Annotated in this window: 13 protein-coding genes and 2 pseudogenes (1 of these 15 only partly in view); 11 read left to right on the top strand and 4 right to left on the bottom strand. The window is 61.9% G+C overall.

Features of this window, described 5'->3' with window-relative positions; genetic code table 11:
- The first annotated feature begins 206 nt into the window (after nt 1-206).
- Together BN2475_RS09095 and BN2475_RS09090 are read left to right on the top strand one after the other, a co-directional pair.
- Nucleotides 207-524: a transposase gene (locus BN2475_RS09095; RefSeq protein WP_281254196.1), complete on the top strand. Its 318-nt coding sequence runs from the start codon at nt 207-209 to the stop codon at nt 522-524.
- A gap of 346 nt (nt 525-870) precedes the next feature.
- Nucleotides 871-1,494, top strand: a pseudogene (locus BN2475_RS09090) (transposase); the annotation flags it as partial.
- Nucleotides 1,495-1,661: 167 nt separating this feature from the next.
- Here the strand turns inward: BN2475_RS09090 and BN2475_RS09085 are convergent.
- Nucleotides 1,662-2,468 (bottom strand): annotated as a pseudogene (locus BN2475_RS09085) (IS5 family transposase).
- Between the two features lie 311 nt (nt 2,469-2,779).
- Here BN2475_RS09085 and BN2475_RS09080 point away from each other — a divergent pair.
- The 9 genes from BN2475_RS09080 to BN2475_RS09040 all read left to right on the top strand — a co-directional run bounded on the left by BN2475_RS09080 (nt 2,780) and on the right by BN2475_RS09040 (nt 39,183).
- Entirely contained in the window at nt 2,780-3,115 is a 336-nt protein-coding gene (locus BN2475_RS09080; RefSeq protein ID WP_094779205.1) for a hypothetical protein, read from the top strand.
- 189 nt (nt 3,116-3,304) lie between these two features.
- Nucleotides 3,305-12,826: a non-ribosomal peptide synthetase/type I polyketide synthase gene (locus tag BN2475_RS09075; RefSeq protein WP_143325758.1), complete on the top strand. Its 9,522-nt coding sequence runs from the start codon at nt 3,305-3,307 to the stop codon at nt 12,824-12,826.
- 15 nt (nt 12,827-12,841) lie between these two features.
- Nucleotides 12,842-20,050, top strand: coding sequence for a non-ribosomal peptide synthetase (locus tag BN2475_RS09070; RefSeq protein WP_094779203.1), 7,209 nt, complete (start codon nt 12,842-12,844; stop codon nt 20,048-20,050).
- The gene (locus BN2475_RS09065) at nt 20,047-26,163 is read left to right on the top strand and encodes a non-ribosomal peptide synthetase (protein ID WP_094779202.1); all 6,117 of its coding nucleotides are present in this window, start codon (nt 20,047-20,049) and stop codon (nt 26,161-26,163) included. The genes BN2475_RS09070 and BN2475_RS09065 overlap by 4 nt, the downstream gene beginning before the upstream one ends.
- Nucleotides 26,160-29,369 (top strand): non-ribosomal peptide synthetase, encoded by a 3,210-nt coding sequence (locus tag BN2475_RS09060; RefSeq protein ID WP_094779201.1) that lies wholly within the window; start codon nt 26,160-26,162, stop codon nt 29,367-29,369. Before BN2475_RS09065 ends, BN2475_RS09060 begins: the two co-directional genes overlap by 4 nt.
- Complete coding sequence (locus BN2475_RS09055; protein ID WP_094779200.1) at nt 29,366-32,422, top strand: type I polyketide synthase; 3,057 nt, start codon at nt 29,366-29,368, stop codon at nt 32,420-32,422. The genes BN2475_RS09060 and BN2475_RS09055 overlap by 4 nt, the downstream gene beginning before the upstream one ends.
- Before the next feature lie 59 nt (nt 32,423-32,481).
- Nucleotides 32,482-38,091 carry a non-ribosomal peptide synthetase gene (locus tag BN2475_RS09050; RefSeq protein WP_094779199.1) on the top strand — a complete coding sequence of 1,870 codons (5,610 nt, stop codon included), beginning with the start codon at nt 32,482-32,484 and terminating at the stop codon, nt 38,089-38,091.
- 86 nt (nt 38,092-38,177) lie between these two features.
- Nucleotides 38,178-38,393 carry an MbtH family protein gene (locus BN2475_RS09045; protein ID WP_094779198.1) on the top strand — a complete coding sequence of 72 codons (216 nt, stop codon included), beginning with the start codon at nt 38,178-38,180 and terminating at the stop codon, nt 38,391-38,393.
- Between the two features lie 31 nt (nt 38,394-38,424).
- Nucleotides 38,425-39,183, top strand: a complete 759-nt coding sequence (locus BN2475_RS09040; RefSeq protein WP_159444539.1) for a thioesterase II family protein — start codon at nt 38,425-38,427, stop codon at nt 39,181-39,183.
- Here the strand turns inward: BN2475_RS09040 and BN2475_RS09035 are convergent.
- The 3 genes from BN2475_RS09035 to BN2475_RS09015 all read right to left on the bottom strand — a co-directional run.
- Nucleotides 39,157-41,031, bottom strand: a complete 1,875-nt coding sequence (locus BN2475_RS09035) for a recombinase family protein (protein ID WP_094779196.1) — start codon at nt 41,029-41,031, stop codon at nt 39,157-39,159. The two genes, BN2475_RS09040 and BN2475_RS09035, sit on opposite strands and share 27 nt — an antisense overlap.
- A gap of 408 nt (nt 41,032-41,439) precedes the next feature.
- On the bottom strand, nt 41,440-41,823 hold the full coding sequence (gene tnpB, locus BN2475_RS36500) for an IS66 family insertion sequence element accessory protein TnpB (protein WP_143325757.1): 384 nt from the start codon (nt 41,821-41,823) through the stop codon (nt 41,440-41,442).
- Nucleotides 41,824-42,017: 194 nt separating this feature from the next.
- Nucleotides 42,018-44,435 carry the 3' portion of a Tn3 family transposase gene (locus BN2475_RS09015; protein ID WP_094779193.1) on the bottom strand. The gene runs 606 nt beyond the window's last position, so the window shows 2,418 of its 3,024 coding nt (coding positions 607-3,024); its start codon lies off the right edge, out of view — the gene reads right to left on this strand; the stop codon is at nt 42,018-42,020.

The following is a 44,435-nucleotide window of genomic DNA, read 5'->3' as shown; positions in this document are numbered from 1 at the left end:
GCGACTCAGCCACCTGCACTACGCATTGAAAACCCTTGCCTACACGATGATCAATCTTCGGCACTACTGCCGAAGCTGATCACTCGCTTCGAAACCTTTGTTTCATCGCTGGCCATCACGCCGTGGTGTCGCCCGCGTCATGCCGAACCATTCGCACAACGACACACATCGTCGCATCGCACGCCTGGCAGCCGCGATTCCTTCCCATCCCATTGGCTTGTCCAACCGCGCTGCGCCGAGCCTGCTCGAAACGCGCAACCAGTTGTGACAAAGGCTACGACTCGGATGCCTTCGTGAACACCATCCGCGCTACGCGTGCGAAGGCCGTTATCCCGCCGCGCTCGAATCGAAAGACCAAGCGTCGGTACAGCCGCGCGCTGTATCGAACTCGGAACATCGTCGAACGCTTCTTCAATCGCATCAAACATTTTCGTCGCGTCTCCACTCGTTACGACAAGCTCGCCGGCAACTATTTCGCCTTCGCGGTGCTTGCCTGCGCCTTTGGGCCGCTGGTGAGAATGTGAACAGGACCTAGCGACACAGAGTGTCGCATTCGCGACACTCTGTGTCTTCATTGTCGACTTGTTTGTCGTGTAAAAAGAGGAGTTGCGAATCAAGCGCTTATCTGGGCTGTTGGCACGACCATCGCTCTGGCGTCACATGAACTGCCGAGAACCGAAATGTCCGACACTGCAAAGATTCTTTTTCTGACTTCAGTGGCGTATTTTGTTGTTAACGGAGGAGCTGGTGCCGCTCAAACATCTTTCCGCGATCTCCACCATAATTGCCCCGACCGACGGAAAGCTGCAGAACCCTAGCAGGCCGTTGAATTTGGATCCCGTGTAAACGGGGTTTGATAAACGGGGTTTGAGGGGCGGCCCGGACGATGGTCCGCCGATAAGTGGTGGCCGCAACGCTGACACTGACTGGAAAGGCGAGCGACGTAGCAATGCCACGCACGAGTCGACTACTGATCCGGAGGCGCGATTGTTCAAGAAGAGCCACAAGAGCCCGGCCATCCTGTGTTACCACGGGCACATCCTCATGGAGAATCGTTCGGGGCTGGTGGTCGGCGCCGTGGTCAGTCACGCAGATGGTTTCGCCGAGCGGGCCAGTGCATTGCAATTGCTCGACTGCGTTCCAGGCGCTCATGCGAAGACAGTCGGTGCCGACAAGGCGTATGACACACGCGACTTCGTGAACGATTGCCGCACTCGCAACGTGACACCGCATGTCGCGCGTAACGATGAGCGTTGGGGCGGCAGCGCAATCGACGGCCGCACTTCGCGGCACGCGGGCTACCGGATCAGCCAGATCATCCGCAAGCGAATCGAAGAGCATTTCGGCTGGGGTAAAACAGTCGGTCGGATCCGGCAGACGGTCTATCGCGGCATTCGGCGCGTCGACCAGCACTTCAAGCTGACGATGGTTGCGAGCAATCTGACCCGCATGGCCCGAATGCCAGGGGTGGTGCCGCAAGGAGCGACGCGATGAGCCGCCACGGCGTGCAGACTGCGCGCCACAAGGGCTGCATGCGTATGCACGCCCCGCGCAGATTGCGAGACAAACCGGTAATTCAGCGGGAAATCGCACGCGCAAGCCTCTTGAACGTAGCTTCGGTCGTCATGACGGGGCGCTTTTCAACAGCCTGCTAGAGCGTGTTAGGCACTTTTGGTGAGGTTTCCGAAATGGACGAGCATCAGAACTGCAAAGATGACGAAATGAAGCCCGGCAAGTGTCTCTGGCAAGCGCTCGTAATCGCGCGCGAGTCGACGAAAGCGATTCAGCCAGCCGAAGCTGCGCTCTACAACCCAGCGACGCGGCAACAGGACAAAGCCCTTTTTCGCTTGCGCCAATATGATCACCTGAAGCTCAATTCCCTCGTCCAGCGCGGCTTGCGCAGGTTCCTGGCCGGTATATCCCTGATCGACAAACGCGACTTTCACCGTCTGGCCGGTGACCTGCTGGACCTGACGCGCAAGCTCGCCGACCTGTGCGCGCTCCTGTTCATTGGCTGGCGTCACGTGCACAGCAAGCAACTGCCCCAGAGTATCGACGGCCATATGGACCTTGCTGCCCTGTTTGCGCTTGTAACCGTCATAACCGGCTCGCGGCCCGCTCTCGCACGTCGACTGCAGTGTGCGCCCATCGAGAATCACCGCGCTGGGCTGCCCCTGGCGCCCCTGTGCGACTCGTATGATCGAACGCAGATCACTGACCATGGCCTCGAAACAACCCGCCTGAATCCAGCGTTACGTTTGCTGATAGACCATCCCCCACGGCGGGAAGTCATTGGGCAACAGACGCCAGGGTGCACCCGCGCGCACGATCCAGCGCAGCGCGTTGAACATCTCGCGCAGTTCGTATCGACGCTGCGGTGCGCCTTTGTTCATCAAGGTCAAATACGGCGCGGCGAAGTGCCATTCTTCATCCGATACATCCGTTGGGTAGGGCCGGCGTTTGCTCATTCCGCCAGGTTACCAGGTTTGGCAGCAAGTGCCTAACACGCTCTAAGTTCGATATTCAGTGTGCGAATAGCGGAGATGCTGTTGAAAATTATAGATTTACTGAATATATAGTTTTTGTTTATATATTTGCCGGGCAATGCGTCACATCATCGCAACTGACTTGTTAAGTTCAAGGCATGCGAATCGTTGAGGGCAAGCCATTTGTCGTGCATTTAATAGTTTGTGCAATGAAGTGGTTGTATTGACGTCATTCCGGCGGACATTTGTGGTCGGAATGATTTTAATTTAACTTTAAAGTGGAGAAGTGAAAAATGTCTTCTAAGTATATTTATCAGCTTGAGTTTGACGTGAAAACCGAGTTGGGCGCACAGTGGTCTGAGGGGCTCAAAGTTGTGCTCGATTCATTCCAGAAAGGTGGCCGACCCGCTCCGGAAATCTACACGACTTATGTCGGCAACGGCGAGAAGGCATTTATCCGTATCCCGCTTGATAGTCTCGGTGAAATGGATAACTGGGTTCACACGCCAGACCTTGTCTTTCAGAACCTCGGCGATCAGAAGGCTGGAGCAACCGCTCTCGCGAAATGGGCGCAGTCTTTCAAGCACTGGGAAAGCCGGATTCTTCTTCTCTCGCAAGACGGGCACTAATACCGGGTTTCTGAACGTAGGCGGATCTCATCTATCCGCCTACGCGCGTGGTTTCCCTACCAGCAAGTGTCTGTAGGGGCTCGGATGCAGGCTTGATGTTGAGCTTGTCCGCAGAAAATCCTGTATTTGATCGGCTCCATAACGGACATTAAAGGGGGTTCTTTGCATAGCACAGGTAACCCTACGCATGTGAGGCTGGATACAACAATTGTCGATGTTTTGTGCGCGCGTTCGGCTACCGATGGCGAGCGGCTCGCGTTTAATTTCATGGCCACAGACGACGCGGCAGGCCACGAACTAAGCATCGGCATGCTTAACCAGCAGGCCCGTGCCATTGCAACCTGCCTGAAACAAGCTGGCGTGGCCGGTCGCGTTGTACTGCTCTTTCCGGCGGGACTGACCTTCCATGCCGCATATTACGGTTGCCTCTACGCCGGATTGACCGCAGTCCCGATACCGATCCCGCAGTTGCGGCCAGGCCGGCCGGAACGTACAGCACTGCGGCTTTCGCGCAGCCGCGAGATTCTGCGGATTGCGGCCCCGAGCGCGGTACTCACGACATCATCCTTACGTGATAAGGAATCCAGATTGAATGCCGCCCTGCCCGAACTGGCGGCTCTACCCTGGTTTGCCGTCGATGAAGTCAGTATCGAACTGGCGGCCGCGTGGCGGCGCCCCGCAATTGCGGCGGAAACCTTAGCCTACTTGCAGTTCACCTCTGGCTCGACCGGTACGCCCAAAGCGGCGATGGTTACCCACGGCAACATCATGGCGCAAGCATCCGGTCATGCGGAAGTTTTTCCGATGCCGGCCGATAGTGCATCCGTGGTGTGGTTGCCTCACTCCCACGATTGGGGGTTAACCGACGGCGTTGTCATGCCGGTAATCAACGGCCATTGCTGCCACTTGATGGCGCCGCCGTCCTTTCTGCAACGCCCACTACGATGGTTGTCGGCAATTTCGCGCCATCGCGCCTATCTCTCGGGTGGTCCGAACTTTGCGTACGATCTATGTGTACGCAGGATCCCACCCGAATCGCTGCAATCGCTCGATTTGTCCGGCTGGCGTATCGCCCAGACGGGCGCGGAGACGATCCGGCCATCTACGATCGACGCTTTCGCTCGCCACTTTGCCGTGGCGGGTTTCCAACGCAAAGCATTTGCGCCGGCCTACGGGCTGGCCGAGGCCGTTCTGGTGGCAACCGGGCGGCACGACACCGATTCGAGGCCGATCACCCTCAGTGTCGATCGCGCCGCCCTCACCAAGGGCAGAGTCGAGCCGGCGATAGCGCCTGGTACCAGCATCGATCTAGCAAGCTGTGGTCGCCCGACATCTTCGCTGCACCTCACCATTGCCGATCCGCATTCCCGGCAATCGGTGCCGGCCGGCCGGGTCGGTGAGATCTGGCTGGCCGGGCCATCGCTCGCGATCGGCTATTACGCGTCACCTCAGAAAACGAAAGACACCTTTCAGGCGCATCTATCCACGGGCGAGGGTCCATTCCTGCGAACCGGCGACTTAGGTTTTCTGCATGACGGCCATCTCTACATGACGGGGCGACTCAAGGAACTGATTATCGTCGCCGGGCAAAACCACTACCCGCAGGAGATCGAGCTTACGGTGGGCTCTGTCCACACGAACCTGCGCCCCAATGCAGCCGCAGCCTTCTCCATCGAGCGCGATGGCGAGGAGAGACTGGTCGTCCTGCACGAAGTGGCGGCGGGGCCCATTGTGCCGAAGGCATCCGCGATCGCCCGAGACGCTGTCGCAGCGGTCGCCGATTTGCACGGTCTCACTCTGGACACCCTCGTACTCCTGCCCCCGCACACAATGCCTGTCACCACCAGCGGCAAGGTCGAACGCAATTTGTGCCGGCAGCGTTTCCTCGATGGCACGCTGGTGGAACTGACGCGATGGCAAGCGCCGGTACCGAGCCGGCTCGACGCAACGGGCCCTTCTGGCCGGAGCAAAGATGCCGTGGAGATCCGTCGACGGCTCGTTGACACCATCGCACGCCGCACGGGCATTCACGCTGACCTCGTTACCGACGAAGCGTGTTTTGCCGACTTTGGTATCGACTCGCGCGGCGCCGTGGCGCTGTCCGGTGAACTTGAACACCTGCTCGGCCGCGATCTTCCAGCAACGCTGCTTTACGATCATCCGACACTGGGTGCGCTGGTGGAGGCGATTACCCGTACCGACACATTCCGGCCTCCGGTCGCCAAACGCGGACGCCCGCCGCTGACGGACATCGCCGTTGTCGGCATGGCATGCCGCGTGCTTGGCGCCAGTACTGCCGAGGAATTCTGGAATCTGTGTCTCGCCTCCGCCGGATGTTTTTCCGAGGTTCCGCGCGAGCGCTTCGACAGCAGCGCTTACCTGCAAAAGCTCGACGACATCTCCACGTTGCAGCCCGGGCGGATCTACACGGACAAAGGTGCCTTCTTGCCCGAAGTCGACCGCTTCGATGCGGGCCTTTTCGGCATCGCGGGACGCGAGGCAGTCGCGATGGATCCGCAGCAGCGGTTGCTGCTGGAAATGGCATGGGAAGCACTTGAAAATGCCGGCATCGCTCCGACAAGCCTCGCGGGTACGCCTGCGGGGGTCTACCTTGGAATGAGTTCGGCCGATTATCAGAAATTGCTGATGCAAACAGGGACGCCGGCTCCCTGGACAGCCACCGGCGGCGCCCCCAGTGTCGCCGCCGGACGCATCGCCTACGCATTTGGCACGCGCGGTCCCGCCATGGTCGTCGATACCGCCTGTTCTTCGGGGTTGGTTGCCGTGCACCTGGCGTGCAAGGCGTTGCGAGACGGCGAAGCCGAGTTGGCGCTTGCTGGGGCGGTCAATCTGATCCTTACCCCGGACGCTTATCAGAACTTCTGCCAGGCGCGCATGCTCAGTCCCACCGGGCGGTGCCGCCCCTTCGCCGAGGCGGCGGATGGCTACGTGCGCGGCGAGGGAGGCGGTATCCTGGTGCTCAAGCCGCTAGATCGCGCGCGATCCGATGGCGATCGGATACTGGCCGTCATACGCGGTACTGCGATCAATCACGACGGCCGCTCTAACGGACTGACCGCGCCCTCACGCGAAGCCCAGGTCGAGGTGGTTCAACGAGCGCTTGCAGACGCCAATGCTCGTGCCGACGAGATCGGCTACATCGAGGCTCACGGGACCGGTACTGCGCTCGGCGATCCGATCGAGCTTGGCGCACTAGGCGAGGTATTCGGCCAGTCGGCTCGACCGGTTGCGCTAGGCTCGGCCAAAGCATTGATCGGTCACCTGGAAGCTGCGGCGGGCCTGACAGGATTGCTGAAAGCGATTCAGGCGCTGCATCACGGCGTCATTCCGCCGCAGCTACATGCCGAAGCGCCGACCAGTTTGTTCGACTGGACCAGGACCACCCTGTATTTGCCAACGGTTGCGACGTCCTGGCCGGGCCGGCGTCTGGCAGGCGTCAGCGCTTTCGGCATCAGCGGCACCAATGCCCATGTGATCGTAGAGGCGGTAGATCCATCCGTCGAGCCGGTCATTGCACGACCACCCGAAGCCGCGACGCGCTCCAGTTCCGTGGTGCTGCCGCTCTCGGCGGCCGATCCTGCCGCGCTGGCTGAACTCGCTGATGGCTATCGCCGGATGCTGGCCGAAGCACCGGCCGGATCGGCGCCCGACATCTGCTTCAGCGCAGCCACGACGCGAGCCGCGCTGCCATTCCGTTTGGCCGTGAGGGGCCGCGATACCACCGAACTTGTCAACGCTTTGGCGAGTGCCCGCTCGAATGGGTCAACTGAAAGGCCAATCAAAGGATCAGCGCCCCGCGTCATCATGCTGTTTCCGGGCCAGGGCGCTCAATTTACGGGGATGGCGCGGGGGCTTTACGAGCATTGCCCGGTGATTCGGGACGTGCTGGATCAGGGCGAAGCGCTGGCCGCCCCGCATGGCATACCGTCGCTGCTGTCTGTGATGTTCGGCACCGATAGGCAGCGCTCGATCGATGACACCCGCTGGACGCAACCGGCTATGTTCGTGCTGGAGGTCGCCGTTGCCACCCAATGGCGAGCTTGGGGTGTGGAGCCGGTCCTTTGTCTCGGTCACAGTGTCGGCGAGTTGGCCGCGGCCTGCGTGGCCGGCGGCTTCTCGCTGGCTGACGGCCTCGCTCTGGTGGTCGCCCGCAGCCGCCTCATGCACGCGGCACCAGGATCGGGCGGGATGGCCGCCCTCGCTGCAGACAGCACCACTGTCGAAACATTGCTCGGAACCTCGCGGGGCCTGGAGATTGCCGCCAGCAACGCCCCCGACAGCACGGTGATTGCCGGGCCGATCAGTGCCGTCGCCGAGGCGCTGCGCCGCGCGGCCGCACTCGGCATCGCGGGGCACGAACTGGCCGTGTCACACGCCTTCCATACTGCGCTTATGGACGAGGCGGTCAACGCCTTTGCGTCCCATGTCGCTGAGGCCACCTTCCAGCCGCTCCGCGTACCGGTACTAACCGCGAGATCGGCTGAGCTGATCGCCGTCGACAGCTTGATCGCCCCCGGCTACTGGCAGCAGCAATTGCGGCACCGCGTGAATTTCCAGGCTGCACTCGATCGAGCGGCGGTAATCGAACCGGACGCGTGGTTTCTCGAAGCCGGCCCCGGTGTCACCCTTCTCTCTTTTGCCGCCGCAACCGTCACGGGAAGTGCCGAACGCTGTCTGACATCGTTCAGGCGCGGTGCCGACGAGACGGCTGACATGCTGCATAGTGTTGGCCGCCTGTGGCAGGCGGGCGCGCCGATCGTCTGGGGCGCCGTGCAGCGGGGCCGCCGGGTGATGCTGCCGAGCTATCCGTTCCAGCGCCATCGCTATTGGCTCGGTACAGACGCCACTCCCCCGATCCCGGCAACGCCTGCCAGGGACGCCGTACAGATCAAGCCCTCACCGAAATCGGAACCGCTCGCGCTGGTGGATCCTGGCCGCCTCAGTAATGTGGAGCCCGCCGTTCGCCAACGCCTGTTGCGTGACTGGCTGCGTGCGCGGATCGCCGACAGCTCGCTGGTAGAACAGGTCCGAATCGACGATGACCGTCCTCTGGTTGCCTTCGGAATCGACTCGCTAATGGCAATCCGGCTGGTCAACCAGATTCAGACGGAACTTCAGTGTAGTGTTCCGTTGGCTCAGATACTGGGTGGCGGCAGCATCGCAACACTGGCTGACCTGCTGGTCACGGCCATCGCCAGCCACGCAGGCGAGCCGGTCTCCGGAAGAACGCTTCATGCAGGGTCCGAGACGCCATTGCCTGAGTCTCTGGACCCCATTCCGCTCTCATTTTCCCAACTGCGGCTATGGCTGCTCGATCAGTTGGCGCCCGGCAATCCCGCCTACAATCTGCCGACGTCGTTGCACCTGACCGGCCCGCTGGACGTGGATGCACTGGAACGCTGCCTGGTCGAGATCATGCACCGGCATCCAGTCCTGCACACAAGTTTCGCGGCGAGGAACGGGGCGCCGATCCTGCGAGTCGCGCCGCACCCAACGATGTCGCTGCACCGCATCGATCTGGCCCAGGAAGACAATGACGCAGCGCTGAACGACATCGCCGTTCGCGAGGCCGCGACTCCGCTCGATTTGAGGGAGGCACCGCTTTTCCGCGCGACACTGGTGCAAATGGCGCCGAACGATCATGTCCTGTTGCTCACGTTCCATCACATAGTCACGGACGGCTGGTCGCTCGGCGGGATCCTGATGCCCGAACTGGCGCGCCTTTACCGCTGCCTAGTAACGCGTCAGCCTCTGCCAGCGGCGGTTGGTGCGACCTACGCAGACCATGCGGCCAGGATGCGCAGGACCCTGACGGATGCAGCGCTGGCCACAGCACTGGCCTACTGGAAGCAGCAGATGGCCGACGCGCCTCCCGTAGCCACGCTGCCCACCGATCGTCCACGGCCGGGCCAGCGCGGCTACCGCGGCGCGCGACGGCCGTGGATCATACCGGCGTCGATTGCCGACGGAGTCGCCGCGGTGGGTCAACGCCACGGCACAACCCTGTTCATGAGCATGCTGGCCGGGCTGAAGGCGGTTTTGTATCAATGGACAGGCCAGGCCGATATCACGATCGGCACGACTCTATCGATACGTACGCCCGAGACCGAAGCGGTTTTCGGAGATTTCACCAATTTCCTGCCGCTGCGCACCGTTTTGTCGCCGGGACAGTCGGTAGCGGACCTGCTCGCAGCCGTGCGCTCGACGACTCTCGATGCCTTCACGCATGGCCATTGTCCATTCGACCGCCTCGTCGCCGAGGTCAATCCCATACGATGCGAAGGTCAGAATCCTCTCTTTGCCATTTCCTTCGTCCTGCATGCCTTTGACAGCAGGACGCAGCCGGTGGAACTGTCCGACACGCTGAGTGCGCGCTTCATCCCGCCATTGATCCAGATCGAAAATGGCACCTCGGAAGCCGATCTGATCATCGAGGCAGCGCGCGGCCCCGAAGGACTGGTGCTGGAGTGTGAATACGACACCGATCTCTACGCCGCGGCCACCATCGACCGGTTCCTTGATCACTACCAGACTTGGCTAGGAAGTCTGGCTGAAGCCGATGAGCACACGCCGGTTTCGGCCCTGTCGACAACGACGGCGACTGCGCAAGCCGAGTTGGTTGCCCTAGGGCGGTCACGCCAACGGTTGTCGGCCTCGCGCGAAACGATCGCAGCCCGATTCGAGGCGGTGGCATGCCTGATACCCACAGCGGTGGCAATTCGCGATCGGGCGAGCGGCCGGACGTGGACCTATGGTGAACTTGCTCAGCATGCCGAGGCCCTGGCATACCGGTTGAAGGCGCGCGGCATCAGGCTGGAGCATCGCGTCGGGCTCTATCTTCCACGGTCGGGCGCCCTCGTGGCCGCCATGCTGGCGGTACTCAAAGCCGGTGCGGCCTATTTACCCTTCGACACTGACTGGCCGCTGGCGCGCGTAGCTGCTGTCGCGTCCGATGCTCGCGTGGAACTCATTCTTCACGAGACCGGCCATGCGCCCGACCTGCCACAGCGCCTCCTCGCCGTGTCCTTCGACGCAGCAGCCGATACCGGAAACTTCACGGCCGAACCGTTGCCGGAATTCAGCCCCGAAAGCGCAGCCTATGTGATCTATACGTCGGGGTCCACCGGCCAGCCCAAGGGCGTAGTGGTATCTCACAGCAACGTTCTGCGTCTTTTTGATACAACAGCGCCCAACTTTGCGTTCGGCCGCGAGGATGTCTGGCTGCAGTTTCATTCGCCGGCTTTTGACTTCTCCGTTTGGGAGATCTGGGGCGCATTGCTGCACGGAGGCCAGTTGGTGGTAATACCGGCCCTGACCGCACGCGACCCGGACGAGATCGAGGCATTGATGCATACCGAGGGCATCACCGTGTTCAGCCAGACCCCCTCGGCATTTCGCGCTTTCCTGCGTAGCCATCTGCCTCGCCGCCACAGTCTTGAGCGGCTGCGCCTCGTGATCTTCGGGGGCGAAGCGCTCGATCCGTCGATGCTGAAGGATTGGTTCGCGTTTTACGGTGATCGCCGCCCGTCGCTGGTCAACATGTACGGCATCACCGAAACGACCGTGCACAACACGATCTGCCAGCTGAAGCAGGCGGATCGGGCGGCGCGGAGCATCATCGGACAGCCGCTCGCCGATCGCGATCTCTACCTGCTCGATCGACATATGCAGTTGGTGCCCATCGGGGCCATCGGCGAGATATATGTCGGCGGCGGCGGTATTGCGCGCGGCTATCTGGGCCGGGCCGCCCTGACCGCACAGCGCTTCCTGCCCGATCCGTTCAGCGGGTTGGCCGGTGCACGGCTCTATCGCAGCGGCGACCTCGCCCGGCGGTTGCCGGGCGGCGAGCTGGAATATTTGGGTCGAGGTGACCAGCAGGTCAAGGTGCGCGGCCATCGCATCGAGCCCGATGAGATCAGCAAAGTGCTGGGAGACCATCAAGCAGTAGCCGAATGCTTGGTGAAGGCGTTAGACGAAGGGAACGAAAAGGCGCTGGTTGCCTACGTTGTTCCGACAAAGCACGCCACATCTCCAACTGTCGAACGCCACGCGGATGTGGTCGAACGATGGCGCGACGTCTTCGACGAGACTTATGCTCTCGGCACCGGAGCCGCGGACACCTTCAATCTTTCCGGCTGGAACAGCAGTTACGACGGTCTGCCGATTCCGGAACACGAAATGCGCGAGTGGCTTGAATATTCCGTAGCCACGCTGCGAGAACTGCGGCCCCGCCGGGTGCTGGAGATGGGATGTGGCACCGGCATGCTGCTGCTGCGGCTGGCTCCGGATTGCGAGCACTACATCGGTATGGATATCTCGGCTGCGGCCCTCAGGCATGTAGACGAAGCGCTTGCCCGCCGGCCGGCAATGCATGCACGCGTGAGCCTGCTCCAAGGTGCGGCGGACAACTTCGACGCGGTGGCTCCGGGAAGCGTCGATACCATCGTTCTCAACTCGGTGGTCCAGCTATTCCCAGGCATCGACTATCTGGAGCGCGTCATAGCCCGCGCCCTGGCCGTCGTCGCGCCGGGCGGGACAGTGTTCATCGGCGATGTACGCAGCCATGCGTTGCTGGCAGCGTTCCATCTCTCCGTGTTGCTGCACCGTGGCGGCCAGAAAATGGACGACCTAGCCGAACAGGTCGACGCACGCTGCCGCGCCGACAAGGAGCTAACGGTAGACCCCAGTTATTTTCATGGCCTTCGCACTCGCCATCCCGGTCTCGGCCCTGTGGAGATTCGCCTTAAACGAACGCGCGCCGACAACGAGATGAGCCTTTTCCGTTTCGACGTAGTGCTGCATCGCACCGAGGCCGGGACCAACGCGCTCGCCTGCGACTGGTTTGCGGCACCGTCCGGCCTGGAGGACCTACGCGACTTGCTGGTCAGCCGAACGGCACCTTTCGGGTTGAGGGACATTCCCAACAAGCGAATAGCCGCACTTGCCGCAACGCTCGACCTGCGGCGGCACGCCCATCCCTCAACGCACGCACCCGGCACCACCATCGAAATGCATCCGGCCGAGCTAACGCACCTCGCGGAGCAACTAGGCTGGCGTGTTCGCCTGCAGTGGAACGCTGCCGACCACAGGGACGGCCGCTTCGATGCACTGTTCGTGACCGGCCGGCCCGGCGATGGTCGGGGAGTGGCTGAAGCAGCAGCATTCGGCATGTCAACCGTTCTGCCCAAAGACTGGCACGCCCTCGCCAATATTCCCGATCACGGGTTGCGCTATCCGCAATTGGCGTCTGAACTGCGTCAGCACATCGCAGCCCGACTGCCCTCCTACATGGTACCCAAGGCGGTGGTGATACTGGACGAACTGCCTCTGACAGCCAACGGCAAACTGGATGCCGGCAGACTACCGCTACCGGGTCGAAGACGGGCCAATGAGGAAACTTTCGTCGCTCCGCGCGACGCGCTGGACCAGGCAATCGCGACCGCCTGGACCGAGGTACTCGGCATTGACCGCATCAGCATTAACGACAATTTCTTCGACCTTGGGGGACATTCGCTCGCCGCTACCCAACTGGTTTCGAGACTGCGCTCTACCCTGGCAGTCGATGTATCGCTACGGCTGATTTTCCTCAAGCCGACCATTGCCGACCAACACGCTTCAATCCTTGAAAAGCTGACGGAAGATGCGCGTGATAGCGCGGGCATCGACCCCGTGGCCCTCAAACTGGCCTGATCCAAGGAACCCGGTATGTCCTCTCCGCCGCCTCTCCCAGCCGTCCCTGTCTCACCCCAGCGTCTCGCCCAATTGGTGCGCCGTGCTGCAGCCGCACGGACGGCCGGGCCGGCGCCGGAAAGCTCCAGCACCATCGGCGTGTCACAGGCGGTATCTTTCGCTCAGCAACGCCTATGGTTTCTCGAACGCCTGCACGGGCAGGCAAGCGCCTATACGGTGCCGCTGGCCTTGCATATCGAAGGACCGCTCGATACCCGGCGTCTCGAGCAGGAGTTACGCGCGATCGTGCAACGCCATTCCGCGCTCCGGACCACCTTTCCCGAACTGGACGGCCAGCCGGTACAAGTGATCCATGACGAGGTACGCCTGCCATTTGACGTCAGCACACTGCCGGCCGATTCGGGCAGCGACGCGATCGATCACTGGCTTCGCGAGCAGGCGGCGCTGCCGTTCGATCTGATCGAAGGACCGTTGATTCGCGCGAAGCTGTTGCGGTTGGATGTTGACAGTCATGTGCTTGCAGTAACCATGCACCATATCGTCGCCGATGGCTGGTCGCTCGGCATATTCGTTCGTGACCTTGCCGCGCTGTACGAAGGACGGGCGCTTTCGGAGCCGGACTTGCACTATGCCGACTTCGCTCGCTGGCAACGCCAATGGCTGCGCGACGAGACGTTGCACCGCCTCGTGCGGCACTGGCGCAACGCGCTGTCGGGCGAACTGGAGGCACTAGCTTTGCCGACGGACCGGCCGCGGCCGCTGGTGCCGAGCTTCCGTGGACGCCAACATCGCGAGATCGTATCGCCCGTGCTTGCTGAACGGCTACACCGCTTCTGCCATAGAGGCGCAGCCGGCGAACAGGTGACGCCGTTCATGGTGCTGCTGACCGTGTATCACACAGTGCTCGCCCGTTATAGCGGTCAGCGTCGAATCGTGATCGGTTGCCCGGTCGCCAACCGGCAGCGACGTGAAGTCGAATCGCTGATCGGTTTCTTTGTCAACACGCTGCCGATTCTGATCGAGGCCGATGCCGATCGAAGTCTGCGCCAAACCCTTCGCGATGTGTATGATCGAGTTCTGGCCGCCTTTGACCACCAGGATCTTCCGTTCGAACAACTGGTCGAACATCTTCACCCTGAGCGCAGCCTGGACCGCAACCCAGTGTTTCAGGCCGCGTTCGTCATGCAAAATATGGCACTGCCGGCACTTGACTTCGGCGGCCTGAAACTGACGCCGGTACTCGTCGACACCGGCACAGCCAAGTTCGATCTGATGCTGGAGGTCGTGGAACTCGGAGGTGAGCTGATACTCACCTTTGAATATGCCACCGATCTATTCGACTCCTCGACTATCGAGCGCTTTGCCGCTCAAGTCTTGGGTCTGCTCGAAGCCGGACTAGAGCAGCCCGAAGCGCCGCTTTGCAGCCTCGCTCTCTTGACCGAGGTCGAACGCGCCGACCTGGAGCGCTGGAACCGCACTGAAGTGGTCTGGCCGGAATCGGATAGCAATCTCGTTACGCTGATCGAACGGCGTGCAGCGGAGGCACCAGACGCGGTGGCAGTGTTCGACGAAACCGACAGTCTGACCCGCGGTGCCCTCAATCGCCGCGCCAATGCACTGGCGTATCGCCTGATCGCCGAAGGCATCGGACCGGAAAGCATCGTCGGCGTATGCGTCACCCGGAACCTGGATCTTGTGGTTGCCCTAATCGCGACGATGAAAGCGGGGGGCGCCTTCCTGCCACTCGACCCTAACCTGCCCCCCGATCGCCTCGCCTTCATGATCGGGCAGAGCAACGCCCGACTGGTTCTAACCCAGCAGCGCTGGGCTCGCGTCGTGCCGGAAGGGGTAAATACATTGTTTGTCGACGCCGCCGACGCTGACGCTCCGGCTGAGGCCCCCGAAAATCCCGGCGTGACAATCCGATCCGGGATGGCCGCCTACGTTTTCTTTACCAGCGGCTCGACGGGGCACCCGAAGGGCGTGATCAATACTCATGGTGCTCTGCTGAACCGCATTCTCTGGATGCAGCAGGCTTACAGTCTGGGGCCCGACGATAGCGTCCTGCAGAAGACTCCGGTCACATTCGATGTTTCGGTGTGGGAATTGATCTGGCCGCTAATTGCCAATGCCAGCCTCGTCCTGGCGCGGCCCGATGCCCATACCGATAGCGCTCTTCTCGCGGCGACGATCCGCGACCATTCGATTTCGGTCGTGCATTTCGTTCCTTCGCTGCTCGGTTTGTTTCTGCGCGAAACGACAGGGTTGGCGCTGCCGAGCTTGCGGCTGATCGTGGCGAGCGGTGAGCCGATGACGGCCGAACTGCGCGATGCCTGCTGTAAACGCTTTCCCCACGCCCGGCTGGAAAATCTTTACGGCCCAACCGAGGCCGCCATCGATGTGACTCAAAAGGCGTGCAGATACGCCGATGAACCCGTAGTTTCCATTGGACGGCCGATCGCCAACGTCCGTGTGTTTATCCTCGACGCACATCTGCGTCCGGTCCCGGTCGGTGCAATCGGAGAGCTGTTCATCGGGGGCATCAGCCTCGCGCGCGGCTATATCGGTCGTCCCGGACTGACGGCAGCGCGTTTTGTACCCGACCCGTTCTTCTCGCGCGGAGGCGAGCGCCTCTATGGCACCGGTGACCTTGCCCGCTTCACCGACGACGGCGAACTCCAGTTTCTGGGCCGCTGCGACGATCAGGTGAAACTGCGCGGCGTACGTATCGAGCCGGCGGAGATCGAGGCTCAGCTCTGCAATTTTCCGGGCGTGCTTGAAGCGGTAGTGGGAGTGTGCGATGGCCACATGGCCGCGACGATTTCCATGAAAGACGGCGCGTCGCTCGATAAGGCTGCCCTCCTCGCCTTCCTCGCGCGCTTTCTGCCCCAGACAATGATTCCAGCCACGATCCGGGTGCTGGACGCGCTTCCGCGCTCGGCCAGCGGCAAGCTCGACCGCTCAAGCGCGCTGCTTCGCGGTACCGCGCCGGCAGCGGGACAGCACGTGCCGGTGTGGTCGGTCACTGAAGCGCGACTGCTGAGGCTGTGGCAGGAGTTACTGGAGAAAACCGGACTCGGTGCCGAAGATGACTTCTTCGACCTCGGGGGGCACTCGCTACTGTTGATCAGGCTGGCTAGCCGAATTCGCGAGGCATTCGGCATCGCCGTCGCGCTGCGCGACCTGTTTCAGGCGCGCACTATTGCGATGCAGGCAGCACTCGTCGATAAGCTTGTCCGTGCCGAAACGTCCAGTGCAGCCAGTTCGGTCGAGCGGCAGGAAAATGCGTCGCGGGCCGAAGTAGGCGCCCCGGCGGTGATCGTGCCTGATCTGGCCAAGCGTGATCGCCCTTTCCCGCTCAACTCGGTGCAGCAGGCCTATTGGGTTGGCAGACGCAGCGATTTCGAACTAGGCAGCGTCGCAGCGCATCTCTATGCGGAAATCGATTGCACGGACCTGAGCCACGCCGCCATTCAACAGGCGTTCAACCAGCTGGTCGAACGCCATGACATGCTGCGCTGTATCGTGTCGGCCGATGGGGAGCAAAGCATACTGGCCGAGGTTCCGGCCTACACGATCCCCTGCATCGATCTGCGGCAGGCCCCGGCCGAGACAATCGACGCGGCGCGCACGGCATGGCGCAATCTGCTGTCACACCAGATTCTGCCGGCAGACCGTTGGCCGCTATTCGATTTGCGGGCAGTCCTGCTGCCCGCTAACACGATCCGTCTGCATGTCAGCTTCGACCTGCTGGTAGGCGATGCGCTGAGCTGGATCAGCTTCTGCAGCGAGTTGGGACGCCTTGCACGTCGTCCTGAGACCGTATTGCCGCCACTGACCCTGTCGTTTCGCGACTACCTGCTGGCCGAAGAAAAATTGCATCAGAGTGCGAATTACATCGTGGCCCAGCAATACTGGGCCCAACGCATCGACACGCTACCGCCGGCGCCTGACTTGCCGCAACGCCGCGAGATGGAGCGTGCCGGTCATCCCCATGCCTTTGTTCGTCGCAGCGGCCGTCTGGGGCAGGCTCGATGGGAGACGCTCAAACGACAGGCAACCGCAACTGGACTTACACCCTCGGTACTGCTGATGGCGGCATTTTCCGAGGTGCTTGGCTGCTGGACGGGGAAGCCGCATTTCACCCTGAATGTCACTCTGTTCAACCGGCAACCCCTTCATCCCGAGGTCAACGCCATCATTGGCGACTTTACGTCGCTCACACTGCTGGAAATCGATTTACGTTCCGGGACTCGCTTCGTGGATCGGGCGCTTGCCGTCCAGAATCGCCTGCTCGACGACCTAGACCATCGTCAGTACGGCGGCGTAGCGGTACTGCGCGACCTGGCACGCCGGCACGGCGGCGCGGCCCGCGCCATCATGCCCGTGGTCTTCAGCAGCATCCTGCCGCAATCTGGACGTGGACAGGACACCTCGATCCTGCGCGAACTTGGGGCCCTAGCCTACGGTATTACCCAGACACCGCAGATTTATTGCGACCATCAGGTCTACGAGGAAGATGGTGCGTTGTGCTTCAATTGGGATATCGTCGAGCAGCTGTTTCCGCAGGGCCTGTGGGACGACATGTTCTCCGCCTATTGTACGCTGCTCGAGCGTCTCGCAGAGGATCCGGCAGCATGGACTGCCGAGGCGCCCGTCGATCTGCCGCAGTGGCAGCGCCGCCTTCAGGACGAGGCTGATGCCACCACTCGCCATTTTTCCGATGCCGGGTGCTCGCTCGTCGATCTGGTAGCGCGTCAAACACAGATGCGCGCCAACGCTTACGCCGTGCTGGCACCCGAACAATGCCTCACTTACGGCGAGCTCAACAACGCAGCGGACGACGTCGCCAGGTGGCTTCTGAAGGCGGGCGCGGCGCCCGGCATGCTGGTGGCCATCGTTATGCAAAAAGGCTGGGAGCAGGTGGTGGCTGCCCTGGGTATTCTCAAGGCGGGTGCGGCATATCTGCCTGTCGATGCCGACTCGCCCCCTCACCGCGTGAAAGAACTGCTTGCCTGCGGCGAGGCCACGCTCGTGCTGACGCAGTCGTGGATCGACGCGCGCATCGACTGGCCAGGCGAGATAAAACGCCTGCGCGTCGATGACGAGCTGGCCGGGCAGGAAGACTTGCCGCCACTGTCGACCCGGCCAGACCCCGACAGTCTTGCCTACGTCATATTCACTTCAGGATCGACCGGTATCCCGAAAGGCGTGGCCGTGACGCATCGTGCGGTAGTCAACACCCTGCTTGACCTCAACACGCGTAATGGTGTGTGGGCGGGCGACCGCATATTCGGTCTGTCGTCGCTCAGCTTCGACCTCTCTGTGTACGATATGTTTGGGGCCTTCGCCGCAGGTGCGACCCTGGTCCTGCCTGAGGCCTGTGGCGGAAGAGATCCCAGCCACTGGCTGGCCCGCATGCAGGCCACCGAGGTCAGCATGTGGAATTCGGCGCCAGCCATGCTGGATCTCCTAGTCGACTATCTGGAGAGCACGCAGCAGGGACTGCCGCCATCGCTGCGACTGGCGATGTTGAGCGGGGACTGGATCCCTGTCGGTCTCCCTGATCGCGTACGCGCGCGCTGCACCACGCCTGGCCTGCGCATCGACAGTCTGGGTGGCGCCACGGAGGCATCGATCTGGTCGATCGCCTACCCGATTTCGACGGTGAACCCGGCCTGGCCCAGCATTCCCTATGGCAAGGCGCTGGCCAACCAGCGCCTGCTGGTGCTTGATGAACGCCTTCGGCCGCGGCCGGTCTGGGCAGTCGGCGCCCTATATATCGCGGGTAAAGGGTTGGCAAGCGGCTACTGGCGCAACGAAATCGAAACAGCGAAACAGTTCATCCGCCATCCCGAGACGGGTGAGCGACTTTACGCGACTGGCGATATCGGGCGATGGTTGCCCGACGGCAACATCGAGTTCCTGGGGCGCACTGACGATCAGATCAAGATCCACGGATTTCGCGTCGAACTGGGCGAGATCGAGGCAGTGCTCCGGCAGTATCCAGGTCTGTGTGACGCGATTGTGGTTGCGACCAGGGCGGCCGGTCGCCGTGAGCTTGTGGCTGCTGTCGTCCTGACCGGTGGAAGCACCTCCGGTCCGGACGAACTGCGAGGTTTTCTGCGCCAAAGGCTGCCTGACTACATGGTGCCCAGCACGGTGCATGTCCTCGAATCGCTGCCGCTCACTGCCAACGGCAAAGTCGACCGGAAGACCTTGGCCGAACGGCTAGCGCCGTCGCCGGCAATCCTTGCCGGGCCTGCGCCGACTCCGGGCGCCAACCATCCGGTGGCCCGCATTGCGGCGCGCGCCGCTGAGATTCTGAGCCTGCCGGCCATCGCACCCGATTCCAACCTGCTCGAACTGGGAGCATCGTCGGTCGATATTGTCCGGCTTGCCAATGCTTTGGAGCGGGAGTTTTCCGTCCGGCTGACCTTCGAAACCTTTTACCGCGATCCGACCGTCGCAGCGCTAGCAGAGGCGTGCGGTAAGGCGCTTGCCCACCACGATCCAGCCCCCGCGTCGGCGATCGGCATGGTTCCGGATCCTGCTGCTCGCGAAACATTCAAGGCCGCCGGTCATGGCCGTCTAAGGCTCGCTGATGCTTGCCCGCGCACGGCTCTCGCGCGTCTGCCCAGCGAAGTCGCGCATGCTCTCGCCCGGCGCCGGAGTATCCGCCGCTTCAACACCGAGCCGCTGCAAGCAGCAGCGCTGGTGCGTCTGCTTGCCTGCCTCACGCGGTCGCCAGAAACCGAGCGCTACTACCATCCCTCCGCGGGCGGCCTCTATCCATTGCGCGGCTACCTGCAAATACGCGCCAGGCGTGTCGCTGGACTGAAGGCGGGCCTTTACTATCTCGATCCGTGGGAACACGAACTGGTGCTGCTGCCGCAGCAGGTCGAGTTGCCTGCCACGATTCACGATCCGTTCGTCAACCGCCCGATTTTCAACGCGTCAGCGTTCTCGTTCTACCTCGTCGCTCATCTGGCGGCCATCGAACCGCTTTACGGCGGCGAGGCATTGTCGCTATGCCTAGTGGAGGCCGGTTATATCGGCCAGTTGCTGATGACGCAAGCACCGGCCTGCGGCATTGGCCTATGCCCGATTGGCCATCTCGACACCGCGGCCGTCCGTACGGCCCTCAATCTCGATAGCAGCGATATGCTCGTCCACAGCCTCTTGGGCGGCGCGCTGCCGGATGAGAAGGATGTCCGTCGATGAACGCTCAGATCCAATTGCGCGACACACCGCAAGCCACGCTGTCGCCGGCCCAGGGCCGCATGTGGTTCCTTCAATGTCTGGCGCCGCATAGCCCGTTCTACAATATTCCGGCAGCTCTGCGCCTTGTCGGTGTGCTCGATCTTGCCGCACTCGGTCGTGCATTAAACGAAGTAATCGCAACCCAGGAGGCACTGCGCACTTCGTTTGCTGCCATCGACGGACGTCCAGTGCCCAAGGTCGAACGTCATCTGAACGTCGAACTGCCGGTAATTGATTTGACCGGACAGCCAGTAGCCGACCGGGAAGCGCAACTATCCCAGCGCCTTCACGCCGAGGCCCATCGTATATTCGACATGTCCCAAGCTCCGTTGCTACGGGCCCAATTGTTGAGGCTAGGCGCCCGTAACCACGTCCTGCAATTGACAACGCATCACCTCGTGGTCGACGGCTGGTCTGTCGGTATCCTGATACGCCAGCTCTTCGCGGCTTACCGGCATCACAGTTCCAACCGCCCAGGGGCGGCCCTGCCGGTGGCGGCCCCGTATTCGTCCTTCGCCCGTGCGCAGCAGCAATGGCTGGCTGATAACAAGACTGTCGACAGCCAGATCGACTACTGGCGTCAGACCTTGAACGGCGCTCCCAGCGTCCTGCGTCTGCCTTTGGATCGCGCCCGGCCGCGAGTGCCGCGCTTTGCAGGCCGCACCTTGACCTTCCTGTTACCCGAAACTTTGTCGCAACGTGTGACGCACCTTGCCCAAGGCGCGGGCGTCACGCTATTCGTCACTTTGCTGGCTGCCTTCAAGCTATTGCTGGCACGCCTTTCGGGGCAAAGCGAACTCGTCGTGGCCACGGCCGCTTCCAACCGGAACCGGCCGGATTTCGAGGCGGTGATCGGCTGCTTCGCAAACACCCTGGCACTGCGCACGCGCATCGACGCCACCGCTGCTTTCGTCGACCTGATGGCGGCCGTCCAGCATACGGTTACGACGGCACTCGATCATCAGGATCTGCCGTTCGAACATGTTTTACGTGCATTGAAACTGCACCACGACCAGACTTCGGTACCCTTCGTGCAGGCGATGTTCCTCTTCGAGCCGGCAAGCCCTCAGCGCTGGGACCTTCCGCGACTGACCGCCTCGACGGTCGACCTGTTTTGTGACACTGCCAGATTCGACCTCGGCCTTTACATGGTGGAGACAGAGAAGGGGTTGAAGGGCATTCTCGAATACTCGAGCGACCTGTTTGACGCTGCGACCATCGACCGTTTCATCGATCGTTTTCAGCGCACGCTCGAAGACGTCGTCGCCAGACCAGATGTGCCTCTCCGTCATTTGACGTGGGAACTGTCCCGCATCGTCGCGACACCGGCCGAGCAGGAGGCGCCGCTCAGTAGCCTGCCTGCCCTCGTCCTCGCACAGGCTGCACGCACACCCGACGCGCCGGCCCTGGCGTGGGAGGGCGGCAGTTGCAGCTATCGCCAGCTCGCTGCCCGCGTTCGCGGCATGGCAGCAGGGCTGGAGAAATGCGGCATCGGCCCCGGCGACCGGGTCGCGCTCGTCCTGCGACGCTCACCCTCGATGGTTGCGGCCCTGCTGGCGATAATGCTCACCGGAGCGGCATACGTACCGCTCGACTGGCGTGCCCCGAAAGAGCGGCAGCGCCAGCTGGCAGAGGCAGCCGGCGCGCGCATGGTGTTGACGGACCAGCATCCGGTATTGACCTCAGCGGCAGCCGTTACACCAACCGGCACACTAATGTCTCCGGATTTATGCGGGAGCCCGGACGATGCTGGCGGGCTGGCTTACGTAATCTATACATCGGGTTCTACCGGCGAACCCAACGGCGTCATGGTCAGTCACGCGAGCGTGGTCAACCTCGCATGGGCCCTCAAGGAACGAGTCTACGGCGGGCTGGGATCCGGTCCGCTGCGGGTCGGCCTCAACGGCCCGCTCAGCTTCGATACCTCTGTGAAACAACTAGTGCAGCTCGCGTTCGGGCATTGCCTCGTCCTTCTCCCCGAGTCGCAGCAAGGATTTGATCCCGCAGCGCTGCGCAACGCGCTGGAGGTCGAGCGGGTCGACGTGTTCGACAGCACGCCCTCGCAAATGGCCGCGCTGCTAGCCGCGGGAGTCGGCCGAAGCGCTACAGGCTGGCCACGGCGCGTGCTGCTGGGCGGCGAGGCAGTACCGATCGCACTGTGGCGCGCACTGGCGGATTGCCCGACGCTTAGTGCGGTCAACCTCTATGGACCGACTGAGTGCACGGTGGACGCGACCGCTGCCGCCGTGACGGGTGAGGAGCCCCATATCGGCACCCCCCTGCCGGGAGTGACGATCGTGCTGCTGGATGATCATCTGCAACCGGTCGCGGACGGTATGGTCGGGGAGATCGGAATTTCCGGGCGTGGCGTGGCACAAGGATATCTGGGCGCACCGCGGCTGACGGCCGAGCGCTTTATCCCCGATCTCTGGAGCGGTGCGCCTGGGGCACGCCTCTATCGCACAGGCGACCTCGGACGGTGGCGGCCTGACGGCACCATAGAGTATCTCGGCCGGCGCGACATGCAGTTCAAGCGGCAAGGCGTGCGTATTGAGCCGGCCGAAATCGAACAGATGCTGTGCCGTCTCGACGGTGTAGCAGCGGCGCTCGTCTGGGAGCCACAGGAACAGGGCGGAGTTCGCCAACTGGTTGCCGCGGTGGTACCGACTCGCGAGCACGCTGCAGTCGTCGACGGGGTGCGGCGCCAGGCCTTGCCCAACGGGTTGGCAGTGGCTGGGCTCAACCGCAACGAGACGGAGTTTCTCTACGAAGAGATCTTCGTCACCAACGCCTACTTCCGCCACGGCATTCACATTGCCGACGGCGCCCAGGTGCTCGATGTCGGCGCCAATATTGGTTTGTTCGGTCTGGCGTCCTGCGCCATGGCGACCGGTGTGAGAGTCCATTGCGTCGAGCCGAATCCTTTCGTCCTCCCCCTACTGAAGACCAACATTGCGCTCTACGCGCCCAACGCGCGTATATGGCCGGTCGCCGCCGGCGAGCGGGAGGGCACGCAGCCCTTCACCTTCTATCCCCATCTCTCCTTCCTGTCGGGCTTGCACGGCGAGCCGGAGCGGGAAAAGGCACTGGTTCGTTCCTATCTCGAGCACCACCAGGCAGACGATCTTCAGGCGATGCTCGCCGGCGGCGCCACTGCGCTCGATAGCCTGCTCGACCATGAGTTGGCGGCACACCAGTTTTCGGTGCCGGTGCAAACCCTGTCCCAGATATTTGCTGAGGCCGGTCTCGATCGCATCGATCTGCTGAAGATCAATGTAGAGAAAAGCGAGGAAAACGTCCTGGCCGGCATCATCGCTGAACACTGGCAGCGGATTCGTCAGGTGGTAATGGAGGTGCACGACGAGGAGGGGCGGCTGGAACGCATTCTGTCCTTGCTGCAGGCAAATGGCTTCCAGGTCTCGGCCGAAGCGGATTGGTCGGTTGCAGGGCGCGAGGGCATCCACTATCTCTATGCCCGGCGACCTGATGTTGCACCGGCGGCCAGCGCCAGTCCAATGCCCCCCCGCGAAATGCATACCAGGCGCGTGCTAACAGCGCGCGAGGTCCTGGAGCATGCCGCAGCCACGTTGCCCGCGGCCTTCGTTCCCAACCGCATCATGCTGGTCGATCATCTGCCGATCACGGCAAACGGTAAGCTCGATCGCGCCGCGAGTGTTCCCGAAGCGCCATGGGACGACAGCGCACAGCGCCCGTTTGTTCCATGCGCCGACGGGCTGGAGAGCCGCATTGCCCAGCTATGGCAACAGGTCCTTCCAGGCCGGCCCAAGGTCGGACGGTTCGACAGCTTCTTCGATCTGGGAGGCAACTCCTTGCTGCTGGCCCACGTGCATAGCCGTCTGCACGAGATAGTTGCACACGACGTGACCCTGACCGAAATGTTCGAATTCGGTACGCCATCGGCCCTGGCCGGTCGGCTGGGTGACGCGATGCGCATAGCCGGTCCCACTGTCCAGTCAACCACACCCGATCAAGCGAGTTGCCCGCGCGCGCTGGGCGCCATTGCCATCGTCGGCATGGCCGGGCGCTTTCCCGGCGCCGACAGCGTTACCGCCTTGTGGCAGAACCTGTGTCAGGGCAACACCGCGATCAGCCGATTTTCCTCCGCCGAGTTGTACGCTGCCGGCGTACCCGAATCGTCGTTAGCCGATTCGGAGTACGTGCCAACTGGCGGAGTGCTCACGGATATTGGGCAATTCGATACCGGTTTCTTCGGCATAGCACCCAGCGACGCGGCCATCCTCGATCCTCAGCAGCGACTGTTCATGACCACGGTCTGGCAGGCACTGGAGGATGCCGGTTGTGCGGCTCTGCGTCGGATAGGCCTGTTTGCCGGGACGAGTGTGAGCACCTACCTGTTGAACAATATCTGGCGCGATCCGGCACTGCTCGAGCAATTCGGTGCGCACCGGCTGCTCGTCGCGAACGACAAGGACCACTTCGTCACCCAGACCTCATATCGGCTTGGCTTTAGTGGGCCCAGCGTCGCTGTCCAGACAGCCTGTTCGTCCTCTCTGGTTGCCGTGCATCTGGCTTGCCGGAGCCTTCTTGCCGGCGAATGTGATGCCGCTGTGGCGGGCGGAGCGTCCATCCGGGTGCCGCAGCGGGCTGGCTATCGCTTCCAAGAAGGCGGCATTGGCTCTCGCGACGGCCGCTGCGCTCCGTTCGACGCCTCGGCCAGCGGCACCGTCGGGGGCAACGGTGTCGCCGCCGTCGTTCTAAAGCGGCTGGCCGACGCGCAAGCCGCGGGCGACAGGATCATTGCCGTGATCAGCGGCAGCGCCATCAACAATGATGGAGATAGCAAAATTGGCTACACCGCCCCCAGCGTAGAAGGTCAGAGCGAGGTCATCGGCATGGCGATGGCTGCCGCTGGCGTTGATGCCGACAGCATCAGCTATGTCGAGGCTCATGGCACCGGCACTGCTCTGGGTGACCCGATCGAGATCGCAGCGCTGGCCCGCGCCTTCAGTCTCCGGCCCGGCGACGGCAGTGCTGCCGGTTGCTCCATTGGCTCGATCAAAGCCACCATCGGACATCTCGACGTTGCGGCCGGCGTTGCCGGACTGGTCAAAGCTGCACTCATGGTGCAGCACGGCCTTCTGGTGCCCAGCGCCAATTTCGCTACCCCGAGTCCTGCGATCGATTTCGCGAAGACTCCATTCCGGGTCGTGACAGATACGCGTCCCTGGACTACACCAGCAGGAAAGCCACGCCGTGCCGGTGTCAGCTCATTCGGCATCGGCGGCACAAATGCTCACGTCCTTCTTGAGCAGGCTGAGACAACGGATACTCCCCCAAGCCCGATACAGGACGAACTGCTGGTATGGTCGGCACATGACGCGAGCGCACTCGACATTCTCACCTGTCGCTTGGCCGATGCGCTGGATACAGGCCCCCGGCTCGCCGATTTCGCCTACAGCCTGCAGACGGGCCGCCGTGCTTTCGCCCATCGCTGCACACTCATCGCTCGCGATGCCACAAGCGCGGCGGCGGCTATGAGGCAGGGCCGGTTCGAGAGCGCCGTGGCCACGTCCCCGCCGCCGCCGGCCGAGCCCGCCGGGTCACTCCAGATCGGGGAAGATGCGCAAGCACGCAGGCGCGCGCTCCAGGCGCTCGCAGCCCACTGGCGAGCCGGAGGCAAAATCGATTGGCAAGCCCTATACGCCGCGCGAACAGCACGCCGCATTCCCTTGCCGCTGTATCCGCTCGCCGGCGGCCATTACTGGATCGGCAGCGATGAGGCGGCCGCCGCGCCTTGCCCTGCCCCAGCATTGACCGTTCCCACGCCAGCAGACGACGATCCGGTGGTGGCGAAGCTGACGGCGATCTGGTGCCAGGCGCTCGGTGTGCCCACGATCGGTACGCACGATGATTTCTTCGACCTCGGCGGCCATTCGCTGATGGCGCTCGATATCCTCGACGCCATTCGCGCGCACTGGCCTTTGGAGCTTCCGCTGCGAGCCGTGTTCGAAGCCACGACCATCGACAGGCTGGCCCGGTTGATCCGCGAGGCACAGGCCGACCCAACGCCTTCTGCAGGAATCGCACAATGACCGGACCAGGGCCACTCTCATTTGCGCAACAGCGCCTGTGGTTTCTCGATCGACTGGCCTCGGGCAGCTCCGCCTGGCACATTCCAGCCGCCGTGCTTTTGCATGGCCCGCTGGACGTGGACGCGCTCGACCGGGCGTTAGTCGAAATCCTGCGACGTCATGCGGCGTGGCGGACCTGCTTTCCGGTCGTGAATGGAAAGCCGGTCCAGCACATCCTCCCGCTTCCGGTTTCGGCGCTGCATCCCCGGGCAAGCGACGCCAACACGCTCGACCAGGATCTGATTGATGAGATCGAGCGACCGTTCGATCTCGCGACGGGATTGCCGGTACGCCTCTCGTTGTTCGAACTGGGACATGAGAAAGCCGCGCTTTGCCTAGTCGCGCATCATATCGTTGCCGACGGCTGGTCGCTCGCGTTGTTCTGGCGTGAACTGGCCGCGCTCTACGGCGCCTTTCGGCATGGCATGGCCTCACCACTGCCTGATTCGCCGTTGGCCTATTCCGACCTTGTGCAACGCGAAGTCCAACATCTGACCAGCGACCGTCTGCGCGACCTGACCGCCTGGTGGCGCAATTATCTGGGCGAAAATCCTCGTGGGACGGCCCTGTCTCCCGATTTCGACGTGTCCGCCAGCCCCGACCGTAGAGGGGCCCGCTTTACTGGTGCAATCCCCGCGGCTCTGGTGACCGGGCTGCAAGCGCTGGCGCGACAGCAGCGCGCTACCTCGTTCATGGCCGTACTAGCGGTCCTGGCGAGCGTCATGGCCCGGTTGACCGACCAGGAGCAGATTCTGACCGGCACGCCGGTCGCCCAGCGTGGCCAGCCCGATAGCCGCAACACCTTGGGGCTGCTGCTTGATACTGTGATCATCAAGACTGACCTCTCGGGCAATCCAGGCTTTAGCGATCTGCTAGCGCAAGTTCGCGAGGCCAGTCTCGACGCCTTCGACCATCGCGACCTGCCCTTCCAGCAACTGGTTCAGGCGTTGCGGCTTGACCGGTCACCAGCTACACCGCCCCTGAACAGTCTCACATTGGTCTTTCAGAATCAAACTGTGGCCCCACCGACTGAGCTGGCGGAAAATCTTGTCGCCATACCTGTGCCGGTAGCGCCGGCCCGGGTCGCTAACGACCTGACGCTGTATGTCGACCCGAGACCCGAGGAATGGGTGCTTACCTGGGAATATGCCGCGGATCGGTTCGAGGCCGGGACTATTTCCCGGCTGCACGACCATGTCGGCAGGCTCTTCGCGCAACTCGTCAAGGATCCTCTGCGGCCGGTTAACGCGTTGCCGCTGACATCGACCCCGGCCAACCACACGGCAGAACCACCGGCGGAGCCTTTCACTATTGCCGGGCGCCTTCTCGATCTCGTCGCCCGTCAGCCGGACGCACCGGCGCTCATCACCGAAGAGAGCACGATTTCCTATGCCGGGCTTGCAGGGCGGGTATCGGCACTGACCAGCCGGCTTGACGGAATCAGGCCGGAACAGCCAGTGGCCGTGTTGATGCAGCGATCCGCCCACCGCGTGGCAGCACAAGTGGCTGTGATGGCGGCTGGCGGCGCTTATGTACCCCTCGACCCCGACTATCCCGCTGTATGGCTTCACGGTTTGCTCGAAACAACGGATCCGGTCGCGGTAATAACCGATAGCGGCAGCGCCACGAACTGCGAACACTGGCCGGTGATCGACGGTACGGCTGGCGACTGGCCATCGCTTGAGGACTCTCCGATCTGGCGAGGCACGCGACTGCCCGGCGCCGCAGTGGCCTATCATCTGTTCACCTCCGGCTCCACCGGCCGCCCCAAGGCCGTGATGGGCACCTATGAGGGGATCGCCAACCGCTTTGCCTGGATGTGGCGCAATTATCCCTTCGTGTCCGGCGAGGTGGCGTTCCATCATGTATCACCCAGCTTCGTCGATTCGGTCTGGGACCTCTTCGGGCCTCTGCTAGCCGGTGTGCCAGTGGTCATTCCGCCGCCGGGCATCGCCCGCGACCCCGCGCGTTTCCTGGCGCTCTGCCGGGCCTCGTGTGTGAGCCGGTTGACCCTGGTGCCGTCATTGCTCGATGCGTTGCTCGACACGCTTGAGCGAACCGGCTTGTCCTTACCTTCACTGCGTCTTTGCATCACCAGCGGCGAACCATTGCCGCGTCCGCTGGCCCATCGTATGCGCCACCTGCTGCCGCATGTCGTACTACTGAACCTGTACGGGTCCGCTGAAATTGCGGCCGATGTCACCTGCCGCGTAGTGGCAGCGACCGACGATATGGCGCCTGCCGTCCCGAGCGGCATGCCGATTGCCGGCACCGGGATCGTACTATTGAATCGTGACGGCCAGCCAACACCGCTCGGTGCCTGGGGCGAAGTCCACGTCGCCGGCGCCAATCTCGCGCGCGGCTATCTGCGGCAGCCTGCCCAGACTGCGGAACGGTTCTTGCCGTACCCGGGCGGCGCGCCCGGTCAACGCATTTTCCGCACAGGCGACCTCGGCCGCTGGCGCAGCGACGGCGCGCTGGAGCTGGCCGGCAGGCTCGATCACCAGATCAAGATCCGGGGCATACGGGTTGAGCCGGGCCGGCTGGAAGAGGCACTGCGTCAATGTCCCGGTATTGTCGACGCCGTGGTCTTCGCCCGCGCCGATGTACCGGGTGGCTTCGGGCTCGCTGCCTATGTCACCGGCAATTCCAGTCTGAATCTTGCCGATTTGCGTAATGCCCTGGCAGAACGCCTGCCACCCGAACTATTGCCGGCTAGCGTCGTGCGGTTGGATGCGCTTCCGCGCCTCGGCAACGGCAAGGTGAATCGACAGCACCTGCCGCCACCGCAGGCTACGCTGCCGCTGGTTCGTCCAGCGGGCGCTGCGGCCACGGCGACGGAACAGGAAGTGGCGTCACTGTGGGCGGAAGTTCTTGGGGTGGACAGGGCAATGCTCGATCCGGACACCAACGTATTCGACCTAGGCGGCCATTCGTTGCTGATGGTACGGGTTCACGATCTGTTATGCCGGCGTCTGGCGCTCAACATCGATATCGTCGATCTATTCCGCTTTCCAACGATTCGCGGTCTGGCCGATCATCTGGACCGGCACGGACACGCCGTTTCCGTGCCGGTCGCGGACACCGCTGAGTCTGGATATGCCGCACGGCGTCGGCCGGCCGATCTGCGCCGGGCGGCGCGAATAACCGCGAGGGGAGAAGGATGAATCCCGGTTCTGATGGCATCGCAATCATCGGCGCCGCTGGGCGCTTCCCTGGGGCCGCAAGCGTGGTCGAACTGTGGAGCAACCTGCTGACTGGCCGGGTCGCGATCGACGCGCTGAGCGACGCTGAACTCAGCGCGGCCGGCATCGCTGCCGACCTGTACCAACGTCCAGATTATGTCCGGGTCGCGGCCACTGTCGACGGGATCGACCTCTTCGATGCCGGCTACTTCGGTGTATCGGCGCGTGAGGCCGCGCTCATGGATCCGCAGCAACGAATATTCCTGCACTGCGTGGGGCAGGCATTGGACGCTGCCGGCCACGACCCTGCCCGGTTCCCTGGCCTGATCGGCCTCTATGCCGGGTGTAGCCTCAGCTCTTATCTGCTCGCCAATCTCTTGCCGCATCGACGCTGGCTCGAGGAAATCGGCGTCTTCGAGGTGGCGCTAGCCAATGACAAGGACTATCTGACCACCCGTGCGGCCTATCATTTCGATTTGCGCGGCCCATGCGTAGGCGTGCAGACCGCTTGTTCGACTTCCCTGGTGGCAGTCCATCTGGCCTGTCAGGCCCTCCTTGCAGGCGAGTGCGACATGGCGCTCGCCGGGGGCATCACGCTACGCGTGCCCCAGCACGCAGGTTATCTGCATCGCGCCGGCTCGATCCTTTCGGTGGACGGCAGCTGTCGCCCCTTCGATGCCGGTGCGTCGGGCACGGTATTCGGTAACGGTGCCGGCCTCGTCGTGCTGCGCAGACTGGCCGAAGCCCAGGCTGACGGTGACAACATCATGGCGGTGGTCGTCGGATCGGCCGTGTCCAATGAGGGAAGAGCGAAGGCCGGCATGACCGCTCCCGGTATTTCTGGCCAGAAGCGGGTGATCACGGAAGCGATTGCTGTCGCCGGGATAGAACCCGCTGACATCGATTACGTCGAGGCGCATGGTACCGGCACGCTCATCGGCGATCCAATCGAAGTGCAGGCGCTGGCCGAGGTCTTTCGCCAAGGGCGGCCCCGGCCCGCCCCCTGCCTGCTCGGGGCGATCAAGGCCAATCTCGGCCATCTCGACGCAGCCGCCGGTGTGACCGGGCTGATCAAGGCAGCAATGGTGGTACGCACAGGCACTGTGCCGCCACATCCCTGGTACACACAGCCGAATCCCACGCTACAAAATCTGTTGGCCCCGGCACATGGTGCGCCATTTATGGTCAATACCAGCCCTTGGTACGCTGCGGGTCAAGGTATCTGCCATGCGTGCGTCAGCTCATTCGGCATTGGCGGCACCAATGCCCATGTCGTACTGGAAGCGCCACCACCACGAGGCCCACGAGCGGGCGCCCAATCGGTCAAGGTGCTCGCGTGGTCGGCGGCGACGCCCGCCGCACTGGATGCAGTCACTGCCAATCTGGAGGCAGATCTCCTGCGCCATGACGAGGCCGATATCGCCGATATCGCCTTCACTCTCAATACCGGTCGGCGGCAGTTGCAATGGCGGAGCGCGGCTGTCGTACGCGACCGGGACGAGGCGCTAGCCGCGCTACGGGGCGGCCATGCCGGACCGGTACGCGCGGCCTCCCCGGCGGGCATTGCCCTGCTGTTCCCCGGTCAAGGCGCCCAATTTCCGGGCATGGCGATGGGACTTTATCGTGACGAGCCCGCATTCCGCCGGATCTTCGACACCGTGGCCGAGCTGATAACACCGCATCTCGGCGAAGATCCCCGCCAGGCCCTGCTGACCCACGATGGCGGCGAGCGATTGGACAGCACGCGCCTTACGCAGCCGTTGCTGTTCGCGGTGGAATATGCGCTGGGGCGCCTGATTATCGAGCGCACAGGACCGCCAGCCGCACTGCTCGGACATAGCCTGGGAGAGTTTGCCGCCGCCTGTCTGGCCGAGGTCATGACACTGCCAGACGCCGTCAGACTCGTCACCTTGCGTGGCCGCATGATGGCGGCACTGCCAGCCGGAGACATGCTTGCAGTGCCCCTCTCGCTGGCCGCGCTGACCGCGCGCACCGCGTTAGATGTCGCTGCTGTGAACGGCCCGGACCTCTGCGTCCTGTCCGGGACGCCGTCGGCGATCGAGGCATTCGCGACCGCCAACGCCGATCTGGCCTGCTATCGCCTGAAGACGTCCCATGCATTCCACTCGTCGATGATCGACCCGATCCTGGAGAACTTTGGCACCCTCGTCGCCGGGATCCCCTTGAAGCGACCGAACTTACCCGTGATTTCCAGCTTGACTGGAACCTGGCTGGGCGAGGAGGCGCAGACACCGGAGTACTGGGTTCGGCTGACCCGCGACACGGTTCGCTTCGACCTAGCGGTGGAAACACTGGCGAGAACGGGAACCACCACATTGGAGATAGGGCCCGGGTATAGTCTGGGCACGCTGGTTAGCCGCCACCGGGCCTTCGACGCTCGCCCGACAATTTCATGCCTGCCTCGCGGCCAGGAGGACAGCGTAGGCTTCAACACGGCTTTAGCACAGCTTTGGCTAGCGGGTCATTCAATTGAGTGGGGAATGTCCGCGACGGGCCGCCGCCGCCTTGAACTTGCTACCTACCCATTTCAGGGTGAGCGCTGCTGGATCGACGCGTCTACTGCCCCCGTCACCGGTTTCATGCCCCAGCCTGCCGAGCCTGCTATTGCCGCAGATGATCTCAGTGATCCGGCATCGCCAGCGGTTCCGAAGGGCGCGCTTGGGCAGCGTCCAGGCACGCTGCCACCATCGGTCGCCCCACGAAATGACGCCGAACGGCTGGTCGCCGAGGTGTGGGAATCAGTGCTGGGAATCGCCCCGATCGGCATCAGTGACGACTTTCTGGACCTCGGGGGGCATTCGCTGCTTGCAGTACAGGTGGTCTCCCGGCTTCGAGACCGCTTGCCAATCGAACTACCGCTTGAGATGTTTTTCGAAGCGCGGACGGTTGCGATCCTGGCCGAACGCGTAATGGCACTGCTGACAGACAGCATCTACACAATGACCGATGCGCAAGCCGCTGCACTCTACGCCACGCTTGAGACAACGTCGAATGAGGAGCATGACAGGCCGTGACCCGTCCATATAGCCACTCCGCAGACGTCCTTACCGCCCGGCGCTCTTCTGCAGCGGGCATGTCAGATGTCAAACAGGCTCTTGCAGCCCGCTTGCTGACAAGAAGAGGCAGTGCCGCCGAGCTCATAGCGCCCCTGCCCCCGGACACGCCACCGCCACTGGCCCTGGCGCAGGAACGTTTGTGGTTTGTCGATCAGCTGGCACCGAACACCTCCATCAACAATCTGGCCGGAGCGGCCCTGCTGGACGGGGCGTTGGACGCGATAGCGCTCCGCAAGGCTTTGACTGCGGTTATTGCCCGGCATGCCCCGTTGCGGTCGCGATTCGTCGCTATCGACGGCAAGCCACAGGTGAAGCTGGGCGAAGCCACCGATTTTCTATGGGCGACTCATGATTTCGCCGAACTGCCCGCCATAAAATCGGAGCAGCTCGCGATCCATGACATCGAAAGCTGGGCCCGTGTGCCTTTCAATCTGACCAATGGGCCACTGGTTCGCGCCCACCTTTACCAGCTCGCTCAGGACCGGCACCTATTTGGACTGGTCATCCATCACATCGCCTGCGACGGCTGGTCTTTGCAGATCATGATGCGCGAGCTCGCTGCGTTCTATGCAGTCGAAATCGCAGGAGCCGCGCCGCCGCCGCCGCTTGGCATTTCCTATTACGACTATGCGGCGTGGCAGCGGCACCAGTTCGATACGAAAGGAATTGCGCGAAAGTTGCACTATTGGCAACAGCAGTTTTTAACCCTGCCGCCACCCGCCTTCCCCCGGCCGGACACGCTATCCGGTCAAGCGGGCGCGCGCCAGACCATTCAATTATCGAGTGCACTGACCGAGCAGATGGCGGTTTTCTGCCGCGACCAGGGCAGCACTCCGTTCATGATTCTGTTGGCGGTCTTCAAGGTCCTGTTGCACCGCTGGGGTCGCGAAACCGATCTTTGCGTCGGGACGCCCGTGGCCAACCGTGACCGCAGCGATATCGAAAATCATATTGGCTTCTTCGTCAACTTGCTGCCGCTGCGCACCGATCTCGGGGGCAACCCTTCCTTTCGTACCGTGCTGGCACGTGTGCGCGCCACGGCCATGGCCGGCTTCAGCCACCAGGATCTGCCGTTCGAGGTGCTTGTACGCAATCTTCAGCCAGAATGGCAGAGCGGCTGGAGGCGGCTGGTCCAGGTGGTGTTTGCCTATCATCAAGCCAGTCCGGCCGCGGACCAGCGGTTATTGGCCCAAGGCTTGCGGTTCGCGCCCCGTGACGTGTACAACGGCACTGCCCTTTTTGACCTGATGTTATCAGTGCAGGCGGACCCGACCGGTGATCGCGTGACGCTGGAATACGCGATCGGCGTCATGGAACTTGAAACCGCCGGCCACCTGCTGACGGCTTTCCGCACCCTCCTCGCCGATGCGCTGGCGAGGCCTGACGTGCCGATTTACGCGCTGGCGTTGCATGATCGCGATAGCGTTATACGAGAAGCAGCGCGAGGCCGGCGACAGACAGTTCATCGGCCAGATCGCACCTTGCAATCAGCATTCTCGGCGGTAGCGGCGCGCGCTGGGCTGGCGCCTGCCGTTACCTGCGGTGACAAAACGCTGAGCTACGAGGAACTTGACCGGCGCTCAGACCGTTTGGCCCGGCTGCTCATGGCTCGCGGCGTAAAGCCTGAGGAGCGTGTAGGCCTGTGTCTCGAGCGCTCCGTCGAGTTGATTGTGGCATTGATCGGGATTCTTAAAGCTGGTGCCGCCTATGTTCCGATGGATCCGGCCTACCCGCCGGACCGGTTAGCATTACTGATCGAATTGTCAACTCCGACGAAGATTGTGACGCAGCGGGGCTTGCTGGCTGACGGCCCCGAGCTGATTTACATCGACGAGATGGAATGCGCTGTGCCGGATACTCCCCTGCCGGTCTGCCGTGTGGAAAATGCGGCCTATGTGATGTTCACCTCAGGCTCCACTGGAACGCCTAAAGGTGTCGTCGTGACCCATGGCGGAGTCTTGCGGCTGTTCGATGCAGCCGGGCCGCTGATCGATGCCGGTCCCGACGATAGCTGGAGCCTGTTTCACTCCATTTCCTTCGATTTTTCGGTATGGGAACTGTGGGGCGCCCTGCTTCATGGAGGCCGGCTAGTTGTGGTGCCGGCGCCGATCGCACGCGATCCGTTAGCGTTTCGCGACCTGATCTTAACTGCCGGTATCAGCGTACTCAACCAAACGCCTTCGGCGTTTCGCGGTCTGATGCGCTCTATACTCGATGACCACGCCGGACTCAACCGGCTGCGCCTCGTGATCTTCGGCGGCGAAGCGCTCTCCCCGGCGCTGCTGCGACCGTGGGTGGCAAAATTTGGCGCCGATCGGCCGAAGTTGATCAACATGTACGGCATCACCGAAACCACCGTGCATGTCACTCACTGGCAATTGACGGAACGGGATATCGTCAATAGCGCGACCAGCATCATTGGTCGACCGCTCAACGATCTCGACCTGTTCATAGTCGATGACCAAGGTCAACCCGTGCCGCCGGGCATGTCGGGAGAGATCATCGTCGGCGGCGCCGGATTGGCCCGCGGTTATCTCGACCAGCCCGGTCTGACTGCAGAGCGCTTCATCGCCTCATCGCTTTCCGCAGTCGGCGAGCGGCTCTACCGCACCGGGGACCTCGCACGCCGACTGCCGAACGGAGAACTTGAATTTCTGGGCCGCATTGATCATCAGTTGAAGAACCGCGGATTTCGCGTCGAGCCCGGTGAAATCGAGGCTGCATTGCGCGAGCATGAAGGTGTCGCCGACTGCGTCGTCTGCGATAAGCCCGGCGCGGATCGCGCTCGCAAACTTGTCGGATATGTTGTACCGCGAATGCTTGCCGGGAACGAAGGGGAGCGCACCGCTACGATCTCGCACTACCGCGAGGTTTTCGACAACGCCTATAGAATGGGCACCGACGATCGCGAACGCGTCCCTTTCAACACGGCGGGCTGGATCCACAGCGATAGCGGCAAGGCTATAGATGCGGCGGAAATGCACGAATGGGTCGATCAGACCGTAGCGCGCATCTTGGCGCTATCGCCGCGCAGCATACTGGAGATTGGTTGCGGACTGGGTCTGCTCGCACTACCGCTGACCGAAGCCGGCGTGTCTTATCTTGGCACCGACATCTCCTGGTGCGCGCTGAACCATGTACGTAGCCTCGCGGCAGAGCGCAGACTGGATCGGGCAGCATTCGAATTGCGAGCCGCTGACGACTTTTCTGGCCTCGCCAGTGGCTCCGTCGATGTCGTCGTCTTGAACTCAGTGATTCAGTATTTCCCCGATCAGACGTATCTGCAACGTGTGCTCGATAGCGCCCTCAATCTCGTCGGCGCCACCGGCACGGTGTTCGTCGGCGACGTGCCCAGCCTCCCGCTTATTCGTGCCTTCCATACGGCCGTGGCACGTCACCGGGCGGGTGCCGGCGCCCAAACGGGGGCAGTAGCAAAGGCGGTGCGCCAGGCCCTTGCCGACGAGCGCGAGTTGCGGGCCGCTCCTCTTCTCTTCGAAAGCATGGTGCCCCACGGTTATGCCGACATTCGTATCAAGCAAGGCCGGCACCAGAATGAAATGACGCGCTTCCGTTATGACGTCGTCCTCTATCCGATCGCAGGTCCCGCACTGGAACCGGAGCGGTCGCTGCTCTGGAGCGAACTCGACAATCCGCTGGAAACACTGACGCGGATATTTAAGCATCCAGGCGAGGCTCTAATCGAGATTCTGGCCGTGCCCAATCAACGTGTGTGGGCTGAAAATCTCCTCGCCGAATGGCTCGGGAAGGGACTGGAAGGCCATCTCGACTCACTGGTTGAGCATGCCGCAACGCTGGCAGAAGCCGCAGGCGCGGTCGATCCCGACGCCGTGCGTGATCTCGCTGAGCGCTCCGGTTACGCGGCTCGCATCGCCCCCTCCGCGAACGGCGGTCCAGCCGCGATGGACCTCCTGTTTTCGCGCGCCCCCCTTGATCCTCGCCGGCCGTGGCGGCGACCAATCGCCCGGCAAGACGCGATCCTCGTTAACGATCCCTTTCAGACTGGTCGGCGGCGGGAGCTGATTGCAGCATTGCGCGCCCATCTCGTCGCTCGTCTGCCCACGTATATGGTTCCCGACATTCTGATGCCGGTGCCGGCCCTACCTCTCACGACGAACGGCAAGCTCGACCTGCGGGCGCTGCCCCCCCCGGATTTCTCTCGCGCGACTGCGACTGTCGGCCGGCCGCCGCAGGGTGACGACGAACGCCGCCTGGCTGTACTCTGGCGGGCCTTACTCGGGACAAACACTATCGCGGCGACTGACGACTTCTGGGAACTGGGCGGCCACTCTCTGCTCGCAGCCCGGCTCATGTTCCAGATCGAAACCGAATTCGGAGTAAGGCTGCCGTTGATGACACTGTTTTCCGACTCAAGCCTCGGCGGCATGGCGAGCCTCATTTCCCAGGCTGCGGATTCAGTTCCAGGTGATCGTGATTCGGTCGATTTCTGGCGTCATGAGGCGCGCCTCGCTTCCGATATCGCACCGTCGACCCAATGTTCCGATCGCCGCGCCTTGTTGTTGACCGGCGCCACAGGGTTTCTCGGTACATATCTGTTGGGCGAAGCGCTAGCCGACGATCGATTCGAGGCCGTGTATTGCCTCGTGCGAGCTGCCGATGCAGTTGAAGGAAGCATGCGTCTTTCCGCGCGCCTGCAAGTGCGCGGCCTGTGGCGTGATCGCTTTGCCAGTCGCCTGATCGTCGTACCGGGCGATCTCGAACAACCCCTCCTCGGCCTGTCGGAAGCAAACTTCACAGCACTGGCCGATCACATCGGACTCATTCTGCACAATGGCTGCCGGGTCAATTTTCTCGAGCCTTACGATCAGTTGCGCGGTGCCAATGTGGCTGGAACCGAAGCTTTACTGCGCCTTGCCTGCACTGGGCCGGCCAAGCCATTCCATTACGTCTCCAGTCTCGGCGTGTTCGACGATGGCGATATGGACGCGCGCTACGGTATATTTGAAGAACGCAGGCCAGGTTGCCCGCATACACTCGATGACGCTTATAGCAAAAGCAAATGGGTCGCCGAAGAAATGGTGCGGACAGCCGGCGAGCGCGGATTGCCGACCACCGTCCTGCGTCCGAGCCGAATCGGTGGTCACAGCCGAACCGGGGATTGCCGCAGCGACGACCTGTTGTGGCTGGTGGTCAGGGCTGCGCTAGCCGTTGGCGCACTACCGGACTTGGACCTGCCGCTTGACGTAGTGCCGGTCGACTATGTGGCGCGGGCGTGCATCGCCATCGCGATTAGCGAAAAAGGCTCCGGACGTGCCCTCCATCTCAACAACCCGCACCCGCCCCGCTTTCGCATGATGGCCGGATGGCTCGCCGATGCTGGATATCAGCTAGATCTCCTGCCCTATTCCGAGTGGCGGGAGCGTGTTGTCACTCAGGCGCGTTCGCATCCGAACACGCTGAACAATGCGGTAGCGGTCCGTCTGGAACCGCTGCTGGCAACCACGGCGCCCGATGATATGGTCGCTGCCCGCTGTGCCTGGGCCGACTGCACCAATGCCCTGAAGCTGCTGGGCAACAGCATGGATCCCTGTCCGCAGCTTGACGGCAGCCAGATCGCGCGCTGCATACAAGTTTTGAAAGCCGGATAATTATTAACCATTCGTAACATACCCAAATGCGTAACGAAGCACGAACAGTAGAGTTCCTGAAAAGCTCAACAATACAAGGATTATCGATGTCCACATACGATGAAGACGATGCCACGACCTATACGGTTGTAGTGAACCTGGAAGCGCAGTATTCAATCTGGCACGCAGATCGCCCGTTGCCCGATGGCTGGTCAGCAGTCGGCAAAACAGGCTCCAAAACCGAATGTCTGAACCATATCGATGAAATATGGACCGACATGCGCCCGCTCAGCCTGCGGCGCGCGCAAGGCGAAACCGGTTAGAACACTGATGCCATTCGTCACGACTGACGCAATGTCAATTACTCGCTGGTTCTCCTGCGAAACTCCGCGTCCTGGGGCTGCGATGCGGCTGTTCTGCCTGCCATTCGCTGGCGGGAGCGCTCAGCTGTATTGGCGCTGGCCGCTGGCACTCCCCTCACTGGTCGAGGTATGTCCAGTCCAGTTGCCCGGACGGACGACCCGGCTCGCCGAGGCGCCTTTCACCCAGGTCCATGCAGCCGCTGAAGCCATTGCCAATGCATTGTCTCCACGACTCGACCGGCCCTACGCGCTGTTTGGCCACAGCATGGGTGCGTTGCTGGCGTATGAAGTGGCACGTTGCCTGCGGCGGCGCGGACTGCCGGTGCCTGCGCGGCTGTTCCTGTCGGCACATCGGGCACCGCACCAGCCAGCTCAGGAAGAGCCTTATCACCATCTGCCTGATGAGCAGTTTCTTTTCCGCCTCCGGCAACTTGGCGGGTTCCATCCGGAAGTCCTTGCCAACCAGGAACTGATGGCGGTAGTGCTCCCGACGTTACGAGCCGATCTGGAGCTATGTCAGACATATCAATACAACGATAACGACGGTCCACTCGATGCGGCATTTACGCTATTTGCCGGTAGCCGCGACCGGTTCGTCCCCGTTAGAGACGTCTCTGAATGGTCTCGACATACCAGCAGCCCTGTGCGCCTGCATGTCATTGACGGCGACCATTTTTACCTGACCGCAGCGGCCCAGACGCTAATGCTGATCGTGGCCGAAGAGCTAAGGGCAGTAGCGGACGCTTTGTGACAAAACCCGAAAATTCCCGCGCGACAGCGGCGATCGCCTCCTGCCTCGTGGTCCATTGGGCAACGAGAATGCCTTCATCGGCACTGTCACATTGGCGGGGTTGGTGGAGCTTGGCGGGTAAGATCGCGCCAGATGAAGAAAACCAGATCGCTCTATCACGGTCACCGGTTCCCTGCCGCGGTCATTATCGGGATAGCGGCCACCGCGTATCCGAGCGATACGCACCTCAGTGTGCCGCCCGCCGGTCCAATGGATTACAAGCACAGCTTCATTGGACGAGTCGTCCAGATCAATTACTACCTCCTGGATCAGAACCCGTATTATCCGTTGCCTGGTTCTCGGCGTGACGCCTGATGCGTTCCATGTGGTCGGCAAATCATGTGCGAGTGACATCAGTCGCGCCCGATCGATTTGCGGATTAGCAAGGACCTTCGCATCAAGCTGTTCGATGCGATTCTGCAGCTCAGCGACACGCTCAAGAGCGGCGTTCCATCGCGCTTCCAGCTCACGTGCAACCAGCCGTTTGCCAGGATCGACCGCTTCGTAGCGACGCTCTGCGAGCGAGGCTTCATAGCGCGCTTCCTCCGCTTCGCGCGTCAATGCTTGCCGCACCTCATCGTCCACGTGGGATCGCGTTTCACTCGCTCTGATTGCTGCGTCTATCGCATATGTCGATACCGCTTCCAGCAGTTGAGTCGCTATGGCCTTGTCGACACGTACGCCGCCGATGCCGATGCAAAGCCCGGCGCCAACGTGACTGTCGTCGCCCCGGCACTGGTAGCGGTGCGCTTGCCCCGATCTCATCCCATAGAAGACCCTCATCGTCCGGCCGCATCGACCACATCTTACAAGGCCGCCCAACAGCGCGCGACCACCTCGCGCAGATTTGCGAGACATTCGCTTTTGCATATGCGCATTCTCGGCAATCATTCGCTGGTTTTCCTCGAATTCACTCCAGGTGATGTAGCCTGGATGGTGATCTTTCAATAAGACGTTCCACGACTGCATGGGCTTACGGCGAGCGCTGCCTTTTCTCGCTCTCCCATCAACAATATGAGTCTCAGAACTCTTCCTGCCAAATACATAAGCTCCAGCGTAGACCGGGTGCTGCAGTAGCTTGATCACGTTGTGATAGGCAGGTGACTGCCACGCAATCCGGTTGCCGCCAACCGCGCTCTGCCTCAGAACGGGCAACTGGAGCTTCTCCAGCTTGGCCCACAGGAACACCTGACGGGCGCTTCCCAGCTCTCGAAACCGACGGAACACGAGGCGGATTGTTTCCGTGACGCGTTCATCCGGATCCAGTTCAATTTTCCCCAACTCATTCCAGCAGTATCCCGGCGGCAGTGAGAATCGAAGCTCCCCTCGTGTCGCTTTCGCATCGCGTGCAGCAATTCCACGCTCACGTAACAGGCTCAGCTCATACTCCGACATTGATCCTTTCAGGCCCAGTAAAAGGCGATCGTTCGTCAGCCGCGGATCGTGTACGCCATTGGGGTCAATGATTAGCGTCCCAGTCAAGGCACACAGGTCGACGAGGTGATGCCAGTCACGGCCGTTGCGCGCAAGTCGCGATGCCTCGATACAGAATACCGCACCAACTGTACCGCCGCATATTGCAGCCACAAGTTTCTGAAATCCCGGGCGCTCTGCAAGCCCAGAGCCTGAACGACCCAGGTCATCGTCTATTACGGTAACGTTGGCGAAACCGGTCTTGCGCGCGGACTCGGCAAGTTCGTACTGACGTCGCTTGCTTTCCGTATGGTTATGCACCTGACCAGGTGACGATTGACGAACGTATACGACGGCGTCGCGACCCAGATGCGCGGAGCTGATTCTAGAATTCATCGCCGACCTCCCGCGCCTGATCCACGTTCTCCACGGAGATGCCTAGCGCTTCCAGAAGCAGGTCGGCTACGGCCTGTATCAGTTCTTCGCGCGTTGGCGCCGGGAGGCGAAACACCGACTCCTCCCGTTCCAGTGACAGAGCCAGTTGCTTCCTTGGGGTCATCAACGACGGTCTCATCTGAATTACCTTCCCGTTTTCGAATCAAGGAAGACGATGATCCACCATCGGATGACAGCGTCGTTTCGCACGCGAGGACGTCTCGCAGTTCCATCAATGCGTTTAGGGCAACTTCTGGAAAACCCAGCGACATCGTTTCGCACCGCGTCTTGTCAAACATCCATCCTGGCAATTCCCGGGATAGTCCGTTGCGGACTTCGACATGAATCACTTTCGCGGCGCCATGTCCCTTACGACGAACCACCTGAAGTTGTTGGCCGTGCAATGGATGCCACGGATATTCCATTGTGACAAACTTCGATCGGTATGCTGAATGTTGCTTGGTCGCAGCGTCGGTTACGAAACACGTAGACGGCGCGTGCGAGCGGATCGAGTTGCATCGATTGCTCGACCAGCATCACCAGGCTGTTGATCCCGGCCCTGAAGTCGATCGGCTCGCGATGCAGGTAAATGCGCAGATCGGCCTCGAAGCGGAACATCAGTGCGCTCCAAGTGCCGCGATCATCGCGCTCACGAGTGACGCGTCCCCTCCCGAACATTGGAGCTCGATTACGACGCCGTTGGGCAGCGTCGCCGACATGCGCGCCGACCGCGCCGGTTGCGACGGTGAACATGCCAGCTCACGTCGCTTCGGCGTTGGTGACGTTTCAGGCCTTGTGAGCGGACCTTCCTGCGCGATCGACGCGACAGTGCGTATTTCGGCGAAGCCGAACAGAGATTTCGGTTGATGTCGAACAGGGTTTTCGCTGGAAGATGGGGTTGTAAGCCGGAACCGCAGAAATTTTTGAAGTCCTTTGATTTCAGGTGGTTAGAGAAGGTCGAGACCCGCAAGCATGGCCGCGATGTCGATCGGGTTCTCGTTGCGAAACGTGTAATGCCCGAGGAAGTGGATGTGCCGCCACGCCACCGGAGAAATCTTCTTCAGCATCGCGAGTGCCTTCTCATTTCCCTCCCGCTGGTAGCGTTCGAGCAGTTGTGAGAGCAGCACCGAGTTGAAGGCGGTCACGACATTGGCCAGCAGCCGGCCGCACTCGTTATTGATCGCAATGTCGTGATCGGTCTTGCCGATCAGGTGCTTTCTGCCACTGACCTCGGCGATGAAGCCGCGCAGCGCGTGATACGCTTCGATCCGGTTCTGCGAACGATGGACGTTGCGCTGCAGTTGTGGGTCGCGCATGTAGCGCAGCGTGTAGATGCTGCGCACGAGTTTATCGAACTCGAAGACGGCACGGCGCGTGCGGTGATGTGGAGACAATGCGCAAAGCTTGCGAACCAGTGCCTGCTGGCTCATTTCCTTCACGCTGAGTGACGCGATGATCTGTTCGAAGACACACGGATCGTCGCAGATGGCGGGCAAGTCGATCTGTCCAGCGGGTTTGATCAGGAAATCGTCGTACTGCTCGATGTCGTCGCCGCAAAACAGATGTTTTAGCTGTGCCTGCAGGTTGGTGAAGCGCGGCGCAAAATCCATCTCGAACCAGTACATGGCCGCGAAATTCATCTTGTTGATGCTGTGCATGTCTCCGGTGATAATCGTCGGCGCGATATCGGTCGTGTTGTGGTAACAGAGGTCGAAGACGTAATGGCTTTCGTGCTCGTGCGCACCGATGAGGTTGGTGAGTGTGGCAACGTGATTGGTGAGGGAGGTAAAGGCGACGACTCCCCGTTCGCGACCGAAATATTTGCGCGAGTGCCTCGCCTTTGCGGTCGGAGTGGCGGCAGCGAACTTCTGTCCGTCGATGGCACCGAAAAGCGCGCCAAGATCGCACGAGTAGTATTCGAAGATCGGTAATTGTGCGATGAAGTTGGCAACCCGGTCGTTGGCAGCCCGCAGTGTGGCCAGACGGCAGTACTGGCGATATGTTTCGTCGAGTGTGTGATACGGGATATCGCAGGTCTGGGACATGGCGAGATTGCCGAGATTGGTGGCCTGCGCAATAATCACCGCCATCAAGCTGTCCGCGTCGGCGATCTTCTTCGCGTAACGGGGTTGCAGGGGCGTCATCGTCGACAGGAAGCCGCAACGCTCATTCACAAACCGGATGATGTCGGCAATGTCGCGTAGCGGCAGCTTCGCGTAGAAGCTTTCCTGCTGTGTGGCGTTTTTGTCGGCCTTGGGTTTGCGCCACGTCAGGGTGCGGTGTTGCGCGTCGTAGTCAAGGTGTTTGAGCTTGCCCTGTCGCAGTTCATGGTCAAAGCGCTGCCAGAGTTTGCGAAGCTCGTCGCACAAAGCGGCGACGGTGACTTGTACCGGTTGGTCCAACCAGGCGAGATCCAGTTCGTCGAGCACGGCTGCCGTACGATCGGCAGGAACAAGATGGTCGCTGAACTGTCGATGCTGGGTACTGTCATTCAGATGCAGATCGCCACTATCGATGCGTTTGCGCAGTTGCCGGTAGACCCAGAATTCATAGCGATCGCCGCGAAGGGCTGTGGGCTGGCCCCGGTCGTCAAAGGTGAGCAGATACGGGCGCAGTCGCTCCGGGATTGTATTGGGAGGAATGTCGTCGATCGGTTGTCGGTCAAGGCGCTGCCGGCGAGCGAACACCCCTCGCATCCAGTGCAGGGCCGCTAACCATGGATCGTCGTTGCGTGCGCTCGAAAACTGGAGTGTCGTCGCCTGCGGCCGGAGCCGCGTGCGAATCTGCCCGGCGACCTCGTCGACGGCCTGCCAGCGCAGCTCCATCTGGCTGAGGGGCTTATTGCTCAACAGGCTGGCGACCTGCTGCAGGTCAGCCTTGGGCAGGATGCTGAATGCCTGATGCCGCACGGTTCCGAACGGCGTGACATCGTCGAGCGAGTCATCGACGTAGAGCTGCAGGAGCCTGCCGACCTGAGGTGTATCTTTCTGCCGCTGAAGCTTGGCGTGAATGAAAGCGTGATCGGCACTGGCCTTGCTGTCGTCTTCGAACTTCTTCGTGTGATGGCGCAGGGCATCGACGAGATTGTCGTTCAGCTGCCGATAGCGCTGCCAGGCGTAGCACAGCAGGTACAGGAATGACTGCCCGGGTTGCAGCTGACGTAGGTCATAGATGGTATAGAAATGTGCCAGGCTCGCGTAATACGCGATATTCTGCTGGGAGATACCGAGTTGGGGCAGGATGGGTCGGGCGGCGTTGTAGACGGGTTCGAGCGTGGCGCGCTTGCGGCGCTCGCGTCCCATCATGTGAGGTCCGAAATATTTCGCATCCTGCTTGATCGCAGCGAGTTCGGACAGGGACTCGTC

Source organism: Paraburkholderia ribeironis (assembly GCF_900019265.1).
GTDB lineage: Bacteria > Pseudomonadota > Gammaproteobacteria > Burkholderiales > Burkholderiaceae > Paraburkholderia > Paraburkholderia ribeironis.
This window is presented reverse-complemented; position numbering and strand designations above follow the sequence as displayed.

Bases quoted from the DNA above. Each gene is read 5' to 3' on its own strand.
- BN2475_RS09060 (WP_094779201.1), top strand. From the start codon at position 26,160: ATGACCGGACCAGGGCCACTCTCATTTGCGCAACAGCGCCTGTGGTTT.
- tnpB (WP_143325757.1), bottom strand. From the start codon at position 41,823: ATGTTCACCGTCGCAACCGGCGCGGTCGGCGCGCATGTCGGCGACGCT.
- BN2475_RS09070 (WP_094779203.1), top strand. From the start codon at position 12,842: ATGTCCTCTCCGCCGCCTCTCCCAGCCGTCCCTGTCTCACCCCAGCGT.
- BN2475_RS09040 (WP_159444539.1), top strand. From the start codon at position 38,425: ATGTCAATTACTCGCTGGTTCTCCTGCGAAACTCCGCGTCCTGGGGCT.
- BN2475_RS09035 (WP_094779196.1), bottom strand. From the start codon at position 41,031: ATGAATTCTAGAATCAGCTCCGCGCATCTGGGTCGCGACGCCGTCGTA.
- BN2475_RS09050 (WP_094779199.1), top strand. From the start codon at position 32,482: ATGTCAGATGTCAAACAGGCTCTTGCAGCCCGCTTGCTGACAAGAAGA.
- BN2475_RS09065 (WP_094779202.1), top strand. From the start codon at position 20,047: ATGAACGCTCAGATCCAATTGCGCGACACACCGCAAGCCACGCTGTCG.
- BN2475_RS09055 (WP_094779200.1), top strand. From the start codon at position 29,366: ATGAATCCCGGTTCTGATGGCATCGCAATCATCGGCGCCGCTGGGCGC.
- BN2475_RS09045 (WP_094779198.1), top strand. From the start codon at position 38,178: ATGTCCACATACGATGAAGACGATGCCACGACCTATACGGTTGTAGTG.
- BN2475_RS09080 (WP_094779205.1), top strand. From the start codon at position 2,780: ATGTCTTCTAAGTATATTTATCAGCTTGAGTTTGACGTGAAAACCGAG.